The organism is Paenibacillus whitsoniae (assembly GCF_003955665.1).
Classification (GTDB): Bacteria; Bacillota; Bacilli; order Paenibacillales; family NBRC-103111; genus Paenibacillus_E; species Paenibacillus_E whitsoniae.
In genome coordinates this window covers 57,672-115,342 of the sequence record NZ_RXHU01000022.1, presented here as the reverse complement: position 1 = coordinate 115,342, position 57,671 = coordinate 57,672, and the positions used below count along the sequence as shown (strand labels likewise).

At 48.6% G+C, this 57,671-nt stretch carries 51 protein-coding genes and 1 pseudogene (2 of these 52 cut by a window edge); 49 read left to right on the top strand and 3 right to left on the bottom strand.

Annotated elements, in window-relative coordinates; translation table 11 throughout:
• The 9 genes from EJQ19_RS08390 to EJQ19_RS08350 form a co-directional block, all read left to right on the top strand.
• Positions 1–533, top strand: partial view of a cache domain-containing sensor histidine kinase gene (locus EJQ19_RS08390; RefSeq protein WP_126140756.1) — the 3' portion only. 1,279 nt of this gene lie to the left of the window's left edge; only the last 533 of its 1,812 coding nucleotides appear in the window; its start codon lies beyond the left edge, outside the window; the stop codon is at positions 531–533.
• Between the two features lie 2 nt (positions 534–535).
• On the top strand, positions 536–2,143 hold the full coding sequence (locus EJQ19_RS08385; RefSeq protein WP_126140755.1) for a response regulator transcription factor: 1,608 nt from the start codon (positions 536–538) through the stop codon (positions 2,141–2,143).
• A gap of 212 nt (positions 2,144–2,355) precedes the next feature.
• The gene (locus EJQ19_RS08380) at positions 2,356–3,702 is read left to right on the top strand and encodes an ABC transporter substrate-binding protein (RefSeq protein WP_126140754.1); all 1,347 of its coding nucleotides are present in this window, start codon (positions 2,356–2,358) and stop codon (positions 3,700–3,702) included.
• 88 nt (positions 3,703–3,790) lie between these two features.
• Positions 3,791–4,675, top strand: a complete 885-nt coding sequence (locus EJQ19_RS08375) for a carbohydrate ABC transporter permease (protein ID WP_126140753.1) — start codon at positions 3,791–3,793, stop codon at positions 4,673–4,675.
• A 13-nt stretch (positions 4,676–4,688) separates the two neighbouring features.
• Complete coding sequence (locus EJQ19_RS08370; protein ID WP_126140752.1) at positions 4,689–5,501, top strand: carbohydrate ABC transporter permease; 813 nt, start codon at positions 4,689–4,691, stop codon at positions 5,499–5,501.
• Positions 5,502–5,699: 198 nt separating this feature from the next.
• On the top strand, positions 5,700–6,041 hold the full coding sequence (locus tag EJQ19_RS08365; RefSeq protein ID WP_126140751.1) for an ArsR/SmtB family transcription factor: 342 nt from the start codon (positions 5,700–5,702) through the stop codon (positions 6,039–6,041).
• Positions 6,042–6,055: 14 nt separating this feature from the next.
• Positions 6,056–8,644, top strand: a complete 2,589-nt coding sequence (locus EJQ19_RS08360) for a heavy metal translocating P-type ATPase (protein WP_126140750.1) — start codon at positions 6,056–6,058, stop codon at positions 8,642–8,644.
• A complete protein-coding gene (locus EJQ19_RS08355; RefSeq protein WP_126140749.1) occupies positions 8,645–9,634 on the top strand; it encodes a CobW family GTP-binding protein in 990 nt (329 codons plus the stop codon).
• Positions 9,635–10,210: 576 nt separating this feature from the next.
• Positions 10,211–11,044: an amidohydrolase family protein gene (locus EJQ19_RS08350; RefSeq protein WP_126140748.1), complete on the top strand. Its 834-nt coding sequence runs from the start codon at positions 10,211–10,213 to the stop codon at positions 11,042–11,044.
• Here EJQ19_RS08350 and EJQ19_RS08345 read toward each other — a convergent pair.
• Positions 11,041–11,949 (bottom strand): AraC family transcriptional regulator, encoded by a 909-nt coding sequence (locus tag EJQ19_RS08345; RefSeq protein WP_126140747.1) that lies wholly within the window; start codon positions 11,947–11,949, stop codon positions 11,041–11,043. The genes EJQ19_RS08350 and EJQ19_RS08345 overlap by 4 nt on opposite strands.
• A 210-nt stretch (positions 11,950–12,159) precedes the next feature.
• Between EJQ19_RS08345 and EJQ19_RS08340 the strand changes: the two genes are divergently transcribed.
• The 32 genes and pseudogenes from EJQ19_RS08340 to EJQ19_RS08190 all read left to right on the top strand — a co-directional run bounded on the left by EJQ19_RS08340 (position 12,160) and on the right by EJQ19_RS08190 (position 48,640).
• The gene (locus EJQ19_RS08340; RefSeq protein ID WP_126140746.1) at positions 12,160–14,862 is read left to right on the top strand and encodes a UxaA family hydrolase; all 2,703 of its coding nucleotides are present in this window, start codon (positions 12,160–12,162) and stop codon (positions 14,860–14,862) included.
• 32 nt (positions 14,863–14,894) lie between these two features.
• A complete protein-coding gene (locus tag EJQ19_RS08335) occupies positions 14,895–15,860 on the top strand; it encodes an aldo/keto reductase (protein ID WP_126140745.1) in 966 nt (321 codons plus the stop codon).
• 215 nt (positions 15,861–16,075) lie between these two features.
• A complete protein-coding gene (locus tag EJQ19_RS08330; RefSeq protein WP_126140744.1) occupies positions 16,076–16,453 on the top strand; it encodes a BlaI/MecI/CopY family transcriptional regulator in 378 nt (125 codons plus the stop codon).
• Between the two features lie 62 nt (positions 16,454–16,515).
• Positions 16,516–18,030 carry a M56 family metallopeptidase gene (locus tag EJQ19_RS08325; RefSeq protein ID WP_126140743.1) on the top strand — a complete coding sequence of 505 codons (1,515 nt, stop codon included), beginning with the start codon at positions 16,516–16,518 and terminating at the stop codon, positions 18,028–18,030.
• 627 nt (positions 18,031–18,657) lie between these two features.
• Positions 18,658–19,668: a LacI family DNA-binding transcriptional regulator gene (locus EJQ19_RS08320; RefSeq protein ID WP_241242798.1), complete on the top strand. Its 1,011-nt coding sequence runs from the start codon at positions 18,658–18,660 to the stop codon at positions 19,666–19,668.
• Between the two features lie 206 nt (positions 19,669–19,874).
• Positions 19,875–21,143: an ABC transporter substrate-binding protein gene (locus EJQ19_RS08315; protein WP_126140741.1), complete on the top strand. Its 1,269-nt coding sequence runs from the start codon at positions 19,875–19,877 to the stop codon at positions 21,141–21,143.
• A gap of 70 nt (positions 21,144–21,213) precedes the next feature.
• Positions 21,214–22,080: a carbohydrate ABC transporter permease gene (locus tag EJQ19_RS08310; RefSeq protein WP_126140740.1), complete on the top strand. Its 867-nt coding sequence runs from the start codon at positions 21,214–21,216 to the stop codon at positions 22,078–22,080.
• On the top strand, positions 22,080–22,901 hold the full coding sequence (locus tag EJQ19_RS08305; protein ID WP_126140739.1) for a carbohydrate ABC transporter permease: 822 nt from the start codon (positions 22,080–22,082) through the stop codon (positions 22,899–22,901). The genes EJQ19_RS08310 and EJQ19_RS08305 overlap by 1 nt, the downstream gene beginning before the upstream one ends.
• 43 nt (positions 22,902–22,944) lie before the next feature.
• Positions 22,945–24,627: a glycoside hydrolase family 13 protein gene (locus EJQ19_RS08300; RefSeq protein WP_126140738.1), complete on the top strand. Its 1,683-nt coding sequence runs from the start codon at positions 22,945–22,947 to the stop codon at positions 24,625–24,627.
• 426 nt (positions 24,628–25,053) lie between these two features.
• Entirely contained in the window at positions 25,054–25,944 is an 891-nt protein-coding gene (locus tag EJQ19_RS08295) for a LysR family transcriptional regulator (RefSeq protein ID WP_126140737.1), read from the top strand.
• Positions 25,945–26,089: 145 nt separating this feature from the next.
• Entirely contained in the window at positions 26,090–26,965 is an 876-nt protein-coding gene (locus EJQ19_RS08290) for a transporter substrate-binding domain-containing protein (RefSeq protein WP_126140736.1), read from the top strand.
• Positions 26,966–27,004: 39 nt separating this feature from the next.
• Positions 27,005–27,781, top strand: coding sequence for an amino acid ABC transporter permease (locus tag EJQ19_RS08285; protein ID WP_126140735.1), 777 nt, complete (start codon positions 27,005–27,007; stop codon positions 27,779–27,781).
• Entirely contained in the window at positions 27,778–28,488 is a 711-nt protein-coding gene (locus tag EJQ19_RS08280; RefSeq protein ID WP_126140734.1) for an amino acid ABC transporter permease, read from the top strand. The genes EJQ19_RS08285 and EJQ19_RS08280 overlap by 4 nt, the downstream gene beginning before the upstream one ends.
• On the top strand, positions 28,485–29,237 hold the full coding sequence (locus EJQ19_RS08275) for an amino acid ABC transporter ATP-binding protein (RefSeq protein WP_126140733.1): 753 nt from the start codon (positions 28,485–28,487) through the stop codon (positions 29,235–29,237). Before EJQ19_RS08280 ends, EJQ19_RS08275 begins: the two co-directional genes overlap by 4 nt.
• Positions 29,238–29,270: 33 nt before the next feature.
• The gene (locus EJQ19_RS08270; RefSeq protein WP_126140732.1) at positions 29,271–30,281 is read left to right on the top strand and encodes an LLM class flavin-dependent oxidoreductase; all 1,011 of its coding nucleotides are present in this window, start codon (positions 29,271–29,273) and stop codon (positions 30,279–30,281) included.
• A gap of 19 nt (positions 30,282–30,300) precedes the next feature.
• The gene (locus tag EJQ19_RS08265) at positions 30,301–31,485 is read left to right on the top strand and encodes an amidohydrolase (protein ID WP_126140731.1); all 1,185 of its coding nucleotides are present in this window, start codon (positions 30,301–30,303) and stop codon (positions 31,483–31,485) included.
• A complete protein-coding gene (locus tag EJQ19_RS08260) occupies positions 31,482–31,958 on the top strand; it encodes a DinB family protein (protein WP_126140730.1) in 477 nt (158 codons plus the stop codon). The genes EJQ19_RS08265 and EJQ19_RS08260 overlap by 4 nt, the downstream gene beginning before the upstream one ends.
• Positions 31,959–31,970: 12 nt before the next feature.
• Complete coding sequence (locus EJQ19_RS08255; protein ID WP_126140729.1) at positions 31,971–32,501, top strand: GNAT family N-acetyltransferase; 531 nt, start codon at positions 31,971–31,973, stop codon at positions 32,499–32,501.
• 15 nt (positions 32,502–32,516) lie between these two features.
• Entirely contained in the window at positions 32,517–33,839 is a 1,323-nt protein-coding gene (locus EJQ19_RS08250) for an LLM class flavin-dependent oxidoreductase (RefSeq protein WP_126140728.1), read from the top strand.
• Positions 33,840–33,935: 96 nt separating this feature from the next.
• Positions 33,936–34,151: a hypothetical protein gene (locus EJQ19_RS08245; RefSeq protein ID WP_126140727.1), complete on the top strand. Its 216-nt coding sequence runs from the start codon at positions 33,936–33,938 to the stop codon at positions 34,149–34,151.
• Between the two features lie 47 nt (positions 34,152–34,198).
• Entirely contained in the window at positions 34,199–35,407 is a 1,209-nt protein-coding gene (locus EJQ19_RS08240) for an MFS transporter (RefSeq protein ID WP_126140726.1), read from the top strand.
• Positions 35,394–36,275 carry a LysR family transcriptional regulator gene (locus EJQ19_RS08235; protein ID WP_126140725.1) on the top strand — a complete coding sequence of 294 codons (882 nt, stop codon included), beginning with the start codon at positions 35,394–35,396 and terminating at the stop codon, positions 36,273–36,275. The genes EJQ19_RS08240 and EJQ19_RS08235 overlap by 14 nt, the downstream gene beginning before the upstream one ends.
• Positions 36,276–36,423: 148 nt before the next feature.
• Positions 36,424–37,761 carry an LLM class flavin-dependent oxidoreductase gene (locus EJQ19_RS08230; protein WP_126140724.1) on the top strand — a complete coding sequence of 446 codons (1,338 nt, stop codon included), beginning with the start codon at positions 36,424–36,426 and terminating at the stop codon, positions 37,759–37,761.
• A gap of 27 nt (positions 37,762–37,788) precedes the next feature.
• Positions 37,789–39,441 carry an ABC transporter substrate-binding protein gene (locus EJQ19_RS08225; RefSeq protein WP_126140723.1) on the top strand — a complete coding sequence of 551 codons (1,653 nt, stop codon included), beginning with the start codon at positions 37,789–37,791 and terminating at the stop codon, positions 39,439–39,441.
• Positions 39,442–39,462: 21 nt separating this feature from the next.
• A pseudogene (locus EJQ19_RS33015) lies at positions 39,463–39,711 on the top strand (ABC transporter permease); the annotation flags it as partial.
• Positions 39,712–39,771: 60 nt separating this feature from the next.
• Entirely contained in the window at positions 39,772–40,389 is a 618-nt protein-coding gene (locus tag EJQ19_RS08220) for an ABC transporter permease (RefSeq protein ID WP_420901666.1), read from the top strand.
• Positions 40,390–40,426: 37 nt separating this feature from the next.
• Positions 40,427–41,320: an ABC transporter permease gene (locus tag EJQ19_RS08215; protein WP_126140721.1), complete on the top strand. Its 894-nt coding sequence runs from the start codon at positions 40,427–40,429 to the stop codon at positions 41,318–41,320.
• Positions 41,321–41,337: 17 nt separating this feature from the next.
• Positions 41,338–43,389, top strand: coding sequence for an ABC transporter ATP-binding protein (locus tag EJQ19_RS32810; RefSeq protein WP_126140720.1), 2,052 nt, complete (start codon positions 41,338–41,340; stop codon positions 43,387–43,389).
• Positions 43,386–44,861 (top strand): protein adenylyltransferase SelO, encoded by a 1,476-nt coding sequence (locus EJQ19_RS08205; protein WP_126140719.1) that lies wholly within the window; start codon positions 43,386–43,388, stop codon positions 44,859–44,861. The genes EJQ19_RS32810 and EJQ19_RS08205 overlap by 4 nt, the downstream gene beginning before the upstream one ends.
• Before the next feature lie 181 nt (positions 44,862–45,042).
• On the top strand, positions 45,043–45,777 hold the full coding sequence (locus tag EJQ19_RS08200; RefSeq protein ID WP_126140718.1) for a hypothetical protein: 735 nt from the start codon (positions 45,043–45,045) through the stop codon (positions 45,775–45,777).
• Positions 45,778–45,788: 11 nt separating this feature from the next.
• Positions 45,789–47,477 (top strand): vWA domain-containing protein, encoded by a 1,689-nt coding sequence (locus tag EJQ19_RS08195; RefSeq protein ID WP_126140717.1) that lies wholly within the window; start codon positions 45,789–45,791, stop codon positions 47,475–47,477.
• 23 nt (positions 47,478–47,500) lie between these two features.
• A complete protein-coding gene (locus tag EJQ19_RS08190) occupies positions 47,501–48,640 on the top strand; it encodes a toxic anion resistance protein (protein WP_126140716.1) in 1,140 nt (379 codons plus the stop codon).
• A 129-nt stretch (positions 48,641–48,769) separates the two neighbouring features.
• Here the strand turns inward: EJQ19_RS08190 and EJQ19_RS31765 are convergent, their stop codons facing one another.
• Positions 48,770–48,937 carry a hypothetical protein gene (locus EJQ19_RS31765; protein ID WP_164716379.1) on the bottom strand — a complete coding sequence of 56 codons (168 nt, stop codon included), beginning with the start codon at positions 48,935–48,937 and terminating at the stop codon, positions 48,770–48,772.
• 497 nt (positions 48,938–49,434) lie between these two features.
• Positions 49,435–49,749 (bottom strand): hypothetical protein, encoded by a 315-nt coding sequence (locus EJQ19_RS32450; protein WP_241242797.1) that lies wholly within the window; start codon positions 49,747–49,749, stop codon positions 49,435–49,437.
• A 113-nt stretch (positions 49,750–49,862) separates the two neighbouring features.
• On the opposite strand from EJQ19_RS32450, the gene EJQ19_RS32445 reads away from it, so the two are divergent.
• The 8 genes from EJQ19_RS32445 to EJQ19_RS08150 all read left to right on the top strand — a co-directional run.
• Positions 49,863–50,312, top strand: coding sequence for a hypothetical protein (locus EJQ19_RS32445; protein ID WP_241242796.1), 450 nt, complete (start codon positions 49,863–49,865; stop codon positions 50,310–50,312).
• Between the two features lie 195 nt (positions 50,313–50,507).
• Positions 50,508–51,002, top strand: a complete 495-nt coding sequence (locus EJQ19_RS08180; protein ID WP_126140715.1) for a hypothetical protein — start codon at positions 50,508–50,510, stop codon at positions 51,000–51,002.
• Between the two features lie 154 nt (positions 51,003–51,156).
• Positions 51,157–52,521, top strand: a complete 1,365-nt coding sequence (locus EJQ19_RS08175; RefSeq protein WP_126140714.1) for an arsenic transporter — start codon at positions 51,157–51,159, stop codon at positions 52,519–52,521.
• A 15-nt stretch (positions 52,522–52,536) separates the two neighbouring features.
• Entirely contained in the window at positions 52,537–53,205 is a 669-nt protein-coding gene (locus EJQ19_RS08170) for a DUF2642 domain-containing protein (RefSeq protein ID WP_126140713.1), read from the top strand.
• Positions 53,206–53,229: 24 nt separating this feature from the next.
• Positions 53,230–53,655, top strand: coding sequence for a hypothetical protein (locus EJQ19_RS08165; protein ID WP_126140712.1), 426 nt, complete (start codon positions 53,230–53,232; stop codon positions 53,653–53,655).
• 229 nt (positions 53,656–53,884) lie between these two features.
• The gene (locus tag EJQ19_RS08160; RefSeq protein WP_126140711.1) at positions 53,885–55,345 is read left to right on the top strand and encodes a PTS mannitol transporter subunit IIBC; all 1,461 of its coding nucleotides are present in this window, start codon (positions 53,885–53,887) and stop codon (positions 55,343–55,345) included.
• Between the two features lie 61 nt (positions 55,346–55,406).
• Positions 55,407–57,455 (top strand): BglG family transcription antiterminator, encoded by a 2,049-nt coding sequence (locus EJQ19_RS08155; protein ID WP_126140710.1) that lies wholly within the window; start codon positions 55,407–55,409, stop codon positions 57,453–57,455.
• Positions 57,456–57,479: 24 nt separating this feature from the next.
• A protein-coding gene (locus tag EJQ19_RS08150) for a PTS mannitol transporter subunit IIA (RefSeq protein WP_126140709.1) crosses the window boundary here: on the top strand, positions 57,480–57,671 show its beginning. The gene runs 246 nt beyond the window's last position; only the first 192 of its 438 coding nucleotides appear in the window; its start codon is at positions 57,480–57,482; its stop codon lies off the right edge, out of view.

Sequence of the window (57,671 nt, the reverse complement as noted above, 5' to 3'; positions counted from 1 at the left end):
AAGCAGAAGCCATTACAGCAGCTAAATATATGGCTGATTTCTATAAAATCTCGTTAAGCAAAGGAAACGATATTATTTCCCTACGAGAAGAAATACAACTAACCGCGAGCTATTTAGAAATCCAGCAACTAAGGTATGTGGAGTATATGGAATATTCCATGGAGATTGACGAGGAAATAATGTCGTGCTCCATTTCCAAATTAACGCTGCAGCCGATCGTAGAAAATGCCATCTACCACGGTCTGAAGCGGAAAACGGAAAAAGGCTTATTAAGGATCACGGGACGCCGCTTGGGTGAAGAGGTGCATATTGACATTTACGATAACGGCGTAGGGATAGAAGAATCGCAAATCAGGCGAATGTTGATGGAGGTTTCGGGCTCCAAAGAAAGAGTCAGCTTCGGCGTCAGGAGTGTCCATAATCGGATCAGAATGCTGTATGGTGACAGATACGGATTAGAAATTCAAAGCGAATTAGGCGCTTATACGAAGGTTACCATCCGGTTGCCGTTCAAACCAGTGCGGGAGGTATGACAATGTTAAAAGTACTGATAGTGGACGATGAATATTACTTTCGACAAGCATTGAAAATTTCGTTGCCTTGGGAAGAGTTAGGTTTTCAGATCGCAGGTGAAGCTAAGAATGGGCAGGAAGCACTCACGTTGATGTCTGAAGTTTGTCCGGATATCGTCTTGGTCGACATCAATATGCCCATTATGGACGGCATGGAATTCATTCAGAAAGCCAAACAAAGCGAACAGGAAACGAAATTTATCATGTTAACCGGTCAAAGTGAGTTTGTATATGCTAAAATGGCCGTGCAGCTTGGCGTGTTCAATTATGTGCTCAAGCCGATTGATGAAGACGAAATTAAAACTTCTTTGCTTGAAATTAAGAATCTGATCCAGAAGGAGCGGTCCGTAAAGCTGGATTATGAACGCTTAAAGAAGCAGGCAAAAGAGCATATGCCGATGCTGAAGGAGCGATTATTGAATGAATGGCTGCAGGGCAGTAGAGCGATAGATCCCTTGACCTCTGCCGAACGGTTGCAGTATTTGGGCATTTATCTGCAAGCTCCATGTCATAGGGTGGCTGTAGTCGATATCGATGCGCAAGATGATCTTGTTGCCGAAGAAGACATGCATATTCGTAAGCTGGCTGTTCAAGATATAGCCCAAGATTTCATTCAAAACACGTACCCGTTTGCCAGTTGCCATGATACGAACGATCGGTATGTCATGATTATTGGCGTTCCCCCCGGTTCTTATGACCAGGTCGAGTCGATCTTTGAAGCGATTCGCAAATCGGTTCAGGTGAATTTGGGATGTACGGTCACGATCGGTGTCGGCAATGAGTACCCCGCCTTTGCATCGATCTCTGTATCCTACCGAGAAGCGTTATATGCGTTGAAACATCGGTTTGTTTTGGGCGGCAATCAGGTAATTCCCCATGCCATGATCGCGGAAGCGGGGATGAAGGTCAGTTTATTCTCCGTAGAGAGGAGAACCGCGCTTTTGATGAGTATGCGAATTGGAAATATCTCCGAGACGGAGGAGTGGCTCAGGACGTTCTTCCTGGATGTTCGTTCGAAGAACGCTTCCATGGAAATGATGTTTGTAGCCGCGCTTGATATCGTATCCACCTGTTTGGAGTTTTTGGATGAGATGTCGCAAAGCTTCGAACATGTATTTCAAGAGGGATTTCAAACAGATGTCATTCAGCTCATCCAACAGATGAACTCCTTCGGAGAACTCGAGAGATGGATTCATCATTTGATTTTAAGCGTAATTAGACATGTACATGGCAGGAAGCAGAACAGGGCAGCTAAAGTGGTAGACGAGGTAAAGGCCTATATTCATACTCATTATGGAAATGAAGAACTGCGTATCGTAGATCTCGCAAAAAGTGTGCACATGAACTATAATCATCTCTGTTATGTGTTCAAAAAGGAAACCTCACTTACGATCAACGACTATCTGACCGAATTACGCATCACGAAAGCAAAGGGACTTTTCGATCGAGGCGAGAAGATTGTTCAGCACGTCGCTAGTCAGGTTGGGTACGCAGATGCCAATTATTTCAGTAAATGCTTTAAGAAATATATTGGCATTGCCCCCAGCAAATACGTGGACAATATTCAATAATACGATCAAAATACGGCTCAATGAGACATGAGGAGAGAATGTTTCATTGCGTCTTTTTTTTGCAATTGCAAACAATTTTCCTGTTGGTCCGAGAATACTCTCTGTAATAAATTAGGTGAAATCCGTAGAATGAAATTAAGGGTTGGTACCGCTTCCATAGAGGGTTCAGCCCCGTAGATAGGATACTATGAGCATAATTAGGAGGTCAACAAATGGTAAGAACAGTAAAGGTACTTAGCGCTTCACTTTTGGCAGGCATGCTTCTCGTCGCAGCAGGTTGCAGCACGAAAAACGAAGCTCAGCCTCCGGGGAACTCCGCAACGCCATCTGCAACGACGGGAAGCAAAAGCGGGAGTGATAAGAAGGTAAAGTTGAGAGTCGTAACGATTACAACGGACGAGAATCGCAATAACATCATGGATAAGTATATTAAGCCGAATGTTGCTAAAGCGTTTCCAAATGTGGAGATAGAATTTGAGCCGGGCGGCGGCGGCGAAGACATGGCGAATAAATTGAAAACGTTTAACGCTGCCGGTGATATGCCGGACGTATTCTGGGACGATGCAGGGTACTTTACGCCATTGAACAGTACCGGCAGTATTATGGATTTAACTTCTGCGATTACCAAGGATGGATTCTTGAGCAAGTACGCGGTTCCTGATGCATTGAAACATGTCGACGGAAAAATTTACAGCTTGTCTTCCGGAGCGGATACGTACTTCACCCCGGTCATCTTCTATCATAAGGATATGTTCGAGCAAGCGGGTGTGCAGGTGCCTAAAACATTTGACGAGTTTATCGATGTATCGAAAAAACTTAAAAGCAAGGGCATGGTACCAGCGGTTACCCCAGGCAAAGATGGATGGGGACCTAAACTGTTTCTGCTTCAACAGATGATTCAAATCGGTGACCCGCAAGCGATGGCAGACCTCGTGAACAATAAGACAGACTTTAATAATCCGTCGGTCAAGGCAGGAGTAGCCCGCATTGAGAAGATGGTTAAGGAAGGCGTCTTTCCGGAAGGGATTGCGAATCTCGATTACGGTCCAGCGAACGAAATGTTTACATCCAATAAAGCAGCGATGTACATGATGTTTACATGGGAGCTTCCGAATTTAGCGAAAGATAATACCGTCGATTTCTTCCCGTTCCCAAGTGCAAGCGACAAATACGACCCTACGAAGCAAGTTCAGTTCTGGGGATCTCCGCTCAATGGATATGCGGTTAGCGCAAAAACGAAGTATCCGGATGAGGCAGTAAAATTGGCTGAATTCCTTGCAATGGCAGACGCTCAATATTTCGAATCTACGGGAGCCCCAATTGCCTTGAAGACAGGCAATACAGTCGCGGAGCCGGCGCCGTTAATGAAGAAGTTTATAAACTGGTACAATCCAATCCCTACCAAAATTGCTTCACTCGCACTTAACTCCTTGGATGCCAAAACATCGGCGGAGCTTGCGACGCAAGGGGCTAAATTGCTGACTGGCCAATATCCAGCCGATAAGTTCAGTGCGGATATGGGCAAGATCTGGAGTGAGAATACATGGTTTAAAAAGTAAGTTCTATGCGTTAACGACATAAACCGAACTCCCCCTGGAACTTACCTTTCGGGGGGATTCTATAATAAATCAGACGGTGGAGAGAGCTATGAACAAGTATTTCAGCACCCGTGTATCCATATTTATATTTGCAGCACCTGCGTTGCTCCTGTTTACTGTATTCTGCGTTTATCCACTCTTGCCTGAAATATGGATGAGTTTGAATCATCATGATGGGTTCCGAAACTTGGGGTTTGTTGGTTTGGATAATTATCGGGACATCTTTGCTTCTTCTTCGTTCTGGACTGCTCATAAGAACACATATCTCATTGTAGGGATATCTGTTTTTCTAGGCTTACCGTTCTCTTTGATGTTCGCACTTTTTATGGATGTTCAAACACCGAAGTTTCGTCGGTTTTTTAAAACGTCTGCCATGCTTCCCGCAATTTTGTCCGTAACGGTTGTCGCGGAGATGTGGATATCCTTCTACGAACCAACGTGGGGTTTGTTTAACACGATTCTGAGATCCATGGGTCTTGACTCCTGGACGCATTCCTGGCTTACTGAAAAAAACACAGTGATGCCCAGCATTGGATTGACATTTCTATGGCAGTATGTTGGTTTAAATGCCATGCTATTCTATACAGGAATCAAAACGATTCCCAAGAATTATTACGAAGCTGCATTAATCGATGGGGCTAGCTTTGTCCAAGTTTGCTTACGAATTACAATACCACTTCTTCAAGATGTCACCAAATACGTTTTAATCTTGTCGACATTAGGATCCATGGCCTTTTATGCGCAAGTCCGCGTCATGACAGCCGGCGGTCCGGGGGATTTGTCCAGGACGGTCATTTACCAAATGTACTACACGGCATTCGAAACGTCTGAATTTGGTAAAGGAACGGCCATTGCAGTCGTATTTATTCTAGAGTGCCTGTTCATCTCCTTTCTCATTCAACGGTTTGTCGCCAGAGAAAAGCTGGAGTTCTAAGGAGGAGATCAACATGAGATACTTGATCCGTATTTTTTGGCTAGCCGTAGCTGGCACATTTCTGTTCCCTGTGTACTGGATGCTTACGATGTCGCTCAAGTCCAAAAGTGAAGCTTACAATAATCCATTCGGTATCCCGCAATCCTGGGAATGGATGAACTATAGTGAAGCGTTGTCGAAATATCATTTCTTTGTCTATTTCGAGAACAGTTTAATTTATACGGCCGGGACCATTGCAATCACGCTAACGACGGGGAGTATGCTGGCCTATTGTCTAAGCCGCATGCATTGGAGATTCAATTCGGCAGCCCTATTCTACGTGTCCTTAGGATTAATTGTGCCTATAGAAGTTGTCGTCATTCCCTTATTTCAATTAATAAAAGCGTTGCATCTTAAAGATACGTACTGGGGGCTCATATTGCCGTATTCCGGATTTGCAATGGCTTCCTGTGTTCTGATGTTATTTGCGTTTCTCCGGTCACTTCCGAAGGAATTGGAGGAAGCTGCTTGTATCGATGGGACAAATGTGTATCAAACATTTTTCAGAATTATATTTCCGATTGTTACGCCTGCGCTAATGACCCAATGCGTTCTGTTGTTCATGCGCATCTGGAATGAGTTCCCGCTGGCTTTCATTATTGCCTCCAAGGATCAATTCCGGCCGTTGACTGTCGGTTTGCTAAGCTTTTTCGTTAGTGTCGGTGTTTCAGACTGGGGACTTATCGGTGCAACGATGGTACTCTCGAGTTTACCTATGATCATCGTGTATATGATTGGCAACGAGAGGATTGAGCACGCCTTGACGGCAGGTGCGATTTTGAAGTAGATCACCTTGATAACTAATCGGAATGATTGAAAAAAGCGTGCGCACGCTGTTGCTCACGCTTTTTTATCTTGCCTCTTCCGTAGGGACATAGGGAAGCTTTTTTGCCCCCGGAGATTAGGTATAAAATTGACACATAAATTAGAAATTGCTAATATGATAATCATATTAATAATTACTGATATGTGGAGGTAATTTCAAATGGAACTGAATAGATGTGATGTAAAAGCCAAATTCATGCGTGGATTCAGCGATAAAACAAGGCTTCAAATCCTTGAAAGCATCACGCACCAGGAAAAAACGGTATCTCAAATTGTGGATGATCTTAAAGGGAACCAGTCTAATATCTCGCAGCATTTGGCATGTTTAAAAGGCTGCGGCATTATCGTTGGCCGACAAGATGGCAAGTATATCTATTACAGTTTGCGCAATAAAGAGATCGCGCAGTTGCTTACAGTCATGGATGCTGTTTTTCATCAAGTGGAGGAAGAAGTCGCGGCTTGCGAAAAAAATGACGTATTGGAGTGCTGCCCCGCAAAATAAAGGAGGAAATTGAAATGACCCGAGACAACAAAGAGAAAGCCAGTTCCTGTTGTTCGGATCAGAGTTGCAACTCCAATCCACAACCGAAATTTAAAAAGGAACTCACGCTATTGACTGCAAAGGCTGATGCCATCAGTCAAAACCATCCCAAAGAACCGGCGTTCAAGAAAAGTTTGAACCTGATCCAAGTCAGCTCAGACCCGAAGTGTGAAGATGCTTGCTGCCAAGATAAACCGAATCATGCGACAAATGATGAACACTTTACGGATGCTTCGGGCCATAAAAGTGAATTCATGGTTTACGGCATGGATTGCTCTGCATGTGCCGTTACCATTGAAAAAGCTGTAAGAAGAACTGAAGGGGTTTCTCATGCGCAAGTCAATTACAGCACAGGTAAATTGTTAGTGGTCGCTTCCGTGCCTTCTGCTATAGATCAGTTGCCGGAAACGGTAAAAAAACTGGGCTACACCTTAGAAAAATTGGAGCAAAAGGGATACGCACGGACTTACCATATCGAGGGTATGGATTGCGGCTCCTGCGTGTTAACGATTGAGAACCACTTCAAGAATAACGCAGCTGTAAAACTGGTCAGTGTCAATTTCTCCACCGGAAAAATGACCATTGAACACGATAACTCCGTCGAAGAAATTATTAAGGAGGTATCGAAGGCCGGTTATAAAGCGTCGCTCGTTTCCAGCAAACGAACCGGCGAAGTGAAAAAAGATAAGTCCGGAACGAGTGCGCTCATTCTGTCCGGTGCGTTGCTGCTTTTCGGTTTTGCCGGCTCTTATACTGACGTGTCCCCCCTGCTTATTACCCTTCTTTACGCGCTTTCCATTGTGATTGGCGGGTATAAACCGGCCAAAAGTGCCTTTTATGCCGTCAAAAGTCGTTCGCTCGATATGAACGTGCTCATGACCGTTGCGGTACTTGGCGCAGCGGCAATTGGCGAGTGGCTGGAAGGAGCAACCGTTGTATGGCTGTTCGCTTTAGGCATTATGCTGCAAACGAGATCCATTGAAAAGACTCGTAATTCGATTCGCAGCCTGATGGATCTGGCCCCTCCCGAAGCGATTGTGAAAAGCGGAGGGGCGCTGGTTAGAAAGCCGGTGGAAGAGGTTGCGGTCGGTGATTTGATTGTCGTTAAACCAGGCGATAAAATCCCGTTAGACGGACAAATCATTGCGGGAGAATCCAGCGTAAATCAAGCGCCGATTACCGGTGAATCGATTCCGGTTGATAAGCAGAGCGGCGATCCCGTTTACGCAGGGACGATCAATGAACATGGTTCTTTGGAGATTCAGGTTACGAAGCCGGCCTACGATACGACGATTGCCAAAATTATTCACCTTGTCGAAGAAGCACAAGAACAAAAAGCGCCTACGGAAGCTTTTGTCGATAAATTCGCTCGTAGTTATACCCCGATTGTATTTATTCTCGCCCTTGTCGTGATGGTGTTGCCGCCTGTCTTTGGTTTTGGTACTTGGGGCGAATGGTTTTATAAGGGACTGGAATTGCTCGTTGTGGCCTGTCCTTGCGCACTTGTCATTTCAACGCCCGTGGCCATCGTATCGGCCATTGGGAATGCCGCAAGGAACGGTGTTCTGATCAAAGGCGGCGCCTTCTTGGAAGTTGCAGGCAGGATTTCTGCGATTGCTTTTGATAAAACCGGCACGTTAACCGAAGGAAAGCCGAAGGTCGCGCAGGTGATTCCCTACAGATCTAACCAAGAGGAATTATTGTCGATTGCCAAAACGCTCGAAGGATACTCCACGCATCCGATTGCAAATGCTTTTGTTGACTATGCCGATAAAGAAGGGATCGCGGCCCATCAAGGCGATAAGTTTAGGAACATCGTCGGAAAAGGTGTCAGCGCGGTGATTGGTGGCCATGAATACTTTGCAGGAAACTTGAAATTGTTCGAGCAACTAAACACTGATTTTGGCGAAATCAAATCCCAGATCTTATCTTTGCAGCAAGAGGGGCAGTCGATTGTCATAGTAGGAACAAAAGACGCGATATTAGGCGTGATCGGCGTAGCCGACACGGTTCGTAATACTTCGGTAAAAGCTCTTTCCGCTCTGAAGCATGCTGGGATGAACCAGGTTGTCCTGTTGACGGGCGATAACGAAGGAACAGCTAAAAAGGTCGCAACAGAGACAGGGGTAACCCGTTATTATGCACAGCTGCTGCCGGAAGATAAAGTGACTGTCGTCAAACAGCTACAGGAAGAAGGCTATGTTGTGGCCATGGTAGGGGATGGCATTAATGATGCCCCGGCGCTTGCAACTGCCAATCTAGGGATCGCGATGGGCGGAGCCGGTACCGATACAGCCATGGAAACAGCCGATATCGTGTTAATGGCGGATAATTTAGAAAAACTTCCGCATACGATTCGTTTAAGTCGAAAAGCATTGCAGATCATTAAACAAAACATCTGGTTCTCGATTTCGGTCAAATTGTTGGCGTTGGTTCTCATTTTTCCAGGGTGGCTTACATTATGGATCGCTGTTTTAAGTGATACTGGCGCGGCAATTTTGGTGATATTGAACAGTATGAGACTTTTAAAGATGAAAACAAGCCTATCAGGAGGTCGAAATTAGATGGAGACAATTCCGGTTTTTGTACTTTCGGGTTTTTTAGGTAGTGGAAAAACAACACTACTAACGAATATGCTTGCTTATTTTTTGCAACAGAACAAAAAGCCAGCAGTCATCATGAATGAAATTGGTGATGTGAATTTGGATGGAATGTTAGTTGATGATGATGTGCCCATGGCAGAAATGCTTAACGGATGCATTTGCTGTACCATACGAGAAGATTTAAGTAAGAGTTTGCTCTCCATTGTAAGAACGGAAAAACCAGATGTTATCATAATTGAATCGACCGGTATAGCCAACCCGTTAGAGTTAATTGAGGGTATCACTAATACTTCCCTTATTGTAGGGATTGATCTGCGGCTAGTCATCACGGTGGTGTCAGCACCACATTTTTTGGATGCGTCCCGTGGGACAAAAGGTAAAACCGTTCGATTAATGGAAGAACAAATACGCTGCGCAGATCTGATCCTGCTCAATAAAATCGATTTGATAGAACAAAAAGATTTCAATGAAATTAACAATTGCCTCCAGGAACTGAACCCCAAAGCAAGAGTCGAGGAAACCATAAGGTGCAATTTAGAAATCAACACTCTGATACAAATGACTAGTAAAACCAATACACAAACCCCTGCCCCCGAGGAAGAGATTAAGAAGAATAAGCAATTTCATGTACTTTCGAATCATGGGAAACACCATCATACCCATAATCATGTGATGGTCTATACGCATTACTTTGATCATCCGATTGATCACGAGAAGTTTGAAAAACTGTTTGGGCAATTGCCTAAAGAAGTTTATCGTGCCAAGGGCATCCTCCAGTTTACTAAAAGTGAAGATCGCTTTTTATTCCAGTATGCTTATCGGGAAATGGAGATTGTCAAATTGGATAAACAGCAAGAGGTTCAAAACGTTGCTGTTTTTATCGGTGAACATTTTGATAAAGAACAAGTAGACAAAGCCATTCGTGAACTAACCATTCTTGAAGGGAGGTGAATATAAAGCATGCTAATTCCGTAGCGGACCTAAAAAGGGGACTTGTACTAGAACAGTTGGATAAAAGTGATATTACGAGAATGATTAATGGTATACCAGTTGCAATTGAAAGACAAATCATGAAAGAAAGTAAGAAGATACGGCTTGACGTAAATAATGACCAATTGGTTATGTTGGGAACGGATAGTTGTTGCTAATATCAAACATTTGGCATCTCATATTTTCTTAGATTTAAAGCGGAGGTGGGTGTTATTACTAACTCCGCTTTTTCTAATGCACTCCTTCAACTAATCTCCTCGAAGGCATTTTCACAGAGTAAACTTCCATAAATATACATCTACTTTGCGGGTGGTATCAGCTTCGCTGGTACTACCCCTATTTGTTTGAAAATTTTGCTGAAACTGTAAGGATCAGGATAGCCGACGCGCTGGGGGGTCAGCAGGTTTAAATATTCATCGAGAAGGCGGATTTACATGATATCAAAATAGAGTATGTTTTTGCGAAAATAGATGATTATTTGTGCATCTGCATGGTGTTACGATAAGGATGCATGATAGCTATGTAGGAGGTTTATGTATGCGGCGAATTGATGCACATCAGCATTACTGGCTCATTGAGCGCGGGGATTACGGTTGGATTACTCCGGATCTTTCCGTCCTGAATCGGGATTATTTACCGGGGCATCTAGCTCCTCACTTGGCCGCGCATTCGGTAAGCGGCAGCATTGTCGTTCAGGCTGCACAGACATTGGAGGAAACGGAATATCTTCTCAGCCTGGCGAGAGAAAATGAAAGTATCCTTGGCGTTGTCGGTTGGTTAGACCTTCAAGATCCCAATCATCATCGCTATTTCGAGCAGTTCCAAGCGCAGCCGAAGTATGTTGGTTTTCGTATCATGATTCAAGAAATGGCGGATGCAAGGGAGATTCTGACGCCTGCGTTTATTCAGGCGTTGCATAAGTATGCCTCCTTAGACGTTCCGATAGATTTATTGCTTCACAGCGATCAGTTGGAAGCGCTGGTCACTTTGGTAGACAGCGTGCCTGGCCTAAGAGGGGTCGTTGATCATATCGCTAAACCACGCATTGGAGAAGGTCAGCTTGAGCCGTGGCTTAGCCATATGCAGCGTCTGGCGGAACATCCCAACCTCTACGTCAAATTGTCCGGCATGGTCACAGAGGCTAAGCACCATGCCTGGCAGCAGAAAGACTTTACAATCTATATTCAATCCATTCTGGAGATGTTTGGACCGGAGCGGGTCATGTTCGGCAGCGATTGGCCAGTGTGTCTGCTTGCAGCGGATTATGATCAGGTCATAGAGATTTTGTTGCAAGCGATTCCACCGCATTGGGGAGAAACGGAGCTCGCGCAACTATTTGGCGGAAATGCGGAGCGATTCTATAAACTTTAATCTAACGTCGTGTTGTCTATTTGATGGCTCATTTCTTTCATTACTTTTCGTCGGTATAAGCCCGGGGTAACGCCAGTGAACTTCTTAAATAACTTATGAAAATAAGGTAAGCTCTCATAACCGCAATTGTGGGCGATCGTATCAATACCTAGGTCGGTTGATAAAAGCAGTTCCTTAGCCGTTGAAATCCGCTTGGCATTTACATAGTCGGTGATGTTCATCCCGGTTAATTGTTTAAACACTCTGGATAAATGAGCGGCTGACACGGAGGTGTGCTTAGCCAAATACGAAAGTCCAACGGTTTGGTCCGTGTGAAACTGATCCAAGTGTTGAAGCAGGTTTAGCAGCCACGGCGGACCGACATCGGACGTAGCTGCTTGATGATGGGATTCTTTTAATATCAAACGATTAATACGGATGAGAAGGCTGTTTAATTGCAGTTGAACTGCGTATCTAAAACCAGCTTCGTGTTGTTCCCACTCTTCATGCATTTGTTTGAGTTTCTCTTCAAGCTGAGGGCGCATGTCAGTTGGGACAACGAGCTTATAGTTCTTGTATTTTCGGGCTCGCTCAAAAACTTGCCTATTTGTAAATGAGTCACCTGCTGAATAATGCCCAATCAATTGCGGATCAAAAAAGACGGCCGTGGCTGTAATGGGAGATTCCGCATCTGGCAATGCCTGATGGATGGTATTGCCGGGAATAATGAATAGATCCCCTTCATTCATCTCATAGAGCATCTGGTTTAGGAAAAATGTCCCTTTTCCGCTATAAATATAAACGAATTCATAGCGATCGTGAAGATGCTCTGGCAGTTCGCGATTGGGTGTCTTTTTTTCCTTAAATACGATGTCAAATGGCAGGAGATGGTCGTTATTAAAGTTTTTTATAAGCGGTTTTTGCATGCTGCGAACCTCCCCTGATCATCTCAGTTCATGACTTGGCTTATTCATAGAATATCAAAATAGAGTATGTTTGTGCAAAGGAAAAGAATTATCAATCGTCATAATCTTGGTACAATAGGAGTAAGCAGCACAACCTTGGAAGTCATTCCATTTATTCTATCATAGGCTGAATCAAATCCTGGGATTCATCCTCAAAGGAGCCAGTCATCGATGGACGTCGTTTACCAATTTGAAGAAGTAGCGAGACTACCCTTGCCCGGGGATAACTGCGCCGTTGCGATTCACCAATTGAATTCCGGAACCGTGATTCGGTATGAAGGGCAAACCTTCACCCTGGATTACACGGTTATGGAAGGTCATCGATTTGCGGTGAAAGCGATTGCGCCCGGCGAAGATTTGTTTTCGTGGCATTTGCCATTCGGCGTGGCCATTAAGCCGATTCAGCCCGGCCACTATGTAATCAACGAAACCGTACGTGAAGCGCTCAGCGTGCGCCAGTTGACATTCGCGGTGCCGGCGGAGCCAAATTTTGCGGATCAAGTTTCTCCCTATGTCCTTGACGAGGAAAACTTTCATCCGGCTGAGGCATCGCCAGTTTATAAAGATACGCGCACTTTCATGGGATATCGCCGCCACGCAGATCGTGGTGTAGGCACCCGGAACTACATCGTGCTGCTAGGCACCACTTCGCACACGGGGAGCTATGTGAATGAGCTTGCCGCTCGTCTGCAAGGGGCATGGAAGAGCGATTCGAATATAGACGGCATCGTTCCCGTCGCTCACACCGAGGGAGGCACAGAGAAGCCGAATAATGTGGAGCTGCTGCTGCGGACGCTCGCAGGTTTCATGGTCAACCCGAACGTTGGCGCTGTATTGATTGTCGATTACGGCAATGAAGCGGTGACGAACAAGATGGTGGAGGCTTATGCACGCGAGCATAGCTATCCGATCGATGAAGTGGTCCATAAGTTCATGTCGCTCACAGGCAGCTTCGAAGAGGAACTGGTTCGAGGTGAAGCGATCGTACGGGGATGGCTGGAGGCGGTCAGCTCGATGGAGCGGACGGCGGAATCCATTCGTCATCTGCGAATCGGCTTGCAGTGCGGAGGCTCGGACGCATTTTCCGGTGTATCCGCGAATCCGCTGCTCGGCTGGGTTTCCGAACAGTTGGTACGTTACGGCGGTGCGGCTAGTCTAGCCGAAACAGATGAGTTGATTGGCGCGGAACCCTATGTCCTGTCGAAAGTACGCAATGTGGAAACCGCGCGCAAATTTCTGGAACTTGTCAACCGTTTCAAGGAACGCACGTCCTGGCATGGTACCAGTGCGGAAGGTAATCCGTCAGGCGGCAACATGTACCGCGGCTTATACAACATCTATCTCAAATCGATAGGCGCCGCTATGAAGAAAGACCCGGCAACGCGGATCGATTATGCAACGGAATACGGGGAACTCATGAAAGAGGGCGGTTACTATTTCATGGACAGCCCTGGCAATGATCTGGAGAGCATCGCCGGGCAGGTCGCCGCAGGCTGCAACATGATCTTCTTTACAACGGGAAATGGTTCCATTACCAACTTTCCGTATGTGCCAACCGTTAAAGTGGTTACGACAACGCGCCGCTTCCAATTGCTTTCGAACGATATGGACGTGAACGCAGGACAGTATCTGGAAGGCAAGTCGATGGATGAGCTGGGCCAGGAAGTATTCGAATTGGCGCTCCACATTGCCTCAGGGCAACGAAGCGTCGGCGAGAAGGCTGGGCATGCCCAAGTACAAATTTGGCGTAACTGGCAGCAGAACGATGCGAGTCGGCTGGAGTCGCTGCTTCATGCGCCTGTACCGACAGGAAATCCGATCGAAATAGAAGAGGATGCTGTATCGGCGGCTAGTTCAATCCAATTTACGCTGACGCGCCATCGCCATCGTCAGTCCAGCGACAATATCGGCTTAATCGTTCCGACCAGCCTTTGTGCCGGCCAGGTAGCGGGCATGATCACCCGTCGCCTGAACGAGCAAGGTGTGGGACAGCCTGCACTCTCGCGCTTTGTCACATTGGCCCACACGGAAGGCTGCGGCACCTCAGGGGGGCCAGCCGAATCCCTGTTTGCCCGCACGATGATCGGATATATTACACACCCGATGGTAGAGCATTGTTTGCTGCTGGAGCATGGCTGCGAGAAAACGCATAACGACTATATGCGCCACAAGATGGAAGCGATGGGAGTCGATGCGAGCTGTCTTGGTTATGCCAGCATCCAGCTCGATGGTGGAATTGCCAAGGTGAGCGAGAAGGTTGAGGCTTGGTTTGCCGATCAATTGGGCGCAGCGGATCCTGCGGAGAAGGTGACGGTTGGTCTGGAAGGGCTGCGCATCGGAATCGTAAGCGCGGGTCCCGTTAATCAAGCCGCCGGTGAACAGCTGGGTCATCTGACCAAGCTGATTGTCGGGGCCGGAGGCCTGGTCGTCGTTCCCGAGAACAGCGGATTGCTTGTCGAGAATGCGTTCAGACAGCAGCTATTCAGCGCGTCTCCAATTCGGCCGACTATTGCCTACGGGGAACACGTCCGCCGGAACGGATTCCATGTGATGGAGACACCGACAACGCATGGGGTGGAGACGATCACAGGGCTCGCCGCTACAGGTGTGGAATTAATTATTGCGCTGATCGGTGATCGTCCAATGCAGACGCATCCTTTCGTCCCTATGCTGCAGGTAACATCAGATCAGGCCGATCTGCATCATCATAAGCAAGATGTCGATTTGGTCCTCGAGGGCGACCCGAGTTTATGGGTCAATCATTTACTCGAGCGCAGCAAAGAAGTTCTGGAACATACGTACGTGCCGCGTCTTCATCAACAAGGTAATATTGATTTTCAAATGACACGAGGCTTTTTGGGTGTGTCATTATAAGGTAGATCATATCTGAAAGAGAGGTACACTCCATGGCGAACACACTATTATCTTTACGGCCGCTTGGCAGTACTGGCTTATTTATATCACCGCTATGTATTGGAGCCGCTCCCCTTGGGGATATGCCGGAGACCTTTCAATATAGCACGTCGGAAGAGCAGGCATTGGTGACGTTGCGCACCGCCTTCGAAAGCCCAATCAACTTTCTGGATACGGCTGCGGCGTACGGTGAAGGCGAGAGCGAGCGGCGAATCGGTAAGGCTATTCAAGCGAATGGGGGTCTTCCCACAGGTTATGTGTTGGCCACCAAAGCCGACCGCGACTTGAAGACCGGGGACTTCAGCGGCGAACAGATCAAGCGTTCCATCGAAGGAAGTCTGGAGCGTTTAGGCCTTGATCGTCTGCAGTTCGTGTACATCCATGATCCTGAACATACCACCTTCGAAAATGTGATGGGATCCGGCGGACCGTTAGAAGTCCTGCAAAAGTTTCAAGAGCAGGGAGTCATCGATCACATCGGCATATCCGGCGGACCGATCGATATGCTCATTCGTTATGTCGAAACGGGTGCGTTTAGTGCAGTTGAAACCCACAATCGGTATACGCTGCTCAATCGGGCTGCCGATCCTTTGCTTGATGTCGCCAGTCGCATGGGCGTGGCGGTTATTAACGCCGCTCCTTATGGCAGCGGGATATTGGCCAAAGGACCGGATGCCTACGCACGGTATGCTTATAGCGAAGCGCCGCCTCTCGTCCTAGAGAGAGCACGCAGTTTTGCTAAGGTGTGCCGGGAGTTCGATGTTCCCCTTGCCGCCGCAGCGCTGCAATTCTCGCTTCGGGATCCGCGGATTGTTAGCACAGTCGTTGGCCTGAGTAAGCCGGAACGGATCGCGCAGACGTTGGAGCTTGCGAATTACCCGATTGCTCCGGAACTATGGCCGGCACTTGCTGCCTTTGGTTATGATATGGAAGATCCCGAAGAGCATCGATTTGCTTAATGTCATGCTGAGCAATAGGCTCAGCAGCGAATTTAGAGGAAGCTGTCCCCAAAGCTATGAGCTTTGAGACAGCTTTTTCTTTGTCTGGATAGCCCTTTATTGAGCAGGAACGAATCGAGTCTAGTTCGAAATCCGAGGAATTGACATTCCAGGATTACACTTGTAATATAATAAAGTATTACATATGTAATCAATCAATAGCAGGAGGTAAAAGAATGAGTCAAGTTCCCCAAATTTCGGACGCGGAATGGGAAGTCATGAAAGTGCTCTGGTCGAGTTCACCTCGGACGGCCAACGAGGTTGTTGAAGCTCTTGAAGCTCATACAGACTGGAATCCCAAAACGATTAGAACGCTGTTAAGCAGATTGGTGCAAAAACAAGCCATTTCCTATTCGCAAGAGGGCAAAGTGTATGCCTATTTCCCTGTAGTTTCTGAAGATGAGTGCGTTAAATCAGAAACTGCCTCTTTCTTGAAAAGAATTTACGGAGGTGCATTTAAGCCATTGCTGGTCAACTTCCTGAAGGAAGAAAAGCTCTCTCCGGAAGACATTAAAGAATTGAAGGTTATTCTCGATGATAAGTCTAAAGAATAGCTGCTGCCGAGTGTGCCTCGCCGTTAGATCTTATCATCGTAATTCCAATAGGAAAGGGTAGGGTGAATGTGGTTCAATTGCTCACAGAACATCTTGCAAGACTTTTCGATTGGGTTTGCTCCGTCTCGATCATGGCGACGATTCTTGTTGCATTAATTCTCGTGCTTCAATACATCTTAAAGGATCGGTTAAAGCCTCGATGGCTGTACTTAATGTGGCTGCTCGTTATTTTACGGCTAGTATTGCCGTGGGGGCCCGAGAGCGAGATCAGCATTTATAATTGGATCGGTTATCCTGAGCTTCATTCCTCTGATGCGATCATGATTCAGGGTGGTTTAACAAGCGCTAGTCCTTCCGACTCTTCACACGTAGACTTCAAAGCTATAATTGCTGTGATATGGGCACTTGGCGTTTGTGTAGGGGGGATATATGCCGGTTGGGTCAACTGGAATTTTGCCCGAAAGATCAGAAAGAATGTGGTTGCTGTTACCGATGCGCGTGTTGAAGCGATTTTTCATGAATGCCACACCATGATGGGAGGGCATCTGTCCACTCAATTGGTTCAATCCAGCCGATTGGAGACGCCTGCTTTATATGGCTTTCGCAAGCCTGTCGTCATCATTCCACATACGCTTGCCGAGACCCTGAACGATGAACAACTCCAGCATGTTTTCTTGCATGAGCTAGCTCATCGTAAAAGAAATGATATTAAAGTCAATGCGCTCATGTATGTCTTATTGATTATTCATTGGTTTAATCCAGTGCTATGGTATGCCTACCGCCGCATGCAAGACGATCAAGAGGTTGCAAGCGATGCTTTAGCGCTTAGCTATCTGCCCTCTGATCGCCGTCAAGCGTATGGCTACACCTTGATCAGGTTATTGGAACGTATTTCACAGCCAGTTCAAACGGTTGGCCATGTGAACTTGATCGGAAACAAAGTGCAATTGCAAAGGAGAATGAGAATGATCAAACAGTTTAAGCCAAAGTCATACGGCTGGTCGTTTCTTGGCTTAGCGATTATGCTGATGATAAGTGGATGTACATTAACCAGTCCTAAGCAAGAGTCAAGCTCTGTTCCGTTGGCGAGCTCCCCAGTAACGGACCTTCAATCAACGAGTGGGGAGACGACAAAGGAGACATTAAAGGAGACATCAACCGCAACGGACGCAGCAAACTCCAAAGATCAGCAGCAAAAGGACGCGACTACCGTAGTTGACTCAACTCCTCATGATATAACTCCCGGTACGTCTGTTACGCAGGCAGCCAACTCTGATTCGAAACCGGTACCCAATGAATCCCCGGCTCCGGCAGTTGAATTAAGAGCCACACAACCGGCAAGTGCTCAAACTCCGGCACCCGTCGCAGTGCCTGGCAGAACGGAAGATGCGAGAAAGGTTCCGACAGCGGTGAAGGAAGATGCTCCGACGGCTGTGCCAGTGCCGAGACGTGATACAGCGGCAACCGGGCAAGGGAAAGAACGCGCAGCCCAATCAGGCAGTTTAACTAGACCCGAAGCAGCGAAGTCGAGCGCGCCTGTACCTATGCCGGAATCGGAGAAATCCGTCAGCCGTTAAGTTCATAGATCGCCACTCTCATTATCATGATGGGAGTGGTTTTTTAATTCCTATTCAACAATATGCAGACGACTTTGTCATTCGTATCAAATCGTTCATTCATAGATTTTTTTGTGTTGTTAATTCGTACATCGTGTATAATTAAATTCGTTAAGATGGGCGAAGCATTCTGAGTTTAATGAATAAAGGGGATTATAATGAACCAAGAGGACGTCGTCAAGCAGCGTATTAAAGATTACCAGCAGACAGAGGGAGTGCGATCCCTCACTTGCGGAAACAACAGTAAGCACGAGAAATTATATCCTAAGGTTCTTGAACAAGGATTGGTTCTTCTTTGCCCTAATTGCAATTATACTCAGACATATATTCCTGATCTTTTTTTTGATGATGGTTTTTATGAATGGCTGCGAGGCATGAAGAGCTTGACTTAAGGCGAAGCGGTGAAATAAAAAGGTTGAACAAGGGAGCTCCTGTTCAGCCTTCTTTAGCTTGCCATGAAATCAACAGGCAGTTTTTGTAAGCGATTTAAAAAGTATTTGACAAATTTTATAAAGAGGACTATTCTAAGGTTGCTTAAACGTTTACGTAAATCAAAATGATGTTAGATAAAGTAGGGGAATGGAAGGTATGAATCCTCCAACAATCAAAGATGTGGCCAAAGCAGCGAATGTCTCGGTCGCTACGGTTTCCCGCGTGCTTCATAATCTCGATGGCTATTCGGATAAGACCAAGCAAATCGTTATGCAAGCAGTGGAGGCGCTCGGTTATCAACCGAACGCGATTGCCAGAGGGCTTGTGAACAAGCGAACGCAGACGATCGGCGTTTTATTTCCGGATGTGTCCAGCAGCTTCTCGTCGGATATTCTTCACGGCATTGAAGAAATTGCCCAAGAACGAGGCTTCAGCGTCATTGTGTGCAATACGGCGGAAGAGGGCAAACGCACCTTGAAATACTTGCAGGTCTTACGGGAGAAGCAGGTGGATGGCATTGTCTTCACGAGTGAAGTGCTGAAGGATGAATACTTTCAAGCCATCAAGGATATGCGGGTTCCCGTTATTCTGGTTAACACGATGTCACAGAAGCATATGATCCCGTATGTGAAGGTGGACGACCGGCAAGCCGCTTATCAGGCAACGGACTATCTGATTCAGAAAGGCCATCGCGAGATTGCGATGATCAGCGGTTCGCTCAAGGATCAGATCGCAGGTTATCCGCGCTTGGACGGGTATCGTCAGGCGCTAGCCGACAATGGCATCGAATATATGGAATCGCGTGTCGCCATCGGTGACTTTGAACTGGAGAGCAGCAGGAAGGCGATGCAGAAGCTGTTGACCGAAGCGCCGCCTTTCACAGCCGTGTTCGCGGCAAGCGACGAGATGGCGATTGGTGCGATGAACTACGCGATGGAACAGGGGCTCAAGATTCCTGAGGATCTTTCGATTATTGGTTATGACGATTTGAAGTTTGCCAGAATGGTTCATCCGCCGCTAACCACGATTCATCAGCCCTTGACGTTGATGGGCCGCATGGCGTCGGAGAAATTAATCGCTTTGATCGAAGATAAGGGGTCCCAAGTGTCGAGCAGCATTGTAAGTCATCATTTGGTAGAAAGACAAACGGTGCGATCCAAGCCTTGAAGAAGGCTTCTTTTTTCGAGTGAAGAGTAAACGTTTAACTTAATGTTAGCTGTTTTAGTGAAAAATATTTATCATAGACAGGACTTACTCTTTGTAGGTGGTGATGAATAGCAGAAAATATAGGCATATTTTTTTAAAATGGTTAGTTAAACGTTTACGTTTAATTTAGAGTGCACTTATCATTTCTAACATGGAGGGTTTTCTCAATGAAAAAAACTTTGGCAGTGATGATGACCAGCGTCCTTGCACTTTCGGTCCTTGCAGGATGTGGAAACGAAAAAACAAACAATGAAGCTGCTTCCAATACGACAGCTCCTGCGGCAAAAGGCGAAAAAGTGAAGCTGGAGTTTTTCCAGAATAAAGCGGAAGCTAAAGCCTCCTTCGATGCCTTGATCAAAAAATTTAACGATGCGAACCCGAACATCACCGTAACGCAAGTGAACCCGCCAGATGCGGAAACGGTTTTGAAAACACGCGTAGCGAAGAAGGACGTACCGGATATTATCGGGCTTGGCGCAACGGATACGTTCGCGCAATTGTCCAAAAGCGGTCTATTCGCTGATTTTTCCAATGACCCGCTGAATGCCAACATCCAGCCTTCCTACATCAACATGCTGAAGAAGCTGACGGGCAGCGAGCAGCTGTATGCCATTCCTTTTACAGCCAATGCGAGCGGTGTGATTTACAACAAGACGGTGTTTAAAGATCTCGGTCTCAGTATTCCGAAAACATGGGATGAATTGACGGCCACTGCGCAAAAAGTGAAGGATGCCGGCAAAACGCCATTTTATTTGACGATTAAAGACTCCTGGACGGTTATGGTGCCGTTTAACTCCTTGTCTACTGACATCGTGGGCATTGACTTCTATGAGCAAAGATCGAAAGATGCCGTGAAATTCGATAGCCCCGCATTCAGAGAAGTGGCTGAGAAGCAGTTGAAGCTGCTGGATTTCGGACAAAAAGATATGATGGGCAAAGGCTATAACGATGGCAATACCGCTTTCGCGAAAGGCGAGTCCGCAATGTACCTGCAAGGCGTATGGGCGATTCCGGAAATTAAAAAAGCAAACCCAAGCATCGATCTGGGCGTATTCCCATTCCCTGCGACGAACGATGTGGCCAAGAACAAAGTCATTTCTGGCGTAGATACGCTTTTGACGATTTCCAAAGATACGAAGCACGCCGAAGAAGCGAAGAAGTTCATCGCGTTCATGCTGCAGCCTGAGAATGTTCAATCGTATATCGATGAGCAAAAAGCGTTCTCTGCCGTTAAAAACGTGAATCAAACCGATGCCAGCGTACAGGATCTTAACGCTTCGTTCGCCAGCGGCGCCATTGACGACTTCTCCGACCACTACATTCCAAGTGCAGTGAAAGCCGACACGATTATCCAAAGCTACCTGCAGAAAAAAGATGTTAACGCCTATGTGAAACAACTTGATACCGAGTGGGACAAGGTTGCCAGCCGTAAATAAGCACCGCTGCCAATAGACGTTGAAGGGCGCCGCAAGGCGCTCTCTCCCTATTTATAAAAGGAGGATCATGATGATTTCAAAAAAAGCAGCGTTTTCCACGATGGTGATACCGGCGTTGCTCTTATTTTTCGCTTTTCATACCTTCCCGGCGTTAGAGGGCATTTATTACGCCTTCACGAATTGGGACGGGTACAGCGACAGCTACAACTATGTCGGGTTCAAAAACTTTATCGGTCTCTTTCAAGATGACAATGTGATCCATTCTTATTTATTTACATTTAAATATGCAATTGTCGTGACGATCCTTATCAACGTCATCTCATTGCTGATTGCCCTGGGTCTGAATTCGCGCATTAAATATCGCAATTTCTTCCGCGGCATTTATTTTCTCCCGAACGTGCTAGGTGTTCTGATTGTCGGGTACATTTTCAACTATATCTTCGCCAACATTATTCCCAAATGGGGAGAAAAGCTGGGAAGCGAGTTTCTGTCCACGAATATTCTCGGCAATGAGCAATGGGCCTGGATCGGGATCGTTATCGTAGCGGTATGGCAAGGCATTGCTTTTAACACGATTCTTTATTTATCCGGTCTTCAAACGATTCCCCAAGATATTTACGAGGCCTCCAATCTGGATGGCGCGGGGAAATGGAAGACCTTTTGGAAAATCACGTTTCCGCTCATCTCTTCCTTCTTTACCATCAATATGGTGCTGGCGATGAAAGGCTCTCTGATGGTCTTTGACCAGATCGTAGCACTAACGGGAGGCGGACCTGGCCGGGCGACGCAGTCCATTGCGTTCTTGATTTATCAAGGCGGCTTTCAAGGCGGCGAGTTTGCCTACCAATCGGCCAATGCCGTTATTTACTTTATCGTCATTGTGGTTATCTCCGTCCTGCAGCTTAAATTTTTACAAAGTCGGGAGATGGATGCCTAATGACAAAACAATCCACGAACTGGTTCGTCACGGTCTTGATTGCTCTGGGATCATTGCTGATTTTGTTCCCTTTATATATGGCGGTTGCCATCGCGCTCAAAAATCCGGAAGAAATGGCGCAGTCCGTCTTTTCGCTCCCAACGGGACTGCATGTTGAGAACTTCGCGAATGCGATTGAAGCGACCAACTTTTTTTCGGCATTCGGAAACAGTTTCATCATCACCTTATGCTCCGTCGGGTTTATTCTTCTGACGAATTCGCTCGTCTCATATGCGATTGCGCGGAATATGAACAAGAAGTTTTATAAGGGCTTGTACTTTTATTTCATCAGTGCGATGTTCATTCCGTTCCAGATCATTATGCTGCCGATCGTCAAGCTGACAACGGACTTGCATATGAATAACATGCCCGGGTTAATTATTCTGTATATCGTGTATGGGCTTGCTTTTAACATTTTTGTGTATGTGGGCTATATTCGGACGATTCCGATGGAATTGGAAGAAGCGGCTACCGTTGACGGTGCCTCGACCTATGGCACGTTCTGGCGCATTATTTTTCCGCTGCTGGCCCCGATTAACGCGACGATCGCGATTCTGAGCTGCTTATCGACGTGGAACGACTTCATGCTGCCGTTAATTATTCTGGGCAAACCTGAATCGTATACGCTGCCACTGGTGCAATACGTGTTCCAAGGCCAATTCAGCACGGACTTTAACTTAGCTTTTGCCTCGTATCTGCTGGCGCTTGCTCCGATGGTGATCGTCTATCTGATCGCCCAGAAATGGATTATTAATGGGATTACGCAAGGCGCTGTAAAGTAAATCATTGAGATATAGATAAAGAGAAACGGATAGGAGTCACGTCATGAACAACTTGAAAAGAACGTGGTGGAAAGAAAGCGTCGTGTACCAGATTTACCCGCGCAGCTTCCAGGACAGCAACGGGGATGGCATCGGGGATATTCCTGGAATCATTTCCCGGCTGGATTACTTGAAGGCGCTCGGAGTGGACATCATTTGGCTATCCCCCGTCTACGAATCGCCGAATGATGATAATGGCTATGACATTAGCAATTACCAAAGCATTATGGATGACTTCGGTACGATTGCGGATTGGGAAGCGTTGCTGGAGGGCTTGCATAGCCGCGGCATGAAGCTGATTATGGATCTCGTCGTCAACCACAGCTCGGATGAGCATGTGTGGTTTGCCGAGTCCCGCAAGTCCAAAGACAATCCTTATCGGGATTATTATATTTGGCGTGATGGCAAGGATGGGAAGGAGCCGAATAACTGGTCTTCTTTCTTCAGCGGACCGGCCTGGGAGCTCGATGAAACGACGGGCCAGTATTTCCTGCATTTATTTTCCAAGAAACAGCCGGATCTGAACTGGGAAAATGAGAAAGTTCGCCGCGAGGTGTATGAGATGATGACCTGGTGGCTGGATAAAGGCATTGACGGTTTCCGCATGGATGTCATTAACCTCATCAGCAAAGTGGAAGGACTGCCGGATGCCGCGGGCGAAGGTCAATATAACTTTGGCGGCGACTATTTTATGAACGGGCCGCGCATTCATGAGTTCTTGCAGGAGATGAATCGTGAAGTGCTGTCCAAGTACGATATTATGACCGTGGGGGAAACGATCGGCGTAACGCCGGAGGATGCGATTCAGTATGTAGGCGAGGATCGCGGCGAGCTAAGCATGGTGTTCCAGTTCGAGTTGATGGACATCGACTCCGGTCCTGGCGGCAAATGGAATGTTCAACCATGGACCCTGTCAGCTTTTAAACGCATTATGAGCAAATGGCAGAACGACATGTACGGCAAAGGCTGGAACAGTCTGTATCTGAATAATCATGATCAGCCGCGCATGGTTTCCCGGTTTGGTCATGATGGCGAATTCCGCAAGGTTTCCGCGAAAATGCTGGCTACGCTGCTGCATACCCTCCAAGGGACGCCTTATATTTATCAGGGCGAAGAGCTTGGGATGACGAACGTTCGATTTGAGTCTATTGCGCAGTACCGGGATATCGAGACACTCAATATGTTCAAGGAATACCGCGAAGCGGGACATAGCGTTGAGAACATTATGGCTTCCATCTACAGCAAAGGAAGAGATAATGCCCGTACTCCGATGCAGTGGGATACGACTGCGCATGGCGGGTTTACAGCAGGAACGCCTTGGCTTTCCGTGAATCCGAACTACAAGGAGATCAATGTGGCGGAGGCACTGAGCGACCCGGATTCCGTGTTCCATTATTACCGCCGACTCATCGAAATCCGCAAGCAGCAGGACGTCATTGTCTACGGCAAGTATGAAGCGCTTCTGGAACAAGATGAACGCATTTACGCTTATACCAGGACATTAGGTGAGGAGCGACTGCTCGTGGTTTTGAATTTCTATGAGGCGACGGTCACGTTCGAGCTTCCGACAACAGTTGCGTATACATCTTTTGAGCAGCTAATTGGCAACTATAGTGCCGCGGAGCATACGGATTTGCAGCGTCTGGAGCTGCGCCCTTATGAAGCGCAGTTATTCAAGCTGCGTTAGGTTGTATGTCATGCAGCCTGTGAGGCATGAGTTCGGTACTGTACCGGGCTCATGCCTTTCAGCTTTTTCTTGATGCGCTCGTGATCGGTATCCTGATGACTTTATTGAAAGAAACCACAACAAAATTGTTAAGTTGTTTAGCATGGGCTTTTTCTGGAAATTTGCTGAGGGATGCTGGAGTGTATCGGCGTGCGACGCGGCAATCAAGGCGAAGGTCACCTTGGCGCCCATGATATGATGAAAATATCCGTATAGGAAAAGCCGCCAAGCCGCCAATTTGGCGGCTTTTTTCAACATTTCGCAAAGTACGTTTCTCTTTGTCTATTGACACTTTTTGGGGTGTTGATCTATAGTTAAATTTCATAAAACCAAGTTATTTCATTGGAATAATAAGTTTAATTCAATTCGATGAATGGAGTGCTCAAATTGAATATTGAAAACATCGAAGCATTCGTTTATGTCATTCATTATGGCAGCTTTAATAAGGCGGCCGATGTGCTGTTCCTCTCCCAGCCGTCCGTGACAGCCCGCATTCAGTCACTCGAGCGGGAGTTAGACTGCCGCTTGTTTGAGCGGATCGGGAAGCAAATTTCGCTCACCGACGACGGGAAGAAATTTCTCCCTTATGCCCAGCAGCTCCTGCAGACGTTTCAGAAAAGTAAAATTCAATTAAAACAGAAGCGAACGCTGCCGAACGAGCTACGATTAGGGTGTACAGTGTCCGTTTCCAACTATATCATCCCAAACATTCTTCCCGAGCTGAAGCAAAAATTCCCGGACGTGAATTATAAGCTGACAACAGCCCCTTCCGAGGAGATCATCAATAAAGTGCTGGGTCGCGAGTTGGATGTGGGCTTTGTCCGCAACATCAGTCATCCCAATCTGCTGTCGGCCACTGCGTATGAAGACCCAATACGTCTCTATGTGTATGAAGGTCATCCTTTTATCGGCAAAGAAACGGTTTCCATTGATGAGATTGGTGAGTATCCGCTGGTTTTCTTTGAGTGCGGCTCTCTGGATTGGATGCGAATCCACCGCTTGTTCGCCAGCATGAGCCAGCCTCCTAACATCGAGTATCAGACAGATACGCTCGAGACGGCGAAGAAGCTGGTTCTGCAGCGCGTCGGGATCGCGTTCCTGCCCAGTCTCTGCGCACAGCAGGAAGTAAGGGAGAAGAAGTTGTTTCCCATTCCGTTTCCCGAAACTGAAGGTATTTCTTTACAGACGAACATGATCGCGTTAAATGGGGAAAATGGGTTATTCTTCAATCGAGCCTTGGAACTGTGCAGAGGCATTGCGCAAACGATCTCCGGGTAAATTTAATTTTTATATATGGGTATAGAAAAACTCTATTATCCAGATTCGGAACACCATGTTAAATTAAATGCATAACCTAATTCATACAAAACAAGTAGGAATTATAAGAATTGTCACATGGTAAACATAATGGAGGGGTTCACGAATGAAAAAAATTGCGACACTTACAGTAACTACACTTACGTTGGCTTTGGTGGCAGCAGGCTGCGGCTCCAAAAGCACAACGACGACTGCATCCACTTCGGCCGCGGCAGAGGGGACGAAAGTGCCGGCTGCCTCTACGGCAGCATCTGCAGCGCCCGTTAAAGTCAAAAAAATTATCGTAGGCACAGGCACACAGTTTCCGAACGTCGCTTTCCTCGATAAAGACGGTAAACTGACGGGCTACGATATCGAGTTAGTCCGAGAGCTGGATAAACGATTGCCGGATTATGAGTTTGAATTCAAAACAATGGATTTCGCCAACCTGCTGCTCAGCCTGGAGACGAACAAAATTGACTTCGTCGCCCATGAAATTGAGAAAAACAAGGAACGGGAAGAGAAGTACTACTTTAATAACGAGCCTTATGCTTATTGGAAAACGAAAGTGCTCGTCGCGAAGGATAATACGACGATTAAATCGATCGATGATCTGAAGGGCAAGAAGGCGCTCACGACGGCGACCAGCGCCGAAGCGACGCTGCTGGAGAATTACAACAAAGCGCACGATAACGCGATTAAAATTGTGTATCAAAGTGGCGCGGCCAACGATCTCGTCAATCAATTGACGACAGGGCGCGTGGACGCTTCGCTTGGAGCGGACTTCCTGCTGCCGCTGGTTGATCCGCAAAGCAAATTAAAAGCGGTGGGACCGATCATTGAAGAAGCCGAAGTTCGCTTCTTGTTCCGCAAAAACGATAAAGATGCGCAAGAACTAGCAGGCAAAATCGATGATGCGCTGAAAGCCGTGAAGGCTGACGGCACGCTGTCAAAGCTGAGCACGCAGTGGCTGGGCGGAGATTTTACAAAAAAAGAAGATTAACACACATTCCACGACAATACGAAAGGTGAGATCGCCGTTATGGCCAACCAATTCGATATCACCTATGTGTTTGAGTTTTTGCCTAAATTGCTTGCCTATATTCCTATCAGCTTATTCATCGTGGCTTGTTCGATGGTGCTCGGTGTCGTTGTAGGGTTTCTTATTGCGGTGCCCCGGCTGTATCAGGTTCCGCTGCTACAGCGGTTGTCGCAAATTTATGTGTCCTTCTTCCGAGGTACGCCGATCTTGATTCAGCTCTTTCTAATCTACTACGGTCTGCCGGAAATCTTGAAGGCCGTTCACCTTGATGTGTCGAAAGCGCCGGTACTCGCATTCGTCATTCTGGCCTTTGCTTTACATGCGGGAGCCTACATCTCGGAAGTCATTCGAGCTGCGGTGAAAGCTGTGGACAGAGGGCAGGTGGAAGCGGCCTATGCCGTCGGGATGACGGGCTATCAAGCGTTCAGCCGCATCATCCTGCCGCAGGCGCTGGCGATTGCACTGCCGAACTTTGCGAACCTGCTGATCGCGAATCTGAAGGATACGTCGCTGGCGTTTTCCCTCGGTGCGATGGAGCTCATGGGGAAAGCACAGACGCTAGGTTCAGCGACACAACATTTTATGGAGACGTATATTTCGTTATCCCTCATCTATTTTGTTATCTGCTATGGTCTGGAGAAGTTGTTCATTTATATCGAGAAACGTCTGCTTCAACACGAGCAGCCGCTTGTGAACGAAGAGCGGCAGCCGCTGTCGCGCCGCTGGTTCAAAAGTGCCTGGGCATCGCAGCCGGATAAAGGGGGGATTCAGGCATGAAGATTGATCCTGGATTTATATGGACGGCCTTTGTTCAACTGCTGTCCGCCTTGCCGACAACGCTCATGATTACGGTCGTTTCCGTTTTCTTCGGCTTTCTGATCGGCACAGCGTCGGCTTTAATCCGACTATACAGGGTTCCTTTTCTGCATTATTTGGCAACAGCTTATGTAACCTTCATTCGAGGTACGCCAATGTTGATGCATTTGCTGCTGATTTATTTCGGCTTGCCGATGGTCATTGACGGAACAGCTGCAGCTTTGGGCTTAAGCTTCCGGGCGGCCTCGATCCCGATGATTGGTTTTGCTTTCATCTCCTTTTCAATAACGGCCGGGGCTTATCTCTCCGAGGTCGTCAGATCGGGCATCGGAGCCATAGATCGAGGGCAGATGGAAGCAGCGCATTCGATCGGGATGACGACACCGCAGGCGCTTCGCCGCATTATTTTGCCGCAAGCGCTCGCGGTCAGCCTGCCGAACTTATCTAACTCACTGATTGGGATGCTGCACGGCTCCACGCTCGCTTTTACGGTATCGGTCGTTGAGATTAACGCGAAGGCGCAGATCGTGGCAACGACCAATTGGAAGTTTTTCGAAGCTTACATTGCCGCCGCCTTGTTGTTCTGGGGGATTACGTTCCTGATTGAACGGGCAGCCGGCTTGCTGGAAAGAAGGATTAATCTGTACAACCGAGGTGGCGTATCATGATTCAACTGACCAACATTACCAAGTCGTTCGGGAAAAACGATGTGCTGAAAGGCATCAACCTCACCGTGCAAAAAGGCGAGGTCGTCTGCATACTGGGGCCAAGCGGTTCGGGAAAAACGACCCTGCTGCGCTGCTTGAATTATTTGGAGAAGCCGGGGCAAGGCGAGGTCACGATCGGCGATTATACGGTGAATTGCAAGAAACCGAGCAAAGAGCAGATTCACACCCTTCGGAAAAAAACGGCGATGGTGTTTCAGCATTATAACCTGTTTAAGCATAAAACGGTGCTTGAAAATGTCATGGAAGGACTCGTCATTGTTCAAAGGCAATCCAAGGAGAAGGCCAGGGAAACCAGCGTGAAAGTGCTGGAGAAGGTAGGACTTGGCGCAAAGCTCGACGCTTATCCCAGCCAGCTTTCCGGCGGACAGCAGCAGCGGGTAGGCATCGCACGGGCGCTGGCATTGAACCCGGAGGTCATTTTGTTCGATGAGCCTACTTCGGCGCTGGATCCCGAGCTCGTGGGCGAAGTGCTCGAGGTGATTCAGAAAATCGCCAAAGAGGGCATCACGATGATTGTCGTGACCCATGAGATGGGCTTTGCCCGCGAAGTGTCCAATCACGTGGTCTTCATGGATCAAGGTGTCATTGTGGAGGAGGGTACGCCGCAGGATATTTTCGGCAATGCGAAGGAAGAGCGCACCCGACAATTTTTAAAACGATTCACGCCCGAGTGGAGCTATAGCATTTAGTCGATAGTCACAATGGAAAGCGAGTGAACGATTATGGGAATTAAACTTAGTATTTTGGATCAAAGCGTCGTGTTTCCGGGGGAAACGGCTTACGATGCCTTTCAGCATACAATTGCGCTTGTGCAAAAGGCAGAAGCGCTGGGCTACCACCGCTTCTGGGTATCGGAGCATCATGATTCCGAACAGGTTGCAGGCTCTTCGCCGGAGGTGCTGATTTCACATCTACTGGCTAAAACAGAGCGAATCCGCATCGGTTCGGGCGGTATTATGCTTCAGCACTACAGCCCTTATAAAGTGGCTGAAAACTTCAACGTGCTGGCTACGCTGGCGCCGGGCAGGGTGGATCTCGGCATTGGCCGCGCGCCTGGCGGACTTCCCCGCTCCACCAAAGCGCTGCAGCAAGGAATTACGGAGGCGCCCTCCTTGGCGGAGAAGCTGGATGATCTGCAGCAGTTTGTGGGTAATCAACTGAGGGAGGATCATCCGCTCAAGGGCTTGCGCGTCTCTCCGATTCCGCCCCTGCCTGCGGACATTTTTATCCTGGGCGCCAGCGCTGCGAGTGCGCAATCAGCAGCGGAAGCCGGGCTGCCGTATGTGTTCGCGCAGTTCATCAACGGCGACCAAGAGGTGGCCGAAGCGGGATTCGCAGCGTATCGTCAACATTTTAACCATGATCACGGCACAACGCCGAAGCTGCTGCTTGCGCTCTCGCTGATCGTCGCAGATACGGAAGAAGAAGCCAGCGAGCTGGCTGGCGAATATAAGAATGTCAAGATCCATCTGGAGAACGGCAAAACCTTAACGGTCGGCACTATCGAGCAAGCGGAGGAGTACGGCCGCCAAACGCAAGCGAAATTCACTGTGGAAGTGAAGCAAGCGGAGATTACGAAGGGCACCAAGGAGACGGTGCGGCACAAGCTGTTGGAGCTGCAGCAGAAGTACGGCATTGATGAATTCATCGTCACAACGTCCGTCAAAGATTTCGCGAAACGGTTGCGCTCCTTTGAGCTGTTAAGTGAAGCTTTCTCGGAATTACCGGTATAAGGCGGAAGGGGAGAGCAGAATGAGTGATTCTATCTTGGAGCAGACACGGACGTCTCTAGAGCAGCAACTGATTGCATTTCGGCGGCAGCTGCATCAATTTCCGGAATTATCCCACGAAGAAGTGCAGACTACTGCTGCCATTCGCGCCAAGCTCATCGAAGCGGGCATTCGCATCGCAGATGAATATCCGCTCCGAACGGGCCTGATTGCCGAGGTTGGCGGTGGAGGACCGATCATCGCGATTCGGGCCGATATTGATGCGCTGCCTATCCAAGAAGACACAGGGCTGCCATACGCTTCGCAGGTGCCAGGCAAAATGCATGCCTGCGGCCACGATTTCCATACGGCGGCTGTGCTTGGGGCAGCGCTGCAGCTGAAAGCGCGCGAAGCGGAGCTGAAGGGCCTGGTTCGGTTCATTTTCCAACCGGCCGAGGAGAAAGCGCAAGGGGCGGAGCTGGTCATCGCCAGCGGTGCGCTGCAAGGCGTGCAGGCAATTTTTGGCCTGCACAACAAGCCGGATTTGCCCGTCGGGACAATCGGGATCACATCCGGACCGCTGATGGCCGCAGCCGACGGCTTTGCCATCGAGGTGGAAGGCCTTGGGACGCATGCGGCGGTTCCCGAAGCGGGCATCGATCCCATCGTGACGGGGGCACATATCATCACAGCGCTGCAAGCGATCGTGAGTCGGAACATCAGCTCTTTGCAGAGCGCTGTCATCAGTGTGACGCGGATCCACAGCGGGACCGCCTGGAATGTCATTCCGGAGAAGGCGATTTTGGATGGGACGCTGCGGACGTTTGATGAACATGTACGTGCTGTGGTCATCAGAAGGTTGGAGGAAGTCGTTCACGGAGTAGCGGCCGCATACGGAACGAAAGCCACCGTGCGATGGATTAAAGGGCCGCCAGCGGTAGTCAATGACGCGAACTTGGCTTTGTTAGCTGAAGGTGCTGCAAAGCAAGCCGGTTTAACCGTCCTTGCACCCGCGCCGTCACCTGCAGGGGAAGATTTTGCTTTTTACCAGAAGCAGGTTCCGGGGGTGTTCGTCTTCGTGGGCACCTCGGGCTCGCAGGAATGGCACCATCCAGCCTTTGATCTCGATGAGCGAGCCTTGCTGAGCACCGCCGATTATTTCACTTTTGCAGCTCAAGCATCTTTGCACCAGTTATCATCTACCATTTCACAGGAGGGACCACAATGAGTATAACGATTCCAGACTTCTCCGCCTATTTACACACACATGCGCAGCTGCAGGAGGCCATTGCGGGCATCAGCGAAGAGCAACTGACGTGGAAGCCCCGCTCAGATCAATGGAGTCTCACTGAAGTACTGTCACATCTGGCTGATCATAACCTTGTCGTGTCCTTCCGGATTCGCGCGATTCTTGCCGGAGCGACGGCTCAATTGCCGGCGTTTGACCAAGATGCGTGGGTGAGCGGCGCGAAGGCGAATGGGGGCTCGGCGTCCGACATTTTAGCGGCTTTTCAAGCCTTGCTCATTTATAACACATCCTTATTTCAGCGCTTATCGGCGGAGGATTGGGCGAAAACCGGTGTCAATTTTAAAGGTCAAACGTTGACGCTGGCGGATGTGGTGCATTCTTTCATCGCGCACGTTCAGCATCATTTGGGGCAGCTCGAGCGCATTAAGAACGTCTTGAAAGCGCGTGTATAAGGAGGGGCAACCATGCCGGATAGCAAAGAGGTACGCATTCGTGAAGCGACGGCTGAGGATCGGGATGCCATTCGCAGAGTGCTGGAGGAAGCCTATGGGCAATATCAGTCCGTTCTGCCACCCGAAGGCTGGGAACAATATAAGGAAAATATTTTGGCTTCCGTCGATAGCGAGAGACCCATTGCACGCATTATCGCTCTAATTGATGATGAAGTCGTGGGCAGCTCACAGCTGTTTCACTCCTCGGATGCCGCTTATGACTCGCCGGAGCTCGGCATTGAATCCCCCATTCTACGGTTGCTGGCGGTCGCGCCAAGTGCCAGAGGGCAGGGCATCGCCACCGCGCTCATCCAGGAGAATGTGAAACGCGCTGCAGCTTTAGGCGCAGATACACTTCATCTGCACACCTCGGATATGATGGAATCCGCAGTAAAGCTGTACGAGCGATTGGGTTTTGAACGTGCGTACGACAAAGATATCCAAAAGGGCGAAATTCTTGTGAAAAGCTATCGCCTGCACATACAGACAGCAGCCATCTTGTGAAAGGAGAGGGACTTTATGACGAAACCAAGACAAATCAAATTAGGTGCCATCATTCATGGCGTCGGGGGCAACGTATCGGGTTGGAGACATCCGGATGCAATTACGGACGCCAGTGTAAATATCAGTTTTTATCGGCAGCAGGCACAAAAAGCCGAAGCGGGGAAATTCGATTTGGTATTTATCGCGGATGGCCTGTACATTACCGAGAAATCGATCCCCCATTTTCTCAATCGCTTTGAACCGATCACGATTCTATCGGCGCTGGCTTCGGTTACGACGCATATCGGCCTCGTCGGAACGGTGTCGACTTCCTACAGCGAGCCTTTCACGATCGCTCGGCAGTTTGCTTCGATCGACATGATCAGCGGAGGGCGGGCCGGCTGGAATGTCGTGACTTCACCCCTCGAAGGGTCCGCCAAAAACTACAGCAAAGCTGAGCATCCTTCGCACCCTGAGCGCTACAAGATTGCGAATGAATATCTGGAGGTCACACGCGGGCTGTGGGATTCCTGGGAAGATGATGCCTTCGTTCGCAACAAAGAGAGCGGCGTATTCTTTGATCCGAGCAAGCTTCATACGTTGAATCATAAAGGCGAGTACTTCTCCGTTCAGGGGCCATTGAACATTGCCCGTTCCAAGCAGGGGCAGCCTGTTATTTTCCAAGCAGGCGCCTCCGAGGATGGGCGGGCGTTCGCAGCGAAGGTGGCCGATGCCATTTTTGCCGGCCATGAAACGATTGATGAAGCGAAAGCTTATTATGCGGACATCAAGCAGCGTGCTGCAGCCGCAGGGCGGAACCCGGATGAGGTTGTGATTTTGCCTGGTATTGCCCCGATTATTGGCCGCACGGAAGAAGAGGCGGAACGCAAATACCAGGAGGTCGCGAACCTGGTCACGATCGACAAGGCGCTGGACTTTTTGGGGAGATTTTTTGAGCATCATGATTTCTCCCAATATCCGCTGGATGAGCCTTTCCCGGATTTAGGCGATTTCGGCAGCAACAGCTTCCGCAGCGGCACCGATAAAATCAAGCAGACGGCCAAGGAGAAAAATTTGACGCTGCGTCAAGTTGCATTAAATGTGGCTACACCGCGCGGTGAATTTACCGGAACGGCGGAATATGTCGCGGATCGCGTGCAAGCCTGGTTCGAAGAGCATGCCGCAGATGGCTTCATTATTGCCGCAGCGCTGCCAAAGGGCCTCGATGACTTCGTCGATTATGTCGTTCCGATCCTGCAAGAGCGCGGACTCTTCCGAACCGAGTACGAAGCCGATACGCTTCGTGGGAATTTAGGAGTGCCGATTCCTGAGAACCGGTACACGAAAGTAAAGGTATAACAAATCGCATATCGTTGGAATTCACAAGCTGACTGGTTATCCGGAAGCATGGATGTATACATCCATGCTATTTTTCTTTTTAAGGAGGAGAAGGCTGTGCAGAAAACACAAATTGTTTTTAATCAAGAATTGGTGAATGTCAACTTATTAGGTACCGATCATAAACTGATCCCTTCCTTAATTCATGCCTTAAAGGCCAATAAGTTAACAGTGGGGTCTATTCAAACACCTCTCGTACAGGTTGATTTATACAGTTCTGAAGCCATACTCTATTCCGAAGAGGGAGATGCCTACCGGTTGCCTTTATTTTGAGCGTGCTGCGGAAGGGAGACGGCTGACACGCTTTGAATGGGGGCCACATGGAGCGCTACTGGAAACGCAATCTCTACATGCTGTGGATCAGCTTATTTTTTAACCATATGGCGTTTACGCTGTCGGTTCCGTTTTTTTCTGTTTTCTTGCAACATGATTTGGGCATTCAAAGCTGGCTGGAAGTGTGGTCGGGCATTTCGATCTCGATCAGCTTTTTGATCAGCGGTTTGTGCGCTCCGTTCTGGGGAGCCCTCGCGGATAAATATGGTCGCAAACCGAATCTGATTCGGTCTGGCATAGGGTTAAGCTTGGCTCATTTCGCCAACTATTTCGTAGGGGATCCCTTCACCTTCATCCTAGTTCGGATTTTTCAAGGGCTGATGGCGGGCTTTAGCCCCGCATCGATCGCCTTGGTCGGCACGAATACGCCGGAGAAGCACGTCGGTTATGCGTTAGGCGTCATCTCTACGTCGTCGGCTGCCGGCGGCATTATCGGGCCGCTCGTGGGGGGCGCGCTATCTCATTGGCTGGGATTGCGGGCGTGTTTCCTTGCCTCCGGCGCCATCACACTCTTGTGTGTGCTTATCGTCCTCGTAGGGGTGAAGGAAGTTCACAATCGGCAGGAGGGAGCACGTCTCAGTGTCGTGAAGGATCTGCGGTACGCTGCAGGCAACCGCCAATTAATGCGGATCTTCTTACTGTCTTTAATCGTCACCACCTCGGTCATGACCTTGGAGCCGCTCTTGACGATTTATGTGGCACACCTGGGGGAAACACCGGCTAACGCTGCGCTCAGTTCAGGCATTGTGTTCTCGGCCGTCGGCGTGGCTACGGTCATCATGGGGCCACGTTGGGGGATCATTGGCGGGCGAGTCGGCTATGAGAAGATTCTGATTGTTGGATTGCTCGGAGGGGGAATTGGCAATCTGCTGCAGCTTGTCGTCCATCATCTTGTCGGCTTCGGCATTCTCCGTTTTAGTTACGGCCTCTTTTTTGCAGCCGTGTACCCCGCGTTGAATGCGCTTATTGTTAAATATGCAGAGTCTGATTTCCGTGGCAGGGCGGTCAGCTTGAACCAATCGGCAAGTCAGTTCGGCATTGTCATGGGCCCGCTACTTGGCGGAGTCATTGGCGGATGGCTGGGGATTGAAGCGGTTTTTCTTCTTACGGGTATCACCTTGCTAGGTGCTGCTTTCATCATGAAGAAGGAGCAATCCAGTGCAAAGGGGAAGCAGAGTTTACATGAATATCGATAATATTGAAGCCTTCGTCTATGTTATTCATTTTAATAGTTTCAATAAAGCAGCGGATGCTTTGTTTCTATCTCAGCCTTCGGTTACGGCCCGCATTCAATCGCTGGAGCGGGATCTGAACACGCTGCTGTTCGTGAGAGAAGGAAGGAACTTCAAGCTTACGGAGAAAGGGAAACAATTTCTCCCGTTTGCTCAGCAGATTCTTCAAACATACAAGAAGGGAAAGCAGCAGCTTTTGCATGTGAACAAATCTTTGGATGAGCTGAGAATCGGATGTACGGTTACAGTGTCCAACTATGTCTTGCCAGAGATGATTCCGTTCATCAAGAGGAATCATCCCCACCTTCAAATCAACGTAACGACAGCTCCGACCGAAGTGATTCTGGAGAAGCTTGTAAGGAAAGAAATCGATATCGGCTTTGTTAGGAATATAACCCATCCCCACATCGGCAGCTGGGCCTACTACGAGGATCCGATTGGTCTTTACGTCGATCCGGGGCACCCCTTTGTTCGCATGGAGCAGTTGACGATGGAAGATGTTAGCCGCGAATCCCTCGTCTTTTTTGAATGCGGATCGCTGGATTGGGCGAAGATTCACCGTCTTTTTGCCGCGCTTGATCGACCGCCCTTGATTCAATACCAGATCGATAACTCGGAGGCTGCGAAAAAGCTCGTGATGAAGCGGATCGGTGTCGCCTTTTTGCCAGAGCTTTGTGTACGGCAAGAGGTGAAAGACGGACTGCTTGTGCCTGTTTCGATTCCAGCATTAGGCGGGCTTTCATTGCGGACCCATCTGATTACGCTCAAGGAATCGAGTCCTGATTATTCGCTGTTCGTATTGGATGCCTTGACGGCAGCGGGTTGGAAATAGTGCGCTACATAGAACTGTTCTATTCATCAATAGAACATCTTGATCTACGATTGACCACCCTTTTGGCAGCGTGTAGAGTAAATGCAAAGCTTTAAACCAAGAAAAACAATGGGAATTATAAGTTATTGAAAAATGAGGAGTGATTGTCATGGCTAAACAAAAACAACTGAAACTCGGAGCCATTATTCATGGCGTTGGCGGCAACATGTCATCGTGGAAACACCCGGATGCGATCGTGGATGCCAGTGTGAACTTCAATTATTACAAGCAGCAGGCGCAGAAAGCGGAGGCTGGCAAGTTTGATTTATTGTTTATTGCTGATGGCTTATATATCAATGAGAAATCGATCCCCCATTTTTTAAATCGCTTCGAGCCCATTACGATTCTTTCCGCTTTGGCGGGCGTCACCTCCAAAATCGGTTTGGTTGGCACGTTATCCACCTCATACAGTGAGCCGTTTACGGTTTCGCGCCAGTTCTCCTCGTTGGATCATCTAAGCGGCGGCCGGGCGGGCTGGAACGTCGTGACCTCTCCACTGGAAGGTTCGGCTTTGAATTACAATAAGAAGCTTGAAGACCATCCGGATCATCCGAAGCGTTACCGTATTGCTGCTGAATATTTGCAGGTTGCCAAAGGGTTGTGGGATTCGTGGGAAGATGATGCCTTTATTCGGGATAAACAATCGGGCGTCTTCTTTGATCCGGAGAAGCTGCACCGCCTTAACCATAAAGGAGAATTTTTCTCAGTGCAGGGACCGCTGAATATCGGGCGATCGAAACAAGGCAGACCGGTTATTTTCCAAGCGGGCTCCTCGGAGGATGGTAAAAACCTGGCAGCCAAAGAGGCCGATGCGATCTTTACAGGTCAGCCGACGGTGGAGGATGCCAGACGCTTTTATCAAGATGTAAAGAGCAGAGCGGCGGGGTATGGAAGAAATCCGGATGAAATCGTTGTGATGCCGGGCATTGGGCCGATTATTGGCGCGACGGAAGAAGAAGCCGAACGCAAATATCAAGAAGTGGCGAATCTGGTCACGATTGAGGAAGCGCTCGCGTATTTAGGCCGCTATTTTGAGCATCATGATTTTACGCAATATGATGTCGATGCGCCATTCCCTGAGCTGGGGGATCTGGGCAAGAACAGTTTCCAGAGCACGACCGACCGCATCAAGCAAAACGCCAAGGAGCAAGGGCTGACCCTGCGTCAAGTTGCGCTGCAAGCGGCAACGCCAAGACCGCTGTTCAGCGGCACGCCAACCCAAGTTGCGGATCGCATCCAAGCGTGGTTTGAAAGCGGGGCCGCAGACGGATTCATCGTCGGATCCGGCGTTCCGAACGGGTTGAACGACTTCGTCGATCTGGTCATTCCGATTTTACAGGAAAGAGGTATCTTCCGTACGGAATATGAAGCGGATACGCTTCGCGGTCATTTGGGGCTTCCTTTTCCGGAAAATCGGTATGTCAAAGAAACGGTTAGCAACCAATAAAGCTTGTTAATTATAGGGGGATTGAAAATGAGTCGATTTCAAGGTTGGATCCGATATAGCGCGGTATCCTTAGCGCTCGTGTTCGCATTAACAGCATGCAGTTCACCGCAAAACGGCACCACGGATGCCGCTCCCACTTCCGGTACGAAGCAAGAAGCCAAGCAAACGGCCGTGGTTGGGGGAGAACTCACCTATGCGCTGGCTACATCGCCGGATTCTCTCGACCCGCACCGCAGCGGGCTTGCCGTCGCGGTCAGGGTGCTTCGCACCATCTACGACAGCCTGGTCGTTCAGTTGCCTGACGGCTCGATCAAGCCGTGGCTTGCAACCGAATGGACGGTGGCGCCGGATGGCTTAAGCTACACGTTCAAGCTTCGCAAAGATGTGAAGTTCCAGGACGGTACGCCGTTTAATGCCGAGGCTGTTAAATTCAATTACGATCGGATTCTGGACCCGACAACGAAAGCGGCCAATTCCGCGGCCCTCCTTAAGCCTTATAAGTCCTCGGAAGTGATTGACGAATATACGATTAAAATCAATTTGGAAACGCCGTCCAGAGCGTTCTTGGGCAATCTCAGTCAAGCGCTGCTGGGGATTGTCTCCCCGACTGCAGCCAAAAAGTATGGCGACCAGTTCGGCAAGAACCCTGTCGGTTCCGGCCCCTTTTCCTTCGTGAAGTGGGAGGAGAATGCCTCCATTCAAGTAAAGCGTAGTCCTGACTATAACTGGGCTCCTGAGATCGTAGAGAACAAAGGCAAATCGTATTTGGACCAAATTACATTCAGCATCGTTCCGGAAGAAGCAACACGCATAGGCAGTGTGCAAAGCAAGCAAGTACTTGCTGGGGAAACGATTCCTCCGCAGAACGTGGTGTCTCTGAAGTCAGATGCCAGCCTGCAAGTCCTTCAAGCGAACACGACAGGGCTGCCGTACACGCTGTTTATTAACCTGCGCAAAGCGCCTTGGAACGATGTGAAAGCGAGGCAAGCGCTGCAAGCCGCCATTGATGTCGACGCCATTGTCAAGACGTTATATCTCGGAACGTACCAACGCGCCTGGTCTCCGCTCTCTCCCGGTGTTTTTGGCTATGATGCATCGCTGGAAAACGGCGTGAAACCCGATATTGCGAAAGCGAATAAGCTGTTGGATGAATTAGGTTGGGTGACCGGGGCTGACGGCATACGGGTGAAAGACGGCAAGAAACTGACGCTGCACTACGTAGATGGCGCACCGAACCGCGAGAAGCGCAATGACATTGCTGTAATTATCCAACAACAGTTGAAAAAAATTGGCATCGCAGTCGAGGTTGAGATTACGAAAGATACCGCCAACGTCATCTATACGAAGGGCGATTACGATATTTACGGAAACAGCCAGGTCAACTCGGATCCGAATGCGCTGTATGCGTTCTATCATACGGGAGATCCGAAAGGCAGACCAACGCTGTCTGGACTTTCCGATCCTCAAGTCGATAAGTGGCTGGAGCAGGGCGCCGTCGAGACCGACGATAAGAAGCGCGTAGAACTGTATAAACAAATTCAGAAATCGATTATCGACAATGCGGTTATCATTCCGGTTTATGTGTTCCCTTACACGGTAGCCGCCTCCAAGACGGTAAAAGGCTTGAAATTCGATTCTTTGGGCTATCCGCTCTTTAACGATGTGTTTATTCAAAAATAATCAAGTAAGGAGCTAACCGACATGAGCAGGATATTGACGGAGCGGCTTATCGTTTCTGTGTTAGTCATCCTTGGTTCCTTAATCCTTGTTTTCTGCATTCTGTATGTTCTCCCGGGGGATCCCGTACTGTCCATGATTGATCCTTCCTCGATGACTCCCGAGGCTATAGCGAACTTAAGACATCAGTTAGGGCTCAATGAGCCCTTCTATATCCAGTTCGGGCACTATTTCACGGCCATGCTGAGCGGGGATTTCGGCAAGTCGTTATTAAACAGCGAGCCTGTGCTGCCCAAAATTATGAAACATTTCCCGGCCACCTTAGCGCTGACGTTGGCAAGCACGATCATCTCTACCGTTATCGGTGTCGGGCTCGGTGTTCTTTCTGCGATCCATCGCAATCGCTGGATTGATGTACTAGCTCGAATTGTAGGTTTGTTCGGGATTTCCATGCCCACCTTCTGGTCCGGCATTCTGCTGATCCTCATCTTCTCTGTTTCGTTAGGCTGGTTTCCTGCCATGGGTTCAAAAGGACTCATCACGCTGGTGCTGCCTTCCGTCACCCTTGGCTTTGTAGGTGCCGGATTTATCGTTCGCATGGTGCGGAATTCCATGCTGGAGGTTATGAATGAGCACTTTATTGTAACCCTGCGTGCGAAGGGGCTCTCGGAACGACTTGTCATGTATCGACATGCGCTGCGCAACGCCTTGATTCCTGCCATCACCATTATCGGTATCCATATTGGAGATCTGATGGCGGGAACCGTCGTGATCGAAACGGTGTTCTCCCGACAGGGGATCGGCAGAATTCTCGCGGACGCGATTATGGCCAAGGATTTGCCTGTCGTACAGGGTGTGGTTTTCTTCTCGGCAATCATTTACGTAGTCGTCAATCTGCTAGTCGATATTTCCTATGTATTCATTGACCCGAGGGTCCGTCGCACGCAATAAATCGCCTGTATCATCAGAATGGAGAGGAGCTGAGAGAATGAAAGATGTTCTTACCACAAGAACGATATGGCAGAAAGATAAATGGTCCCTTCGATGGAAAAATAGTTCCTTATCCGTGAATGCCTCCGAAATACTTGTCATTGCAGCCGCCATCATGACCTTGTTTATGGTTGGCTGTGCCTTGTTTCCGCAATGGATTGCGCCGTATTCGCCTTCGACGATGCTGACAGATCAAATCTTGCATGCGCCCAGCGGGTCGCACTGGTTTGGAACGGATTATTTTGGCAGAGATATTTTCAGTCTTGTTGTGTATGGCAGTCGGGATTCGCTCTTTATCGGATTTGCTTCCGTTCTGGCTGGAGGCTTGATCGGAGGCAGCATCGGTGCGGCATCCGGTTACATTGGCGGTGTCATTGACACGATCTTCATGCGAATTATTGATGTGCTCATGACGATTCCGGGCATTCTTCTGGCGCTGGCCATCGCGGCTGCGCTGGGGCCGCATTTATTTAATCTCATTTTTGCCGTTGCGGCCGCCTCCATTCCCCAGTACGCGAGGGTGATGCGGGGTCAAATATTAAGCATTAAACACCGTTCCTTTATTACAGCTTCCAGGTCGATCGGCGCATCTTCTTTACGCATATTTTTCCGCCACGTGCTCATGAATGCGTGGTCGCCGATGTTAATCATGGCAACGATCGGATTGGGCTCTTCGATCCTGGTCGGAGCGGGACTCAGCTTTCTGGGATTGGGCGTGATCAAAGAGATACCGGATTGGGGGACTCTCTTGTCCCAAGGAAGAGGTTATCTGACCGTCGCTTGGTGGATCTGTACGTTCCCGGGACTCGCAATCACGGTCTTTGTCTTATCGGTGAATTTAATTGGCGATAAACTGCGAGATAGCATGGATCCCAAGCAAAGAAGGGGATAGTCAGGAGGCGACCGTACTTGAAACAATTGCTTGAGATTGATCAGTTGCAGGTTGAATTTCAAACGAAGAGAGGCGCGCTCACCGCCGTTCAGGATGTTGTTCTCACGATGAGTCAAGGGGAAACCGTCTGCCTTGTCGGCGAGTCCGGCAGCGGCAAATCCGTCACGTCCAAAGCGGTGATGCGTCTCATCGATTATGAGAATGGCCGAATTGCCGCAGGCCGCATCGCGCTGGAAGGGGATGATCTGACCGCCTTATCCCAGAAAGAGCTTCGGACGTTGCGCGGGAAAAAGATGGCGATGGTGTTCCAGGAGCCGATGGCTGCCTTTGATCCCTTATTCACGATTGGGAGTCAGATCATCGAAGCGATCCTGGAACACAAGCAGGGGAATCGGAAGCAGGCTTGGGAGCGCGCTGTGTATTTATTACAACGTGTCGGCATCCCCGAGCCGGAAATCCGGATGAATCAATATCCCGGCGAACTCTCCGGCGGAATGCTCCAGCGGGCCATGATCGCGATGGCGCTTTCTTGCAATCCCCAACTGCTGATTGCGGATGAGCCGACAACCGCGCTGGATGTGACGATTCAAGCGCAGATTCTTCGTTTGCTCCAAGAGCTGAAAAGCGAGTTTAACATGTCGATTCTTCTCATCACGCATGATATGGGGATCGCCGCCGAGATGGCGGACAAAATTATCGTCATGTACGCTGGACAAATCGTTGAACAAGCGAGCGTCCAGCAACTATTTGAAAAGCCGCATCATCCCTATACAAGAGGACTGCTCCGTTCGATCACAACGATGGAAAGCAATCGTTCTTCTCGTTTGTTCTCCATTGAGGGAACGATTCCGAGCCTCTCCGAGCTGCCGGCCGGCTGCCGCTTTCATCCCCGGTGCCCGTATGCTACGGAACGCTGCAAGCAAGAAAGCCCGCCGCTGCGCGCTGTCCATGAACGGCTCACCGCTTGCTGGTATGCGGAGGATCTGGTTCAGTTGGCAGATTGGCAGCTGCCCATAGGAGAAGCGGATGCTGAGCAGATCAGCCAGCTTACTGGAAGGACAGAGCAGCCTGCGGTTGCGAGAGAGATGCTCTTCGAAGTCAAAGGGCTGAGTAAATTTTACCCGATCGGGAAAGGCGCATTCAGCCGCGCGAAGTCCGCTATTCGGGCTGTTGACGATGTATCCTTTTTCATCCAAAAAGGGGAGACCTTTGGGCTCGTCGGTGAATCCGGCAGCGGGAAGTCAACCCTTGGCCGCATTCTGCTGCAGCTGGAGCAAGCGACAGAGGGCGAGGTTCTTTTTGAAGGGAAAGACCTTGCCAAGCTGTCGGTCCAGCACATGCAGGAAGCCCGGCGGGATATGCAGATTATTTTTCAGGATCCGTATGGCTCGGTGAACCCGCGCTGGCGGGTTGGCGACATCATCGGAGAACCGTTCGATATCCATGAATCCTTCAGCAAAGCAGAGAAACGCGCGAAGGTCGAGGCGTTGTTGGAGCTGGTTGGGTTGAGCCGTTCCATGTATGACCGGTTCCCGCATGAGTTTTCGGGCGGGCAGCGGCAGCGAATCGGGATCGCTAGGGCGATTGCCCTGAATCCCAAGTTTATCCTTGCGGATGAGGCCGTTTCGGCGCTCGATGTATCCGTGCAGGCCCAAATCGTGAATTTGCTGCAGGAATTGCAGAAAAAGCTCGGGCTGACGTTCTTATTTATTGCCCATGGTTTAAATATAGTGCGCCACCTGTCGGACCGCATCGGTGTGATGTATTTAGGCAAACTGGTTGAGATTGCGCCCAGCGAGGAATTGTTCCTTCATCCTGCCCATCCCTACACGAAGGGGCTGCTTTCCTCCATTCCTTCCCCCGATCCTGCCAAGCGAAGCGAGTGGGTTGAAATCAAAGGGGAAATTCCTTCTCCGGCAAACCCGCCATCCGGGTGTCGTTTTCATACCCGATGCCCTGCTGCAACAGCAAGATGCAGAGAAGAACAGCCGGAGCTGCTTCCGATTCGAGAGGGGCATTGGACGGCATGTCACTTTCCGTTGCAGCCAGCAGGGAAGGAGAATCAATGAGACAGAATACTACCAGTCAAGATGCGGGTTGGAACTTTGACAATAGTTACGCCAGGCTCCCTGGGTCACTCTATACCAGGCTTAACCCGACCCCGGTGAGGGAGCCACAGTTAATCCTCGTGAATGATGCGCTTGCCGTCTCTCTGGGGTTGAATGTCGAAGCTATGCGCAGCGCTGAGGCTAGCGCTGTTTTTGCCGGCAACGAGATTCCCGAAGGCGCTGAGCCGCTTGCTCAGGCTTATGCCGGGCATCAGTTTGGGCACTTTCGGCTGTTAGGGGATGGCCGCGCGCTATTGCTTGGCGAACAGATCACGCCCGAAGGTGAGCGGGTTGACATTCAATTGAAGGGAGCAGGGCAGACGCCCTACTCTCGGACCTATGACGGGCGAGCGGCGTTGGGGCCGATGCTGCGGGAATATATCATCAGTGAGGCCATGCATGGACTTGGGATTCCGACAACCCGCAGCCTAGCGGTAGCCGCGACTGGCGAATCCATTCGACGCGAAACCGAGCTGCCGGGCGCTGTCCTGACGCGCATAGCGGCCAGTCATCTGCGCGTTGCGACGTTTCAGTATGTTTCTCATTTTGGCACACGGGATGAACTTCGCACACTGGCGGATTACACCTTACGAAGACATTTTCCAGGGAGTGAAAAGGCGGAGAACCGATATCTTTTTCTCGTGCAGGAAGTGATGAAGCGTCAAGCGGTGTTGATCGCCAAATGGCAGCTCGTTGGCTTTGTCCACGGGGTGATGAACACGGATAATATGACGATCAGCGGAGAAACGATTGATTACGGGCCCTGTGCTTTCCTCGATGTGTACGACCCTGATATCGTATTCAGTACCCGTGATACGGAAGGGCGCTACGCATTTGGCAAGCAGCCGGAAATGGCGGCATGGAATTTAACAAGATTCGCGGAAACGTTGATCCCGCTGCTGGATGAGAGCGAGGAGCGGGCGGTTCAGCTGATTGAGGAAGAAATCTCTAACTTTTTCAAGCTGTATCATCATACGTGGCTCTCGGAGATGAGAGAGAAACTGGGCATCTATCACGAAGAGCCTGAGGATGAAAGCCTCATCGAAGAGCTTCTTCGCATCATGCAAATCTATCGTGCAGACTATACGAATACATTTCGAGCATTAACATGGGACAAGTATGAAGATACGGCCCTGTCCGGTACTCCGGAATTTACACAGTGGCTGGCGCTTTGGGAGGCGAGATTGAGCAGGCAGCCGGAGTCCAAAGCTTCCTCGCATCAGTTGATGCGCCGCCGTAACCCTGCGGTGATTCCTCGCAACCATCGGGTTGAGGAGGCGTTGCAGGCCGCTGTAAACCAAGGCGATTACAGCAGCATAGAAAGGCTTCTTGCAGCGCTTGCAGCGCCTTTCGCACACGCCCCCGAGCAAACTGATTTCGCCGCTCTGCCTGTGCCGTCATCGGAACCTTATCGCACTTATTGCGGTACGTGAAGCAAGGCTGGTACAACTGGTCCGCATATATGTAGAAGAAGGTCTAAACAAGTTAAAAGTCAGTCTAGCATCCATCGCTGCCATTTAGGGGCGATGGATTTTTTTTGAAGGACGCCATAGGGAAAATATGGTATCATTTTGGAAACTGAATATGTTTCAAGGCAGAGGGGTGTGCGTTTGAATGGGTACCAGATACATAAAACTTTTCGGTCTTATCTGTGGTATTGTCGCGGTGAACATTACGGTGTTCTCACCTGGATTTATTGGTGTTGCATTCGGAGCATCGGCGCTTTCGACGGCTTTTGGCGCGACGTTGATTCTGGCAAGCGCTTTGGCTTTGCTTTATGGAACGTACAGTCTGATCTTCAAATTGCCCGCTGCTGTACCGGTAAAGCAAATCCAAACCCAAGAAGATTACGTTGAGGCGTTGTCGCACTACAGACGAGTCAAGGTGCTCGAAGAGCCTATGCGTTTGGCTTTAAGCCAGCTGGAGCGGATTCAGAAGAAGAAGGCAACTTTGCTCGAAACGCTCAATCAACGGTTTGAAGCGAGCGAACTCAGCTATGCAAGATTCGTTTCGGTAATCCAGGAGATCGAGCATCTGTTTTATCGCAATTTGAAGAGTATCTTGAATAGATTGGGTGCTTTCGATGAAACGGAGTTCAAAAGCGTGACGGGGGCGGGTTCCTCCAAGCTTCCACCGGCCCTGCTTCAAGAAAGAAAAGCCGTCTATAGCGAGTACCTTTCATTTACAAGCAGCTCTTTAGGAACGAATGAGGAAATCTTGTTGAAGCTCGACAAACTCCTGCTGGAAATATCCAGGCTGGACAGTCTTGAAATCGGTGACATTGAGAAGATGCCTTGCATGCAGGAAATCGATACGCTCATCAAGCAAACCAAATATTATAAGAACTAGAGGTGTTGTGAATGAAGAGTAAAAAAACGTTTTTTTTCCTCTCGGTGATCTTCCTTGCGCTGGTCTTTTTCCTCGTGTACGGAGGGATCAAATTTACTGCCAACTTCGGCAAATCGGCTGCTCAGGTGACGGTCGAGGACGCGGGGAAGCAGCTAGACAAATACTACAAGAACATTGCGCCAAAGACCGAGACGGTGGCTAAAGGCCAGGTCGATCTTAATCCGGTTGACGTCGCCTCTACGCTGCCGGACATTAATAAATTTCCTGTGACCGTGAACAACACGAGCGACAACTTCGTTGAAATCTTCTCTTCTACCGAGAAATCGGGAACAGGGGTTGACGGCTGGTTAGCAGAAACGGCGGCAGAGTTCAACAAGGCGAATGTGATGGTAAACGGCAAACCGGCATCTGTGAAAATCCGGAATATCGCCTCAGGGACGGCGGCGGATTTCATTCGATCGGGCAAGTATGTGCCTGACGCCTTTACACCTTCCAACGAGTTATGGGGAGAAATGGTGAAAGCCAGCGGAGTGAAGACGCAGCTCGTTGCCAATCGCCTTGTAGGCAATGTTCCTGGGATTGTCATTGCCAAGGCCAAATACGATGCGTTGGTTGCGAAGTACGGCTCCATTAATGTTCAAACGGTTACGGACGCCATCGCGAACAATCAGTTGTCGATGGGCTATACCGACCCCTTTGCAAGCTCGACCGGCCTTAATTTTCTGATTACTGCACTTAATGCTTATGATAGCTCCAATGTTTTAAGCGACAAGGCCGTGCAAGGATTTGAGAAATTCCAAGCCAACGTTCCGTTCATCGCTTCGACGACAATCCAAATGCGCGATGCCGCTACTTCCGGTGCACTTGACGGCTTCGTTCTGGAATACCAGACCTATGTGAATGCACCTGAATTAAAAAATGGATACGTGTTCACCCCGTTTGGCGTACGGCATGACAGCCCCCTCTATGCGCTTGGCGATATTTCCCAAACCAAGCTCGATATCCTGAAGCAGTTTGCCGCCTTCGTGACCCAGGACAAATATGCGAAAACAGCCAAGGATAAAGGGTTTAACGGGCTTGACGATTATAAATCCGAAATGGCGCCCATTGAAGGAAAAGTACTCATCTCCGCGCAAAAAGTGTGGAAGGAAAAAAAGAACTCCAGTAAGCCGATCACCGCGGTATTCGTCACCGACACTTCCGGCAGCATGAGCGGGGCGCCGCTGAATCGTTTGAAGGAATCGCTCATCAAAGGGCAGAAGTATCTTGGCAGAGACAACAGCATCGGATTGATTTCCTACTCGGACAACGTGACGATCAAACTCCCGATCGCCAAGTACGATCTGAATCAGCAGTCGCTCTTCGTAGGCGCCGTGAACAGCCTGCAGGCCAGTGGCAATACGGCTACCTTTGACGGTATTGTCGTCGCGCTGAAAATGCTTCAGGATCAGCTTGCTGCGAATCCGAATACCAAACCGATTATTTTCGTCCTTAGCGACGGTGAAACGAATAAAGGATATTCGCTCAACGACATTAAGGGACTCATCGAGACGTACAAAATTCCGATTTATACCGTCGGTTACAATGCGAACATCAAGGCGCTTGAAAGCATCTCGGGCATTAATGAAGCAGCCAGCATCAATGCAGATACCGATGACGTCGTGTACAAAATCGGCAACCTGTTTAACGTTCAAATGTAATTCCAATCCAAGGAGGAATGTGTATGTCGTTTACGATGGATGTTGCCAATGTGGAGCAAATTAAAGCTGTGATTGAAGAAACGGTTCAACCCGTTCCGGAAGAGACGGCTAAGCTCAAAGAGATCGCGGATGCCAATGTCGCCTCGATTCTGAATCTGGATGTTAACGCTCTGGAGCAGCGGAAAGAAATCCTCCAGTCGATCGAGAGCTTCGGTCTCGATACAATGAAAGTTTCTTCGCAAAAAAACGCACTGCTTCAAGTATCGGTCGGCAACCTCGCCAAAAGCGGGGATGAAGGGGGCCCGGTTGCGAAAGGGCTCACGGAACTGCATATGCAGCTGAAGGATTTAGACCCCAGCCTGGTTGACTTTGCCAAGAAAGGCTTTCTCGGCAATCTGTTCAATCCATTACGCGCCTATTTCCTCAGGTTTGAAAAAGCAGATCATGTCATCGCTGACATCGTCGTATCCCTTGATAAAGGGAGAACGATCCTAAAGAATGACAACACGACGCTGGAGCTCGAACAGCAGGCGATTCGGGAACTCACGAAAAAGCTGCAGAAAGAAATTCAGCTCGGCACGATGATGGATGCCTCGATTGAAGTGCAGATCGAAGCGGCAAAGCAGCGCGGCGAGGACCCCGACAAAATTCGCTTTATCACGGAAGAAGTGCTGTTCCCCATGCGACAGCGAGTCATGGATCTGCAGCAGATGCTGGTCGTCAATCAGCAGGGCATCATGGCCTATGAAGTGGTGATTCGAAATAACCGCGAGCTGATCCGCGGCGTTGACCGAGCCAAAACGGTCACGATTTCGGCGCTTAAAATTGCGGTTACCGTTGCGAGCGCGCTCTACAATCAAGGCATTGTCCTCAAAAAGATTGAGCTGTTGAACCAAACGACCAACAATCTGATTGCAGGGACTTCCAAGATGCTCAAAAATCAGGGAGCCGCCATCCAGCAGCAAGCGATGGAAAGCAGCGTTTCCGTAGACACACTAAAGCAAGCCTTCGCCGATGTGCTGTCAGCCTTTGATTCCATCAGTTCCTATAAGCAAGCTGCACTTCCGAAAATGCGTGAAACGATTGATCAATTCCGCGCCTTGTCCGAGGAAGGGGAGAAGCATATTCTCCGTTTGGAAAAGGGAAGTTCTTTAGGGCTTTAAAGGTCTTATCCGTAGAGTAGACGGATCAAATGACACTCACAAACAAGGGTTACCCAGACGTTAGCTGAAACAAGCTGCGTTAAGGGTAACCCTTGTTTTACTTTCATAGGAAACCTCGGGCGTGAATCGTCAGTCTTTGTTCTTGAAAGATGCACTTGTAAAAACTTGCTGAACACGTTCCATTTTAAGTTCTGGAAATACATCCCTTTTTAAAGGCTTGTTATGCAGTTCCTTCGGTGGCTTTAAGGCTGCATACAAGCCAATTCCAGAAAAAATAAGCAGGCATACGACAAACATAAGGATACCTCCAGTTCGGTAGTGTGCAACGCACGTGTATAGCCTGATAAATGACACGAACCGTTATTTATACTGCATGTATATGTCTAGTTAATGAGAATGAGTCAAGGCTCTAGTCTATTTCTTCAACTTTAGCATTTCAAATTCTCAAAATGTGCTTTTTCACTAGATCAGGCTTTTTCTTAGGTTCATACACTGATATTGCAAATACCCACTTAGATAAATGTTCCCTACTAACCAATGTCGAGATTTCTGAGAGGAGGGTAAAGTTATTGTGAAGCGAACGAAAGTATTTTTTAATTCTCGTGCTGTAGGCATGAAAACTTATCGCATAGTCAAAGTTTTTGCCAAGTTTAATTCGTTCAAAGTAAAGGAAAAACAGTTCATCTCCAAATCAAAAGGTGAATTAGAAGCTATTTGTCTAGTCTGTAAAAAGAAAGAGCCCTGCAAATGTCCCAAGCATAAGAAAAAGAAGAAAAAAATGATCTGCAAAAAAATTAAAAAAAGAAGATGTAGAAACCATCACTGTAAATGCCGGAGGGGGCCTGCAGGACCGCCAGGACCACAAGGACCAGCAGGACCACCGGGACCAGCAGGACCACCGGGACCAGCAGGACCTCCGGGGCCAGCAGGGCCAGCGGGGCCAGCAGGGCCAGCAGGGCCAGCAGGGCCGGCAGGACCGATGGGGCCGGAAGGGCCGGAAGGACCGAAGGGGCCAGAAGGACCGGAAGGACCAAAAGGGCCGGAAGGACCGAAAGGACCTCCGGGACCAGCGGGACCTCCAGGACCAGCAGGACCTCCAGGGCCGCCAAAACCCCCAGGACCACCGAAGCCGCCGGGACCACCAAAACCGCCTGGTCCGCCAAAACAGGAGGATAGATCTTGCAAAGAGAGCTGTAAATGCTGTCAAAAGAAGCATGATTGCATGCAAAATCTAATCACTCAGCTCAAGAATATTAGACTGAAAGAGTTGCACTCATTAAACTACTCCGCGAGCAAATATTCGAATGTGGATATCATTTCCGCCGAGAACGGACTCGTAAACTTTGTAAGCAATGGAGTTGAGCACTTTGTACCGATCCATCTTATTGCTGGTGTAGAAATCTGGTCAGGCGACTATAATAGCAAGTTGCTGGATAATGGAAGCAATGACTCCGATAATAGCGATAGCTCAGGCATGATAAGCTTGTTCACTTCATTAGCCGGTAAAGCCACAGTTGACTTTAGTACGCTCGCTGAACAGTTGACTGATATATCCAATGCGGAAGTTGTCGGATTAAACGAAGAGATTGTCGTATTATCCACGCGAGACATCGTGTACGCTGTTTCGTTAAGTTGTATTTCTGAAATATCAAATATCAAGAAAACGCAATAGTTAACATCATGCAGATCCCTTACAACCTATGGTTTGGAAGGGATCTGTATGTATTTCCACGTACAAATACCCACCAGTGATAGATGTGGAGATTATAAGAAACGGGTCATCCGTTTAGTACAATCTTTTGCCAGGTGAGTATATATACATTATGCAATAACAACAAACGACAACTTGAAGGGAGCTATGATTATCATGGCATTTGATTATTCTTCGTTAATGGGTAAGCAAGTAAGATTGGATCGCGGAGGCCCTGAATCTCGGCATGGTGAAATTGTTGCAGTAGGGACTGATTATGTAGGGATCTACAATGAGAAAGACGGACTTATTTACTACAATACAACTCATTTAAAGAGTATCACCGTTAATTCGAAAGACGCTGTGGAGTATTTTGTAACTTCACAGACGAATGCACCTACATTACATCTCTTGGAAGCTGAGAATTTTCTAGGTCTCTTGAATGGCATGAGAAATCTATGGTGCCAAGTTAACCGTGGGGGTCATGAGAGTGTTCAAGGTGTTTTATCCGAAGTCAATGACGATTATATTACGATGGTCGTTAACCATGAATTAGTTACCATTTTTACTTTTCATATTAAAAGCATGTCCTATGGTGTTAAAAAGGAGAACCAAGAGGAGAAGAAAGACAAAAATCAGGAACAAAAACAGGAGAGTAACGAAAAAAAATAACTCACCTCTGAATCTTAATTGTTGGTGGGAGGAGGGGGAAATATGCTGATCATTGTAAGCCTAACGGGATCGACATTATTCGTATTACTCACCCTCCCTATCATTGTACTGAACCTAGGACCATCATCTGCCAACTCTTGTGAGGTGCACGATCATGTTTGATATAACAACTGCGGTAATATCCATTGTTTTTGTTACCGTTACGTTGTTGATAATTTGGAGGCCATTCGGTATTAATGAATCTATCCCAACGACCCTAGGTGCTGTGATTTTCTTGGCTTTAGGAATTGTGCCCCTTACAGGTGTTTACCATATAGCCTCCATTGTTAGTGGGGCAAGCATAACCATTATATCAACAATTGTAATGTCTATCGTATTAGAGAGTATAGGGGTTTTTAGGTGGGCGGCTATTAATTTGGCGGTTCGCGCAAGGGGGTCCGGTTTTGCACTCTTTTGGTACATTAATATATTGTGCTTTTTAATGACGATGTTTTTCAACAATGACGGAAGCATTCTAATCACAACCCCGATTATCATCCAAACGCTATCGATTCTTAATTTGAAAATGAGGCAAAAGATTCCTTACCTCATCTCGGGTGCTCTTGTTGCAACCGGAGCAAGCGCACCTATAGGCGTCAGTAATCTGGCCAATCTGATTGCGTTAAAAACAGTTGGTTTAGACCTAAACACATATACATCCATGATGTTTGTACCCGCCATGTCGGGGATTATTGCAATTACCTATTTGCTCTATGTCTATTTTAAGCGCGAGATTCCAACGAAAATTATGTCCTTACATCCCTCTTCCATCAACGCTATCGTACACGATAATTCATCAACTTTTCATCCCCTCAAGGTAGATCCTAAGGACAAGGGGGAAGTTGATTGGGGATTGTTTCGAATTTGCATCCTGATCGTCATTTTGATTCGATGCAGCTTTTTCTTGCTCACCCCTTTGGGGGTAGCAACGGAATGGCCTGCAATCATCGGCGCTATAATTCTTATCGTTGTTAGGTGGATACGGAAAGGGATTGGACCTAAGGATATTTTAGTAAAAACACCTTGGCATATTCTGATTTTCGCATTTAGTATCTATGTCATTATTTACGGTCTTCATAATTCAGGTCTGACTGACTTTCTTGTTCAATGGCTTGGCGGGGCGGTCGCTCAAAATCACTTTAATGCCATCTTTCTAATGGGGCTGCTGCTTACGGCAATGTCCAATTTGTTTAACAACTTACCCTCCATTATGATAGGCACCTTATCCTTGCAAAATATGGGATTAGACACTTTTACGATGCATACGGCTTATTTGGCGACCGTGATAGGTGCAGATATCGGATCCTTACTGTTGCCGATGGGGACGCTTGCGTCATTGATCTGGATGCATTTGCTGAGAAAGCATCATATCAGATTTACCTGGGGCCAATATATGAAAGTGACGATCATCGTTGTTCCTATAGGTCTTTTTATAAGTCTCTTTAGTTTATATGTATGGACGGGCTGGTTATTCAAGTGAGAGGAGGTGACATTGATGGACCTTTTTCAGAAGAAGCTAGGAGCGGTTATTGATGTTGAACTGCTCGGTGATAAATGGCATACGGGCATTTTGGTAGATGCGGGGCAAGATATTCTGGTTATCTATAACGGAGAGAGATATATCTATATTCCTTCTTTTCATATTCTGAATGTCAGCTTGAACACCAAAAAAAGTTCAACGGACTTCTCTGCTCTTACTGAAAAGCCAATCAATAGTGACAAAATTTCGTATAGGAAAATTTTAATGAATGCAAAAGGGATATTCTCAGAAATATATGTATCCGGATTTCAGCCAATACATGGCTACATTACCCACATCATGACGAACTACTTCGAGTTTTATTCCCCCGTTTACAAAACGATGTTTATCCCATTAATCCATTTGAAATGGCTAATTCCCTATAACGATTATCACACACCTTACCTTCTGGATAAAAAATTTTTCCCTGTAAATCCATCGGATTTGCCCTTATCTCGAACTTTTGAGGAGCAAATGAAAAAGCTGGAAGGTAAAATTGTTGTTTTTGACTTGGGGAGGAGCCCCAGTAAGATTGGCTTATTAAAGGAAATCGATACGAATATTGTTCACATGATTACAGCGGAAGGCATGACCTTTTATACGAATATTCAGCATATTAAAAGTGTTCATTCGCCATCCATGTAACAATATAAATGGGAGGTAATGCAAATGCCTGGTGGAAAAGGTCCTGGTAAACACGGACACAAACATGGTGATCACAAGAACGAGAATGGTAGTCAGGAGCAAGAAGTGAAAGAAACAACAGGATCAGAACAGCACGAAGAAAAAGATAGAGAGACCGAAAAAGGACATGAGCATAAAGAAGAAAAGGGGAAAGGCAAGGAAGGCAAGGAAGGCAAGGGGAAAGAGGAAAAAGGTAAAGACCATAAGGAAGAGAAAGGTAAAGAGGAAAAAGGTAAAGACCATAAGGGCGAGAAAGAGAAAGAGGATAAAGGTAAAGGCCACAAGGAAGAGAAAGAGAAAGAAGAAAAGGGTAAAGGCAACAAGGAAGAGAAAGGTAAAGAAGAAAAGGGTAAAGGCAACAAGGAAGAGAAAGGTAAAGAAGAAAAGGGTAAAGGCCATACAAAAGCGTGACAATAAATCGTCAGGGTGATCGATGCCTTGACGATTTTTTTATTATTTCCCGCATTTCTGAAAATACTATGGCTCATTGTCATGCCGCGGTTAAGTTGTCCAGGCTCGACACCCAACCAAAATGTTGTCAACATCATTCATGACGAAAAGGGATTTTGATTTGATTGATCGTGAAAGCGCTTTTGCATTACGATAAGAACATGAAAGAGATAAAAGGAGGTTATCCTATATGGACACACTAGCTGCAAAGCAACAAACTTCGACGGATGGAGTCCGTGTGAAGGTGCAACGTTTCGGACGCTTTTTGAGCGGAATGGTGATGCCAAATATCGGAGCGTTTATTGCATGGGGGCTTATTACAGCTTTATTTATTCCGACCGGTTGGATTCCAAGCGAATATTTAGCTAAGCTTGTCGGCCCTATGATCACTTACCTGCTCCCCCTTTTGATCGGGTATACAGGAGGAACGATGGTCCACGGTACGCGAGGCGGCGTCATCGGCGCGGTGACCACCATGGGGGTTGTCGTCGGTACGGATATTCCGATGTTCCTCGGCGCAATGATCGTCGGGCCGTTCGCGGCGTGGGTACTGAAGCAGTTCGATAAATCGATTGAAGGCAAAATCAAATCGGGATTCGAGATGCTCGTTAACAATTTCTCTTCGGGCATTATCGGCGGGATCTTGGCGGTTCTCGCCTACGCGGTCGTCGGGCCTGCGGTACAAGTCGTCAGTAAGCTGCTGGCTTCCGGCGTTCAAGTGCTGGTGGATGCAGGGCTGCTTCCTCTTGCGAATGTGCTGATCGAACCAGGCAAGGTGCTGTTCCTCAACAATGCCATCAACCATGGCGTGCTAAGTCCGATTGCGTTGGAGCAAGCTTCCAAAACGGGCAAATCGATTTTGTTCATGTTGGAGTCCAATCCGGGTCCGGGCCTTGGTATTCTGCTCGCCTATTGGCTCGTCGGCCGAGGTGCCGCGAAATTGTCGGCTCCTGGCGCAGCGATCATTCACTTCTTTGGCGGTATTCATGAAATTTACTTCCCGTACATTCTCATGAACCCGCGTTTAATCTTGGCGGTGATTGCCGGCGGCGTGACAGGCACGTTCACGTTCAGTTTGTTCGGAGCAGGGCTGGTGGCTCCACCATCGCCGGGAAGTATTTTCGCCTATATTGCGATGGCGCCAAAAGGCGGCCTTCTCTCTATCTTCACAGGCGTCATTACGGCGACAATCGTTTCTTTCGTTGTGGCAGCCCTCTTGCTGAAAACAGGCAAACAAGCGGATGACGAAGACAGCTTGGAGCAAGCTCAAGCGAAAATGAAGGAAATGAAGATGAAGCCAGGAACAGCCGCAGCATCCAACACAACAGCGGCAACCGACGCAACGGCAACGGCGACTCCATTGAAAGCGGCGGCCGATGTGCGCAAAATCGTGTTCTCCTGTGACGCAGGCATGGGATCAAGCGCGATGGGCGCTTCCATTCTAAGAAAGAAAATGAAGGAAGCAGCCGTCGATGTCACCGTCATCAATACCGCGATCAGTGAAATTCCGGACGACGCCGACATCGTTGTTACGCACAAATCGTTGACAGATCGGGCGCGCAATCAGGCGCCGAAGGCGGAACATATTTCGATTGAGAATTTCATGAAAAGTCCGGAATATGAGACGCTTGTCAATCGGTTAAAAAGTTAATACACCTGTCTAACGCTGGCGATGCCGGCGTTATCTCCATTTTGATACGAGGAGCAGACCTATGAGCCTGTCACACAGGCACCGTCAAATTTTGGAGTTGCTGCTGAGTCGCAAAGACGAAATTACAGCCGGGGACATTGCTGCGGAGATCGGCATAAGCTCGCGAACCGTACATCGGGAGCTGTCGGAGCTGGAGGCGATCGTGGCGGCATCGGGATTGACGTTGCACAAAAAATCGGGAAAAGGCATCCAGCTTCAAGCGGACGATCCAGCCAAACTGTCATTGTTCAAGATGAAATTGCAGAGCTTGACAGCCGTTGAGTTCTCGGCCCAAGAACGCAAACTGTTTATTCTCTGCACACTGTTGGAGGAAGAAGAACCGGTAAAGCTGTTCACCCTATCACATGAGCTTGGAGTGACGATTCCGACGATTACGCATGACTTGGATGAGCTGGCGCCTTGGGTGTCAAGAGCCGGTCTTGTTCTCGTCCGCAGAAGAGGCTACGGTGTTGGCTTGAGCGGATCTGAGAAGAACAAGCGCACGATGATCTCGCATATGGCGAGAATTTACTTGGACGAAGCCGATTTATTCGGGAAAACGGACCCTTCGCCCGCGCCGGTCATCGCCAAGCTGCTGGAGTTGATCGGCAAAGATCATTTCACACAGGTGGAGGCCGCGCTCTGGCAAATGGAGGATGAAGGGCTGAACGAGCTTTCCGAAAATGAGTATACGAACCTGTTGATCGATATCTCGATTGCCATAGCGAGAATCATGAAAGGCAAAACCATGGATGCTCCTGCGGTACATCCTGCCGGCCGTCAGAGCGAACTGTCCGCGCAGACGATCCGCCATTTATCCCAACAGACTGCGACAGTCTTTTCTGACGCTGAAATATCTTATATCGCCGGACTTCTGGCACAGAAGAACACGGAATATCCGAACCAGCTGTTGCCGCTCAAAGAGCTAAATTATATGGATATCATTTGGAAGCTGATCCAATGCATGGAAGACAAGACCGGCATCCGGCTCAGCACGGACCGCTCACTGAGAGAAGGGCTGCTTGATCACTTGGAGCCTGCGCTTACGCGCATCAGGAACGGAGTCCCCATTCGCAATCCGCTGCTTGCGCAAATTAAGCGGGACTATGAACCGCTATTCGAAGCGATCCGTCAATCCGTTAATGCGACGATTACGGACATCACTGTGCCTGATGAAGAAATCGGCTTCCTGGTGATGCACTTCGGCGCTTCGATCGAGCGGCAGAAACAGTTCCATCGCAATGTAAGAGCGATACTTGTGTGCACGAGCGGAATCGGGACGTCCAAAATGCTTGCCGTCCGGCTGACCAAGGAGCTGCCTCAGATCCAAATTCTCGGCTACGCCTCCTGGTTCGAAGCGGCCAGGATTCCAGAATCCGAGTATGATTTGATTATTTCCACGATCGATCTGCCTTTGAGTGAAGATCGATATATGAAGCTGAGCCCGCTGCTGACGAAGGAAGAAGCGGAGCGGCTGCGCAGCTTTATCCAGAATGTGACGCTGCAGAAAGACCGCCAGCCCAAACAGCAAGAGGAAGAAGCACAAGAGGATGAAGCTAAATCAGATCGGCTCCGCCGTATTCAGAATTATGTCAATGAAATTGTGCGGATTATCGATCATTTTGCCGTACACCCGCTTGTCGGACCTTTCGATAGCTTGCAAGAGACGCTTCGGGTCGTCTGCGAGTATGCCCGCCAATCGGACTATATCGAGGAAGTTGAACCGATTGTTCAGCTCTTGTTGGCGAGAGAACGGCAGAGCAGTCAGGTCATTCCGGACACAAGTTTGGCGCTGTTTCATATTCGAAGCGAGCAGGTCAAGGTGCCGTCGCTTACCCTTTTTCGGTTGGAGGAAGATTTGCTGCTGGATCGTCTGGAGCCTTCGGGGGTTAGGCAAGTGCTGCTGATGCTCGGGCCCAGAGAGCTTTCCAAGGAAAGCCTTGAGGTGCTCAGCGAGATCAGCTCCTACCTGCTAATTCCGGCGATGATCGACTTGCTTAAGGCCGGCAGCGAACACGAGATCAAGCATTTTTTATCCCAAGAGCTTGCCGCTTTTTTAGAGAGTAAATAAAACCAGGATTGGGGAGAACCTACGATGAGTATTTTATCCATCAACAAAATCAAACTGAACGCGCAGCCTTTCAATAAAAATGAAGCGATCATTATGGCGGGGCAATTGCTTGTCGAGGCCGGTCATGCGTCGGCTGCTTATATCGATAAAATGCTGGAGCGCGAAGAAACGCTGTCCACGTACATGGGCAACGGACTAGCGATTCCGCATGGCACG

Excerpts from the sequence above, each read along its gene's own strand:
- EJQ19_RS08385 (WP_126140755.1), top strand. The coding sequence starts at position 536 with ATGTTAAAAGTACTGATAGTGGACGATGAATATTACTTTCGACAAGCA.
- EJQ19_RS08380 (WP_126140754.1), top strand. The coding sequence starts at position 2,356 with ATGGTAAGAACAGTAAAGGTACTTAGCGCTTCACTTTTGGCAGGCATG.
- EJQ19_RS08375 (WP_126140753.1), top strand. The coding sequence starts at position 3,791 with ATGAACAAGTATTTCAGCACCCGTGTATCCATATTTATATTTGCAGCA.
- EJQ19_RS08370 (WP_126140752.1), top strand. The coding sequence starts at position 4,689 with ATGAGATACTTGATCCGTATTTTTTGGCTAGCCGTAGCTGGCACATTT.
- EJQ19_RS08365 (WP_126140751.1), top strand. The coding sequence starts at position 5,700 with ATGGAACTGAATAGATGTGATGTAAAAGCCAAATTCATGCGTGGATTC.
- EJQ19_RS08360 (WP_126140750.1), top strand. The coding sequence starts at position 6,056 with ATGACCCGAGACAACAAAGAGAAAGCCAGTTCCTGTTGTTCGGATCAG.
- EJQ19_RS08355 (WP_126140749.1), top strand. The coding sequence starts at position 8,645 with ATGGAGACAATTCCGGTTTTTGTACTTTCGGGTTTTTTAGGTAGTGGA.
- EJQ19_RS08350 (WP_126140748.1), top strand. The coding sequence starts at position 10,211 with ATGCGGCGAATTGATGCACATCAGCATTACTGGCTCATTGAGCGCGGG.
- EJQ19_RS08345 (WP_126140747.1), bottom strand. The coding sequence starts at position 11,949 with ATGCAAAAACCGCTTATAAAAAACTTTAATAACGACCATCTCCTGCCA.
- EJQ19_RS08340 (WP_126140746.1), top strand. The coding sequence starts at position 12,160 with ATGGACGTCGTTTACCAATTTGAAGAAGTAGCGAGACTACCCTTGCCC.
- EJQ19_RS08335 (WP_126140745.1), top strand. The coding sequence starts at position 14,895 with ATGGCGAACACACTATTATCTTTACGGCCGCTTGGCAGTACTGGCTTA.
- EJQ19_RS08330 (WP_126140744.1), top strand. The coding sequence starts at position 16,076 with ATGAGTCAAGTTCCCCAAATTTCGGACGCGGAATGGGAAGTCATGAAA.
- EJQ19_RS08320 (WP_241242798.1), top strand. The coding sequence starts at position 18,658 with ATGAATCCTCCAACAATCAAAGATGTGGCCAAAGCAGCGAATGTCTCG.
- EJQ19_RS08315 (WP_126140741.1), top strand. The coding sequence starts at position 19,875 with ATGAAAAAAACTTTGGCAGTGATGATGACCAGCGTCCTTGCACTTTCG.
- EJQ19_RS08310 (WP_126140740.1), top strand. The coding sequence starts at position 21,214 with ATGATTTCAAAAAAAGCAGCGTTTTCCACGATGGTGATACCGGCGTTG.
- EJQ19_RS08305 (WP_126140739.1), top strand. The coding sequence starts at position 22,080 with ATGACAAAACAATCCACGAACTGGTTCGTCACGGTCTTGATTGCTCTG.
- EJQ19_RS08300 (WP_126140738.1), top strand. The coding sequence starts at position 22,945 with ATGAACAACTTGAAAAGAACGTGGTGGAAAGAAAGCGTCGTGTACCAG.
- EJQ19_RS08290 (WP_126140736.1), top strand. The coding sequence starts at position 26,090 with ATGAAAAAAATTGCGACACTTACAGTAACTACACTTACGTTGGCTTTG.
- EJQ19_RS08285 (WP_126140735.1), top strand. The coding sequence starts at position 27,005 with ATGGCCAACCAATTCGATATCACCTATGTGTTTGAGTTTTTGCCTAAA.
- EJQ19_RS08280 (WP_126140734.1), top strand. The coding sequence starts at position 27,778 with ATGAAGATTGATCCTGGATTTATATGGACGGCCTTTGTTCAACTGCTG.
- EJQ19_RS08275 (WP_126140733.1), top strand. The coding sequence starts at position 28,485 with ATGATTCAACTGACCAACATTACCAAGTCGTTCGGGAAAAACGATGTG.
- EJQ19_RS08270 (WP_126140732.1), top strand. The coding sequence starts at position 29,271 with ATGGGAATTAAACTTAGTATTTTGGATCAAAGCGTCGTGTTTCCGGGG.
- EJQ19_RS08265 (WP_126140731.1), top strand. The coding sequence starts at position 30,301 with ATGAGTGATTCTATCTTGGAGCAGACACGGACGTCTCTAGAGCAGCAA.
- EJQ19_RS08260 (WP_126140730.1), top strand. The coding sequence starts at position 31,482 with ATGAGTATAACGATTCCAGACTTCTCCGCCTATTTACACACACATGCG.
- EJQ19_RS08255 (WP_126140729.1), top strand. The coding sequence starts at position 31,971 with ATGCCGGATAGCAAAGAGGTACGCATTCGTGAAGCGACGGCTGAGGAT.
- EJQ19_RS08250 (WP_126140728.1), top strand. The coding sequence starts at position 32,517 with ATGACGAAACCAAGACAAATCAAATTAGGTGCCATCATTCATGGCGTC.
- EJQ19_RS08240 (WP_126140726.1), top strand. The coding sequence starts at position 34,199 with ATGGAGCGCTACTGGAAACGCAATCTCTACATGCTGTGGATCAGCTTA.
- EJQ19_RS08235 (WP_126140725.1), top strand. The coding sequence starts at position 35,394 with ATGAATATCGATAATATTGAAGCCTTCGTCTATGTTATTCATTTTAAT.
- EJQ19_RS08230 (WP_126140724.1), top strand. The coding sequence starts at position 36,424 with ATGGCTAAACAAAAACAACTGAAACTCGGAGCCATTATTCATGGCGTT.
- EJQ19_RS08225 (WP_126140723.1), top strand. The coding sequence starts at position 37,789 with ATGAGTCGATTTCAAGGTTGGATCCGATATAGCGCGGTATCCTTAGCG.
- EJQ19_RS08215 (WP_126140721.1), top strand. The coding sequence starts at position 40,427 with ATGAAAGATGTTCTTACCACAAGAACGATATGGCAGAAAGATAAATGG.
- EJQ19_RS08205 (WP_126140719.1), top strand. The coding sequence starts at position 43,386 with ATGAGACAGAATACTACCAGTCAAGATGCGGGTTGGAACTTTGACAAT.
- EJQ19_RS08200 (WP_126140718.1), top strand. The coding sequence starts at position 45,043 with ATGGGTACCAGATACATAAAACTTTTCGGTCTTATCTGTGGTATTGTC.
- EJQ19_RS08195 (WP_126140717.1), top strand. The coding sequence starts at position 45,789 with ATGAAGAGTAAAAAAACGTTTTTTTTCCTCTCGGTGATCTTCCTTGCG.
- EJQ19_RS08190 (WP_126140716.1), top strand. The coding sequence starts at position 47,501 with ATGTCGTTTACGATGGATGTTGCCAATGTGGAGCAAATTAAAGCTGTG.
- EJQ19_RS31765 (WP_164716379.1), bottom strand. The coding sequence starts at position 48,937 with ATGTTTGTCGTATGCCTGCTTATTTTTTCTGGAATTGGCTTGTATGCA.
- EJQ19_RS32445 (WP_241242796.1), top strand. The coding sequence starts at position 49,863 with ATGCAAAATCTAATCACTCAGCTCAAGAATATTAGACTGAAAGAGTTG.
- EJQ19_RS08180 (WP_126140715.1), top strand. The coding sequence starts at position 50,508 with ATGGCATTTGATTATTCTTCGTTAATGGGTAAGCAAGTAAGATTGGAT.
- EJQ19_RS08175 (WP_126140714.1), top strand. The coding sequence starts at position 51,157 with ATGTTTGATATAACAACTGCGGTAATATCCATTGTTTTTGTTACCGTT.
- EJQ19_RS08170 (WP_126140713.1), top strand. The coding sequence starts at position 52,537 with ATGGACCTTTTTCAGAAGAAGCTAGGAGCGGTTATTGATGTTGAACTG.
- EJQ19_RS08165 (WP_126140712.1), top strand. The coding sequence starts at position 53,230 with ATGCCTGGTGGAAAAGGTCCTGGTAAACACGGACACAAACATGGTGAT.
- EJQ19_RS08160 (WP_126140711.1), top strand. The coding sequence starts at position 53,885 with ATGGACACACTAGCTGCAAAGCAACAAACTTCGACGGATGGAGTCCGT.
- EJQ19_RS08155 (WP_126140710.1), top strand. The coding sequence starts at position 55,407 with ATGAGCCTGTCACACAGGCACCGTCAAATTTTGGAGTTGCTGCTGAGT.